The sequence below is a fragment of the Pantoea sp. paga genome (genome assembly GCF_007558755.1).
GTDB lineage: Bacteria > Pseudomonadota > Gammaproteobacteria > Enterobacterales > Enterobacteriaceae > Pantoea > Pantoea agglomerans.
The window spans coordinates 1-55,721 of record NZ_VLTF01000002.1; the positions used below are offsets into that span (position 1 = coordinate 1).

Annotated in this window: 60 protein-coding genes and 2 tRNA genes (1 of these 62 running past the window's edge); 40 read left to right on the forward strand and 22 right to left on the reverse strand. The window is 56.5% G+C overall.

Annotation, left to right across the window (positions count from 1 at the left end; translation table 11 throughout):
* Positions 1-16 precede the first annotated feature (16 nt).
* Positions 17-93 (forward strand) — tRNA-Asp (locus FOV68_RS05515).
* 1 nt (position 94) lies between these two features.
* Here the strand turns inward: FOV68_RS05515 and FOV68_RS05520 are convergent.
* Positions 95-337 carry a hypothetical protein gene (locus FOV68_RS05520; RefSeq protein WP_143990474.1) on the reverse strand — a complete coding sequence of 81 codons (243 nt, stop codon included), beginning with the start codon at positions 335-337 and terminating at the stop codon, positions 95-97.
* Complete coding sequence (yafC, locus tag FOV68_RS05525; protein WP_039389509.1) at positions 303-1,205, reverse strand: DNA-binding transcriptional regulator YafC; 903 nt, start codon at positions 1,203-1,205, stop codon at positions 303-305. The genes FOV68_RS05520 and yafC overlap by 35 nt, the downstream gene beginning before the upstream one ends.
* A gap of 262 nt (positions 1,206-1,467) precedes the next feature.
* On the opposite strand from yafC, the gene FOV68_RS05530 reads away from it, so the two are divergent.
* Complete coding sequence (locus tag FOV68_RS05530) at positions 1,468-2,259, forward strand: endonuclease/exonuclease/phosphatase family protein (RefSeq protein WP_039389550.1); 792 nt, start codon at positions 1,468-1,470, stop codon at positions 2,257-2,259.
* A 108-nt stretch (positions 2,260-2,367) separates the two neighbouring features.
* On the opposite strand, the gene mltD is transcribed toward FOV68_RS05530, so the two are convergent.
* Together mltD and gloB are read right to left on the reverse strand one after the other, a co-directional pair.
* Positions 2,368-3,744, reverse strand: coding sequence for a murein transglycosylase D (mltD, locus tag FOV68_RS05535; RefSeq protein WP_143990475.1), 1,377 nt, complete (start codon positions 3,742-3,744; stop codon positions 2,368-2,370).
* A gap of 71 nt (positions 3,745-3,815) precedes the next feature.
* The gene (gene gloB, locus FOV68_RS05540; protein ID WP_069026573.1) at positions 3,816-4,571 is read right to left on the reverse strand and encodes a hydroxyacylglutathione hydrolase; all 756 of its coding nucleotides are present in this window, start codon (positions 4,569-4,571) and stop codon (positions 3,816-3,818) included.
* 42 nt (positions 4,572-4,613) lie between these two features.
* Between gloB and FOV68_RS05545 the strand changes: the two genes are divergently transcribed.
* Entirely contained in the window at positions 4,614-5,351 is a 738-nt protein-coding gene (locus tag FOV68_RS05545) for a class I SAM-dependent methyltransferase (RefSeq protein WP_039389512.1), read from the forward strand.
* Here the strand turns inward: FOV68_RS05545 and rnhA are convergent.
* Entirely contained in the window at positions 5,333-5,800 is a 468-nt protein-coding gene (gene rnhA, locus FOV68_RS05550) for a ribonuclease HI (protein ID WP_010255125.1), read from the reverse strand. The genes FOV68_RS05545 and rnhA overlap by 19 nt on opposite strands.
* Before the next feature lie 51 nt (positions 5,801-5,851).
* On the opposite strand from rnhA, the gene dnaQ reads away from it, so the two are divergent.
* Entirely contained in the window at positions 5,852-6,583 is a 732-nt protein-coding gene (gene dnaQ, locus FOV68_RS05555) for a DNA polymerase III subunit epsilon (RefSeq protein WP_031590446.1), read from the forward strand.
* Positions 6,584-6,717: 134 nt separating this feature from the next.
* Positions 6,718-6,794: transfer RNA gene (locus FOV68_RS05560), tRNA-Asp, on the forward strand.
* A 49-nt stretch (positions 6,795-6,843) separates the two neighbouring features.
* Here FOV68_RS05560 and FOV68_RS05565 read toward each other — a convergent pair.
* Positions 6,844-8,352: an NCS1 family nucleobase:cation symporter-1 gene (locus FOV68_RS05565; protein ID WP_143790555.1), complete on the reverse strand. Its 1,509-nt coding sequence runs from the start codon at positions 8,350-8,352 to the stop codon at positions 6,844-6,846.
* Positions 8,353-8,496: 144 nt separating this feature from the next.
* Here FOV68_RS05565 and FOV68_RS05570 point away from each other — a divergent pair, with 144 nt between their 5' ends.
* From FOV68_RS05570 to puuE, 3 genes are read left to right on the forward strand one after another with little or no spacing between them, the layout of a single operon-like run.
* Positions 8,497-9,219, forward strand: coding sequence for a GntR family transcriptional regulator (locus FOV68_RS05570; RefSeq protein ID WP_143790554.1), 723 nt, complete (start codon positions 8,497-8,499; stop codon positions 9,217-9,219).
* Positions 9,216-9,947: an allantoin racemase gene (gene hpxA, locus FOV68_RS05575; protein ID WP_143790552.1), complete on the forward strand. Its 732-nt coding sequence runs from the start codon at positions 9,216-9,218 to the stop codon at positions 9,945-9,947. The genes FOV68_RS05570 and hpxA overlap by 4 nt, the downstream gene beginning before the upstream one ends.
* Before the next feature lie 32 nt (positions 9,948-9,979).
* On the forward strand, positions 9,980-10,933 hold the full coding sequence (gene puuE / locus FOV68_RS05580) for an allantoinase PuuE (RefSeq protein WP_010255138.1): 954 nt from the start codon (positions 9,980-9,982) through the stop codon (positions 10,931-10,933).
* A gap of 50 nt (positions 10,934-10,983) precedes the next feature.
* Here puuE and hpxZ read toward each other — a convergent pair whose 3' ends face one another.
* From hpxZ to FOV68_RS05600, 4 genes are read right to left on the reverse strand one after another with little or no spacing between them, the layout of a single operon-like run.
* Entirely contained in the window at positions 10,984-11,364 is a 381-nt protein-coding gene (hpxZ, locus tag FOV68_RS05585) for an oxalurate catabolism protein HpxZ (RefSeq protein WP_010255141.1), read from the reverse strand.
* Positions 11,364-12,761 (reverse strand): AtzE family amidohydrolase, encoded by a 1,398-nt coding sequence (locus FOV68_RS05590; RefSeq protein WP_143790550.1) that lies wholly within the window; start codon positions 12,759-12,761, stop codon positions 11,364-11,366. Before FOV68_RS05590 ends, hpxZ begins: the two co-directional genes overlap by 1 nt.
* Complete coding sequence (gene hpxX, locus FOV68_RS05595; protein ID WP_003852562.1) at positions 12,758-12,940, reverse strand: oxalurate catabolism protein HpxX; 183 nt, start codon at positions 12,938-12,940, stop codon at positions 12,758-12,760. Before hpxX ends, FOV68_RS05590 begins: the two co-directional genes overlap by 4 nt.
* A gap of 12 nt (positions 12,941-12,952) precedes the next feature.
* A complete protein-coding gene (locus tag FOV68_RS05600) occupies positions 12,953-14,539 on the reverse strand; it encodes a gamma-glutamyltransferase family protein (RefSeq protein WP_143790548.1) in 1,587 nt (528 codons plus the stop codon).
* Positions 14,540-14,677: 138 nt separating this feature from the next.
* Between FOV68_RS05600 and hpxU the strand changes: the two genes are divergently transcribed.
* From hpxU to uraH, 9 genes are all read left to right on the forward strand, one after another.
* On the forward strand, positions 14,678-15,517 hold the full coding sequence (gene hpxU, locus FOV68_RS05605) for a MurR/RpiR family transcriptional regulator HpxU (protein WP_143990476.1): 840 nt from the start codon (positions 14,678-14,680) through the stop codon (positions 15,515-15,517).
* A 192-nt stretch (positions 15,518-15,709) separates the two neighbouring features.
* Positions 15,710-16,495 (forward strand): transporter substrate-binding domain-containing protein, encoded by a 786-nt coding sequence (locus FOV68_RS05610; protein ID WP_143990477.1) that lies wholly within the window; start codon positions 15,710-15,712, stop codon positions 16,493-16,495.
* A 10-nt stretch (positions 16,496-16,505) separates the two neighbouring features.
* Positions 16,506-17,174, forward strand: a complete 669-nt coding sequence (locus FOV68_RS05615) for an amino acid ABC transporter permease (RefSeq protein WP_010255155.1) — start codon at positions 16,506-16,508, stop codon at positions 17,172-17,174.
* The gene (locus FOV68_RS05620) at positions 17,174-17,830 is read left to right on the forward strand and encodes an amino acid ABC transporter permease (RefSeq protein WP_031590401.1); all 657 of its coding nucleotides are present in this window, start codon (positions 17,174-17,176) and stop codon (positions 17,828-17,830) included. The genes FOV68_RS05615 and FOV68_RS05620 overlap by 1 nt, the downstream gene beginning before the upstream one ends.
* On the forward strand, positions 17,811-18,542 hold the full coding sequence (locus FOV68_RS05625) for an amino acid ABC transporter ATP-binding protein (RefSeq protein WP_010671147.1): 732 nt from the start codon (positions 17,811-17,813) through the stop codon (positions 18,540-18,542). The genes FOV68_RS05620 and FOV68_RS05625 overlap by 20 nt, the downstream gene beginning before the upstream one ends.
* A gap of 20 nt (positions 18,543-18,562) precedes the next feature.
* Positions 18,563-19,798, forward strand: a complete 1,236-nt coding sequence (locus tag FOV68_RS05630; protein ID WP_010671148.1) for an alanine--glyoxylate aminotransferase family protein — start codon at positions 18,563-18,565, stop codon at positions 19,796-19,798.
* Entirely contained in the window at positions 19,795-21,048 is a 1,254-nt protein-coding gene (hpxK, locus tag FOV68_RS05635) for an allantoate amidohydrolase (RefSeq protein ID WP_143990478.1), read from the forward strand. Before FOV68_RS05630 ends, hpxK begins: the two co-directional genes overlap by 4 nt.
* Before the next feature lie 2 nt (positions 21,049-21,050).
* Positions 21,051-21,545, forward strand: a complete 495-nt coding sequence (uraD, locus tag FOV68_RS05640; RefSeq protein WP_143990479.1) for a 2-oxo-4-hydroxy-4-carboxy-5-ureidoimidazoline decarboxylase — start codon at positions 21,051-21,053, stop codon at positions 21,543-21,545.
* Positions 21,542-21,877, forward strand: a complete 336-nt coding sequence (gene uraH / locus FOV68_RS05645) for a hydroxyisourate hydrolase (RefSeq protein WP_143990480.1) — start codon at positions 21,542-21,544, stop codon at positions 21,875-21,877. The genes uraD and uraH overlap by 4 nt, the downstream gene beginning before the upstream one ends.
* 27 nt (positions 21,878-21,904) lie before the next feature.
* Here the strand turns inward: uraH and FOV68_RS05650 are convergent, their stop codons facing one another.
* Together FOV68_RS05650 and FOV68_RS05655 are read right to left on the reverse strand one after the other, a co-directional pair.
* The gene (locus FOV68_RS05650; protein WP_010255163.1) at positions 21,905-22,672 is read right to left on the reverse strand and encodes an amidohydrolase; all 768 of its coding nucleotides are present in this window, start codon (positions 22,670-22,672) and stop codon (positions 21,905-21,907) included.
* Entirely contained in the window at positions 22,660-23,820 is a 1,161-nt protein-coding gene (locus FOV68_RS05655) for a pyridoxal phosphate-dependent aminotransferase (protein WP_045140745.1), read from the reverse strand. The genes FOV68_RS05650 and FOV68_RS05655 overlap by 13 nt, the downstream gene beginning before the upstream one ends.
* 538 nt (positions 23,821-24,358) lie before the next feature.
* Between FOV68_RS05655 and FOV68_RS23975 the strand changes: the two genes are divergently transcribed.
* The 5 genes from FOV68_RS23975 to FOV68_RS05680 all read left to right on the forward strand — a co-directional run bounded on the left by FOV68_RS23975 (position 24,359) and on the right by FOV68_RS05680 (position 27,555).
* Positions 24,359-25,348: a colicin D domain-containing protein gene (locus tag FOV68_RS23975; RefSeq protein WP_186289720.1), complete on the forward strand. Its 990-nt coding sequence runs from the start codon at positions 24,359-24,361 to the stop codon at positions 25,346-25,348.
* On the forward strand, positions 25,338-25,637 hold the full coding sequence (locus FOV68_RS05665; protein ID WP_109654062.1) for a colicin immunity domain-containing protein: 300 nt from the start codon (positions 25,338-25,340) through the stop codon (positions 25,635-25,637). Before FOV68_RS23975 ends, FOV68_RS05665 begins: the two co-directional genes overlap by 11 nt.
* A gap of 79 nt (positions 25,638-25,716) precedes the next feature.
* Positions 25,717-26,331, forward strand: a complete 615-nt coding sequence (locus tag FOV68_RS05670; protein ID WP_010255165.1) for a methylthioribulose 1-phosphate dehydratase — start codon at positions 25,717-25,719, stop codon at positions 26,329-26,331.
* Complete coding sequence (mtnC, locus tag FOV68_RS05675; RefSeq protein ID WP_039389545.1) at positions 26,328-27,011, forward strand: acireductone synthase; 684 nt, start codon at positions 26,328-26,330, stop codon at positions 27,009-27,011. The genes FOV68_RS05670 and mtnC overlap by 4 nt, the downstream gene beginning before the upstream one ends.
* Before the next feature lies 1 nt (position 27,012).
* Positions 27,013-27,555 (forward strand): acireductone dioxygenase, encoded by a 543-nt coding sequence (locus FOV68_RS05680; RefSeq protein ID WP_010671156.1) that lies wholly within the window; start codon positions 27,013-27,015, stop codon positions 27,553-27,555.
* 56 nt (positions 27,556-27,611) lie between these two features.
* Here the strand turns inward: FOV68_RS05680 and mtnA are convergent, their stop codons facing one another.
* A complete protein-coding gene (gene mtnA, locus FOV68_RS05685; RefSeq protein WP_115758903.1) occupies positions 27,612-28,634 on the reverse strand; it encodes an S-methyl-5-thioribose-1-phosphate isomerase in 1,023 nt (340 codons plus the stop codon).
* A 122-nt stretch (positions 28,635-28,756) separates the two neighbouring features.
* On the opposite strand from mtnA, the gene mtnK reads away from it, so the two are divergent.
* Positions 28,757-29,956 (forward strand): S-methyl-5-thioribose kinase, encoded by a 1,200-nt coding sequence (gene mtnK, locus FOV68_RS05690; RefSeq protein ID WP_031590393.1) that lies wholly within the window; start codon positions 28,757-28,759, stop codon positions 29,954-29,956.
* A 108-nt stretch (positions 29,957-30,064) separates the two neighbouring features.
* On the opposite strand, the gene FOV68_RS23980 is transcribed toward mtnK, so the two are convergent.
* Complete coding sequence (locus FOV68_RS23980; protein ID WP_039390743.1) at positions 30,065-30,250, reverse strand: hypothetical protein; 186 nt, start codon at positions 30,248-30,250, stop codon at positions 30,065-30,067.
* Between the two features lie 167 nt (positions 30,251-30,417).
* Positions 30,418-32,868 carry an acyl-CoA dehydrogenase FadE gene (gene fadE, locus FOV68_RS05700; RefSeq protein WP_143990481.1) on the reverse strand — a complete coding sequence of 817 codons (2,451 nt, stop codon included), beginning with the start codon at positions 32,866-32,868 and terminating at the stop codon, positions 30,418-30,420.
* A gap of 253 nt (positions 32,869-33,121) precedes the next feature.
* Here fadE and lpcA point away from each other — a divergent pair, with 253 nt between their 5' ends.
* Together lpcA and FOV68_RS05710 are read left to right on the forward strand one after the other, a co-directional pair.
* Positions 33,122-33,700, forward strand: a complete 579-nt coding sequence (gene lpcA / locus FOV68_RS05705) for a D-sedoheptulose 7-phosphate isomerase (RefSeq protein ID WP_010255178.1) — start codon at positions 33,122-33,124, stop codon at positions 33,698-33,700.
* Positions 33,701-33,751: 51 nt separating this feature from the next.
* A complete protein-coding gene (locus FOV68_RS05710; protein ID WP_031590390.1) occupies positions 33,752-34,519 on the forward strand; it encodes a class II glutamine amidotransferase in 768 nt (255 codons plus the stop codon).
* On the opposite strand, the gene dpaA is transcribed toward FOV68_RS05710, so the two are convergent.
* Positions 34,490-35,233 (reverse strand): peptidoglycan meso-diaminopimelic acid protein amidase, encoded by a 744-nt coding sequence (dpaA, locus tag FOV68_RS05715; RefSeq protein ID WP_010255183.1) that lies wholly within the window; start codon positions 35,231-35,233, stop codon positions 34,490-34,492. The genes FOV68_RS05710 and dpaA overlap by 30 nt on opposite strands.
* 244 nt (positions 35,234-35,477) lie before the next feature.
* On the opposite strand from dpaA, the gene dinB reads away from it, so the two are divergent.
* A complete protein-coding gene (gene dinB / locus FOV68_RS05720) occupies positions 35,478-36,533 on the forward strand; it encodes a DNA polymerase IV (protein ID WP_031590388.1) in 1,056 nt (351 codons plus the stop codon).
* 36 nt (positions 36,534-36,569) lie between these two features.
* Here dinB and FOV68_RS05725 read toward each other — a convergent pair whose 3' ends face one another.
* The 4 genes from FOV68_RS05725 to pepD all read right to left on the reverse strand — a co-directional run bounded on the left by FOV68_RS05725 (position 36,570) and on the right by pepD (position 41,884).
* Entirely contained in the window at positions 36,570-37,637 is a 1,068-nt protein-coding gene (locus FOV68_RS05725; protein WP_137228412.1) for a sugar ABC transporter substrate-binding protein, read from the reverse strand.
* A gap of 25 nt (positions 37,638-37,662) precedes the next feature.
* Positions 37,663-38,664, reverse strand: a complete 1,002-nt coding sequence (locus tag FOV68_RS05730; protein WP_143990482.1) for an ABC transporter permease — start codon at positions 38,662-38,664, stop codon at positions 37,663-37,665.
* A complete protein-coding gene (locus tag FOV68_RS05735) occupies positions 38,661-40,166 on the reverse strand; it encodes a sugar ABC transporter ATP-binding protein (RefSeq protein ID WP_031590384.1) in 1,506 nt (501 codons plus the stop codon). The genes FOV68_RS05730 and FOV68_RS05735 overlap by 4 nt, the downstream gene beginning before the upstream one ends.
* A 260-nt stretch (positions 40,167-40,426) precedes the next feature.
* Positions 40,427-41,884 (reverse strand): beta-Ala-His dipeptidase, encoded by a 1,458-nt coding sequence (gene pepD, locus FOV68_RS05740; protein ID WP_010671162.1) that lies wholly within the window; start codon positions 41,882-41,884, stop codon positions 40,427-40,429.
* Positions 41,885-42,138: 254 nt separating this feature from the next.
* Between pepD and gpt the strand changes: the two genes are divergently transcribed.
* From gpt to crl, 3 genes are all read left to right on the forward strand, one after another.
* On the forward strand, positions 42,139-42,597 hold the full coding sequence (gpt, locus tag FOV68_RS05745; protein WP_031590376.1) for a xanthine phosphoribosyltransferase: 459 nt from the start codon (positions 42,139-42,141) through the stop codon (positions 42,595-42,597).
* A 116-nt stretch (positions 42,598-42,713) separates the two neighbouring features.
* Positions 42,714-43,961 (forward strand): esterase FrsA, encoded by a 1,248-nt coding sequence (gene frsA, locus FOV68_RS05750; RefSeq protein WP_143990483.1) that lies wholly within the window; start codon positions 42,714-42,716, stop codon positions 43,959-43,961.
* A gap of 132 nt (positions 43,962-44,093) precedes the next feature.
* Positions 44,094-44,495 carry a sigma factor-binding protein Crl gene (gene crl / locus FOV68_RS05755; protein ID WP_143990484.1) on the forward strand — a complete coding sequence of 134 codons (402 nt, stop codon included), beginning with the start codon at positions 44,094-44,096 and terminating at the stop codon, positions 44,493-44,495.
* Between the two features lie 259 nt (positions 44,496-44,754).
* Here crl and ompC read toward each other — a convergent pair whose 3' ends face one another.
* Positions 44,755-45,867 (reverse strand): porin OmpC, encoded by a 1,113-nt coding sequence (gene ompC / locus FOV68_RS05760; RefSeq protein ID WP_010255197.1) that lies wholly within the window; start codon positions 45,865-45,867, stop codon positions 44,755-44,757.
* Between the two features lie 238 nt (positions 45,868-46,105).
* On the opposite strand from ompC, the gene proB reads away from it, so the two are divergent.
* The 11 genes from proB (at position 46,106) to FOV68_RS24300 (ending at position 54,297) form a co-directional block, all read left to right on the forward strand.
* A complete protein-coding gene (proB, locus tag FOV68_RS05765; RefSeq protein WP_010255198.1) occupies positions 46,106-47,209 on the forward strand; it encodes a glutamate 5-kinase in 1,104 nt (367 codons plus the stop codon).
* 10 nt (positions 47,210-47,219) lie between these two features.
* Positions 47,220-48,473 carry a glutamate-5-semialdehyde dehydrogenase gene (gene proA / locus FOV68_RS05770; RefSeq protein WP_031590372.1) on the forward strand — a complete coding sequence of 418 codons (1,254 nt, stop codon included), beginning with the start codon at positions 47,220-47,222 and terminating at the stop codon, positions 48,471-48,473.
* A 360-nt stretch (positions 48,474-48,833) separates the two neighbouring features.
* Positions 48,834-49,565 carry a S24 family peptidase gene (locus FOV68_RS05775; RefSeq protein ID WP_109654074.1) on the forward strand — a complete coding sequence of 244 codons (732 nt, stop codon included), beginning with the start codon at positions 48,834-48,836 and terminating at the stop codon, positions 49,563-49,565.
* Between the two features lie 421 nt (positions 49,566-49,986).
* On the forward strand, positions 49,987-50,265 hold the full coding sequence (locus FOV68_RS24540) for a hypothetical protein (RefSeq protein WP_071941072.1): 279 nt from the start codon (positions 49,987-49,989) through the stop codon (positions 50,263-50,265).
* A gap of 204 nt (positions 50,266-50,469) precedes the next feature.
* Positions 50,470-50,937 carry a glycoside hydrolase family protein gene (locus FOV68_RS05785; RefSeq protein WP_031590368.1) on the forward strand — a complete coding sequence of 156 codons (468 nt, stop codon included), beginning with the start codon at positions 50,470-50,472 and terminating at the stop codon, positions 50,935-50,937.
* Positions 50,934-51,281 (forward strand): hypothetical protein, encoded by a 348-nt coding sequence (locus FOV68_RS05790; RefSeq protein ID WP_031590367.1) that lies wholly within the window; start codon positions 50,934-50,936, stop codon positions 51,279-51,281. Before FOV68_RS05785 ends, FOV68_RS05790 begins: the two co-directional genes overlap by 4 nt.
* A complete protein-coding gene (locus FOV68_RS05795) occupies positions 51,278-51,571 on the forward strand; it encodes a hypothetical protein (RefSeq protein ID WP_031590366.1) in 294 nt (97 codons plus the stop codon). Before FOV68_RS05790 ends, FOV68_RS05795 begins: the two co-directional genes overlap by 4 nt.
* A gap of 4 nt (positions 51,572-51,575) precedes the next feature.
* Positions 51,576-51,728 carry a hypothetical protein gene (locus FOV68_RS23985; RefSeq protein ID WP_186289721.1) on the forward strand — a complete coding sequence of 51 codons (153 nt, stop codon included), beginning with the start codon at positions 51,576-51,578 and terminating at the stop codon, positions 51,726-51,728.
* A gap of 46 nt (positions 51,729-51,774) precedes the next feature.
* A complete protein-coding gene (locus FOV68_RS05800; RefSeq protein WP_031590365.1) occupies positions 51,775-53,529 on the forward strand; it encodes a glycosyl hydrolase family 28-related protein in 1,755 nt (584 codons plus the stop codon).
* 381 nt (positions 53,530-53,910) lie between these two features.
* A complete protein-coding gene (cspA, locus tag FOV68_RS05805) occupies positions 53,911-54,123 on the forward strand; it encodes an RNA chaperone/antiterminator CspA (RefSeq protein WP_003854408.1) in 213 nt (70 codons plus the stop codon).
* Positions 54,124-54,126: 3 nt separating this feature from the next.
* Positions 54,127-54,297: a cold-shock protein gene (locus FOV68_RS24300; RefSeq protein WP_109654107.1), complete on the forward strand. Its 171-nt coding sequence runs from the start codon at positions 54,127-54,129 to the stop codon at positions 54,295-54,297.
* A gap of 359 nt (positions 54,298-54,656) precedes the next feature.
* On the opposite strand, the gene FOV68_RS05820 is transcribed toward FOV68_RS24300, so the two are convergent.
* Positions 54,657-55,721: the 3' portion of a methyl-accepting chemotaxis protein gene (locus FOV68_RS05820; protein ID WP_031590364.1), read on the reverse strand. It continues 513 nt past the right edge of the window; 1,065 of the gene's 1,578 nt are visible here — the last part of the coding sequence; the start codon falls outside the window, past its right edge — the gene reads right to left on this strand; its stop codon occupies positions 54,657-54,659.

Here is a 55,721-nt window from a genome sequence, read left to right on the forward strand (position 1 = left end):
CTGTGAAAGAATCGGTGGAGCGGTAGTTCAGTTGGTTAGAATACCTGCCTGTCACGCAGGGGGTCGCGGGTTCGAGCCCCGTCCGTTCCGCCACTTAATTGGAAAGCCCTGACTTAACGGTCAGGGCTTTTTCCATTGCAGCAAATTCAACACGGAAAAATACACCGCACTGATTCTCTTCGATCACCCGGATCATTTTAACGATCGCTAATTCTTTGAATCTGAAGCGATAATCCTGCGATCGATCCCACTCCTCCCAATTGTGTGCAGGCAGACCCCGATCAGGCCTGCCCCTGTAGACTTCAGGTACGCCACGGCTGATCAGCTGTCCACTCACTCAGAAAATCGATAAAAGCGCGTACACGCTGGCTTACGCCAATATCACTGTAGTAAACAGCATGGAAGGGCATTTCGACCGGCAGACGCTGATCGGCCAACACTTCCACCAGTTTTCCCTCAGCAACTTCACGATCGATCATATAGTCCGACAGGCAGGCAACACCATTACCGGTAAGACAGAGCTGCTTAATCGTCTCTCCGCTGTTAGAGGAGATAGCCCAGCTAATATCATAGAGTTCGCCGCTTTCACGGGAGACGGGCCAGCGATTGAGTCGTGGGGAATCATCAAAGCCAAGACAATGGTGATTATCCAGCTCAGCCACCGTTTGCGGTGTCCCATGCTCACGGAGATAGGCGGGTGAAGCCACAATCTTGCGAAAGCTCCTGAACAGCAGTCGGGCGCGCAGCGTTGAGTCGGTCAGATTGCCGGCACGAATGGCGATATCCACTTTCCGCTCAATCAGATTGATAAAACTCTCTGAGGAGATCAAAGAAAGAGTCACGTCAGGATAGCGCAGACGAAAGGGTTTAATCATCGGCATCAGCAAATGCAGAATCACCGGCGTCGCGGCATCAACGCGCAGTAGTCCTTTAGGCGCCTGTAAACTCTCGATCAAATCGCTTTCTGCCGTGGTCATCTCCTGCAAAAAGCGTTGAACATGGCGAAAATAGCGTTCGCCCTCCTGCGTAAGCGCCAGCTGCCGTGTTGTGCGGGTCAGCAGGGCAATACCCAGCTTGCTCTCCAGCTTTTTAACTGTCCTGCTGACGGCAGAGTTAGCCATCTTCAGCTGTTCAGCAGCGCGACTGAAACTTCCACTTTCTACTACGCTGACAAACACTTTTAGTTCATCAGAAGATGCCTTCATTCTTCCTCCCTGCAGCCACATGGCCATTAAGCCAGTTTATGACTGATAATGCTGTTATAACCAGTACAGGAGCCGTTAACGATGACATCGGGGACGTCACCGCCTGATCTGCCTCGTTTTGCTTAGCGAACGTAAAAGGGCTGCTTTATTCTGGAAAAGGTGATGAATTCTGACATTCACCTGCATCCATTGAAACCCCGGTCTAAAATCCCTATAACAGACAGGTGTTAACTGTATTTTGAATCATCAGCCAGGCGGGAAAGTGCGCAAAAAAACTTATGCAATGCGATATGTAGCAGGACAACCAGTGGAACAGATCTTTCCACCAGGCGCGATGCTCCATCTCGGTCAGGCACTGCCACCCGGCGCACCCTTGCCCGCGCATCCAAACCTCAAAGTTCTGGTATGGAACATCTTCAAGCAGCAGCGCGCAGACTGGATGTCGGTACTGGAGGGATTTGGTAAAGATGCGCACCTGGTATTACTGCAGGAAGCGCAGACCACACCTGAACTGGTGGAGTTTGCCACCAGTAATTATCTCGCTGCCGATCAGGTTCCTGCCTTTGTGCTGCCTCAGCATCCCTCTGGGGTGATGACGCTCGCCTCTGCGCACCCGGTCTATTGCTGCCCGTTGCGTGAGCGTGAGCCTCTGCTGAGGCTGTCAAAATCGGCTCTGGTCACGGCGTATCCGCTGCCCGCGGGGGAAATGCTGATGGTCGTGAACATTCATGCGGTAAATTTCAGCCTGGGCGTCGACGTCTACAGTAAACAGCTGGGGCCAATCGGGGAGCAGATCATGCATCACCAGGGGCCGGTGATTATGGCCGGGGATTTCAATGCCTGGAGCCGTCAGCGTATTAATGCTCTCTACCGTTTTGCACAGCGAATGAAGCTGGAAGAGGTGATGTTTACTGCCGATCACCGCCGTAAAGCCTTTGGTCGCCCACTGGATTTCGTCTTCTATCGCGATCTCAGGGTGAGTGAGGCATCCGTACTGGTGACGCGCGCGTCCGACCATAACCCCTTACTGGTGGAGTTCATTTCAGGAAGCTAGTCCGGTGCATTAAGCGAGCCTGCAAAGGGGAGGAAAGTCCGGCAGAGGAGTAAACGGTGGGGGAGGAATAAAAGAAAAAGGCTGACAAATGTCAGCCTTTTCAACGTATCAGGTATCAGGTGTTGCGTTATTATTCACAAACAGCGTTAAGTTATCGCCGGGTTGAATATCTTTCGCACTGTCCAGCACACTGTTCCAGCGCATCACGTCTTTAATGTTGACGCCGTGATGACGGGCAATACTGTCAAGAGAATCACCCTTACGAACACGATAGGTGATGCTGTTGCCGTTATCAGCCAGTCGGGTGTCATTCGAACCAATGGTCAGAGTCTGACCTGGTCGGATATCAGCACCGCGCAGGTTGTTATCCTGCTTCAGTGTCGAGACGCTAACGCCAAGTTTTGAAGCGATACCAGAGAGCGTATCACCCCGCCGCACTTTGTACCCGCCACTCGCACTGGCTTTCGCAAGCTGAGTAGGCTGTACCGCTGCGATGTCACCGGAAGCCAGTGAGTTACGCAGTTTTGCGACATTCGACTTCGGCACCATAATATAGTGTGGGCCGTTTGGCGCTGTTGCACCGCCTTTATAACCGGTATTGAAGCTCTTCAGTTTCGTAAGCGACATACCCGCCATTTCGGCAGCCTGCGTCAGCTGTATCTGCTGACCCACTTCCACTCGCGCCAGAGCACGACTTTCATTAGGTGTCGGCAGTTTGATACCGTAACGCTTGTTATTTTTGAGCAGTTCACTCAGAGCTAACATTTTAGGCACATACACGGTCGTTTCGCGTGGCAGCGATAAATGCCAGAAGTCAGTCGGCTTACCGCGCGCCTTGTTCTGCTTTATCGCTTTGAGTACACGTCCTTCACCACTGTTGTACGCTGCGATGGTTAATAACCAGTCGCCGTCAAACATGGTGTTAAGACGTTGCATCATATCCAGCGCAACTTTCGTGGATGCGACCACATCACGTCGCCCATCGTAATACTGGTTCTGTTTCAAACCATAGTTTCGACCTGTTGCAGCAACAATCTGCCAGATACCAGCGGCATTGGCGGATGAAGTTGCCCGGGGGTCAAAAGCGCTCTCCACTATGGGTAGCAGTACCAGTTCCATCGGCATTTTACGTTTCTGTATCTGCTCGACTATCCAGTACATGTACGGCTCTGCCCGTAATGTTACATCGTGGAGATAGCTCTTATTTTTTAAAAATTTACTTTTTTGTTCGCGGATTGCCGGGTTTTCCGGAATCCCCATCTTCAACTCGTCACTAATGAAACTCCAGAGATCTGCGTCTGCTGCGAGGCCAGTTCCATCTTCCTGCCATCGCGGCGACAAAAACTCGTCTCCGTACTTTCCATTTTCACCTTGACCAGCTGAAGACAGACTCTGTGCATGCTGTACCGGGATATTGGCATCGTTCCTGGACGCCTGACATCCTACCAGCAAGACTGAGGCGAGTAAGATCGCTTTAGCCTTCATGTGTGTGTCAATAGTTCGCTTAAAAGACGAGCAACTATACGTGACGACTTTTCACAACACAACCCGAAAAATCAAAAAGCGTCTTTCTTCTCGCGTAGAACGGCAAATGAACGCCATACGGGTTCATCAGTAACGTTAACGTTTAATGCCCTTTGTAAATCAATGTCTTGCGTGCGAAGAAATAAATTTATTGTCCGTTCGTGCGCCAGTTTTGTGGGCAAGCTAATGCCATTTTCAGCGCGTAAGTCCTTAATTTTCTGATATTCGGCCGTTATTTGTGGGTCATGGGGCAGAATAGCCGCAGCAAACTTCAGATTGGATAAAGTATATTCATGTGCGCAGCAGACTAATGTTTCACCTGGAAGCTGGTTAAGCTTTTGAAAGGAATCATACATCTGCTCTGCCGTGCCCTCAAAAAGCCGTCCGCAACCGCCCGAAAAGAGTGTGTCACCACAGAAAAGATAAGGTGAGCTGTAATATGAGATATGTCCTAAAGTGTGACCAGGGGTATGGATCACCTCAAACGTCAGGCCCAGAACCGTGACCCTATCGCCTTCGCTGACTATCGTTCTGGCCCCTTTAGCCGCAGTTTCCTGGGGACCATAGACCTCAAGCTGAGGGAAATGCTCGCACAGTGTTTTCACTCCGCCCGTGTGGTCGTTATGGTGGTGAGTCAGCAGAATAGCCACCGGCTGCCAGCCGTTGGAGGCCATTTTTTCTAACACCGGTTGGGCTTCGCCGGGATCGACAATCAGGCATTTACCGTCATCATCAGTCAGCGTCCAGATGTAGTTGTCCTGCAACGCAGGAATACTGGTAAGATTCATCATCACCTCTCGCAGGTCGTAGGAAAAGGAAGAGCGTAAAGCATGAAGCCCGCTAAATCACGCCAGATTCTGAACGCACCGCTGTCATGGCGCGATATGCCGTGGGGAGATTATTTCCGCGACGCGCTAACGCAGCAGCTTCAGCCTTACCTCGGAAAGCTTTATGGCTTTCATATGCTTAAGCTTGGCAACCTCAGCGCAGAAATCAACACCGAAAACTGTGCTATTTCACATCAGGTCAATGTTGGCAGGGAAGGGGAGCTGTTACAGGTGCTGGCTGACCCGATGCAACTGCCGTTTGAGTCGAAGTCGATCGATGCCTGTTTGCTGGCCCATACGCTCGCCTGGAGCCAGGATCCTCACCGGGTGTTACGTGAAGTGGATAGGGTGTTAATTGATGATGGCTGGATGATTATCAGCGGCTTCAATCCCTTCAGCCTGCTCGGCGTGAGTAAGATGGTGCCGGGCCTGAACCGCAAAGCCCCCTGGAGCGGACGGATGTTCAGCCAGGTGCGGTTAATCGACTGGCTGGGACTGTTGAATTATGAGGTGGTCTGGCGCACCCGATTTCAGGTGCTGCCGTGGCATCGGCAGGGCGGAAAACTGATCAGCGCCCACTTACCGGCGCTGGGCTGTCTGAATATTGTGGTGGCACGTAAGCGCACCTTCCCTCTGCTGCCGACCCGGGCCAGGAAGAGTATGAGCACCAGCAAGATCCGTCAGACGGTCAATGCCACACGCCAGTTCCGGCAGGCAGAGGATCAGGATTCGGTTTTATAACCGATATCCTCAAAAGCGGGATTTTCAGCCGCGCTGCGGGCCAGCACGTCGCAGCGCTCATTTTCCGGATGTCCGGCATGGCCTTTAACCCACTCCCATTGAATCTTATGGGTGCTGAGTGCTAAGTCGAGACGCTGCCAGAGATCGACATTCTTCACCGGCTTTTTGTCGGCGGTTTTCCAGCCACGCTTTTTCCAGTTATGGATCCAGCTGGTAATTCCCTGACGCACATACTGACTGTCGGTACTGAGCACCACATCGCACGGCTGGGTCAGCGCTTCCAGTGAGACAATCGCCGCCATCAGCTCCATCCGGTTATTGGTGGTAAGGTGATAGCCTGCGCTGAAGGTTTTCTCATGCTGACCGTAGCGTAAAATCGCCCCATAACCGCCGGGACCGGGATTTCCAAGACAGGATCCATCGGTGAATATTTCTACCTGTTTGCGCATCTCTGGTAGACTTCCTCTCAAAAACGCTAAGTCTGACATAAAACGGGTCTTATGAGCACTGCAAATAACCGCCAGATCGTTCTCGATACTGAAACCACCGGCATGAACATGATCGGGGTACATTATGAGGGGCACCGCATCATTGAAATTGGTGCGGTAGAGGTGATTAACCGTCGCCTGACCGGTAACAATTTCCATATGTATCTTAAGCCCGATCGGCTGGTCGATCCCGAAGCCTTTGGCGTACACGGCATTGCTGATGAGTTTCTGGCTGACAAGCCTGCGTTCAGCGAGATCGCCGATGAGTTTCTCGACTACATTCGCGGTGCTGAATTAGTAATCCATAACGCCCCGTTTGATATCGGCTTTATGGACTACGAGTTTTCAAAGCTGAACCGCGGCATTGAGAAAACCGAAACCTTCTGCAAAATCACCGACAGTCTGGCGCTGGCGCGCCGTATGTTTCCCGGCAAGCGCAACAGCCTTGATGCGCTTTGCTCGCGTTACGAAATAGATAACAGCAAACGAACCCTGCACGGCGCACTGCTCGATGCCGAGATTCTGGCTGAAGTGTTCCTGACGATGACAGGCGGGCAGACCTCACTCTCCTTTTTATCGGAAAGTGAAAGCGCCCGACAGGCGCAGGGAGAGAGCATCCAGCGGATCGTGCGTCCCACCTCTGCACTACGCGTGGTCACGGCCAGCGAAGAGGAAGTGGTTGCCCACGAGTCACGTCTGGATCTGGTGATGAAAAAGGGTGGCAGCTGCCTGTGGCGCGGCTGAATTGCGCATTTTTGTGGATAAAATCAACGGCAAGCTGAAAAAAACAGCAAACGATTTGTTCGCCTGGAAAAAGCGTTGACGCCGCAACAGGCTGCCATTACTATGCGCCTCGTTCCCGACGGGGAACAAAGCGCGGAGCGGTAGTTCAGTTGGTTAGAATACCTGCCTGTCACGCAGGGGGTCGCGGGTTCGAGCCCCGTCCGTTCCGCCAATCTCTTTAAAAAAGCCGATTCAGAAATGAATCGGCTTTTTGCTGTCTGCTATTCCGCGGCGGCCTGGTTCTTCTGCGCCATCACCTCGCCTTGCCAGCGGGCTACCTCCTCCGACTCACGATCTTCACGGGCAATAAAGCGATAGCAGCCTGCCGCCAGACCGGCGCCAATAAACCAGCTGAAGTTCGCCACCTGATGCAGGGAAGGGATAAAGCTAATCACCAGGCAAATCGCCACCGATGGCAGTAGTGCGCCAATCGCTTTAGGGTTAAAGCCACCGCGATACCAGTAACGGCCTGCTGGCGTATCGTTAAACAGATCGTCAACCGAGATACGTCCACGTTTAATCAGATAGAAATCGGTCAGCAGAATCCCGAATAGCGGCCCGATAAACGATCCCAGCACATCCAGCGTATAGTGAATCAGCTCAGGAGACTGGAACAGATTCCACGGCGTTAACAGCACCGACCCCACCGCGGCGATCATCCCGCCGGTACGGAAACTGATTTTCTGCGGTGAACAGTTAGAGAAGTCAAAAGCGGGTGAGACGAAGTTCGCCACGATATTGATGCCGATGGTGGCGGTAATCATGGTCAGCAATCCAATCGCGACCGCCAGATCGTTGCCGACCATGCTCACGGTTTCGATCGGATCGGTAATCATTTTGCCAAACAGCGACTGGGTGCCCGACACAATCACTACCGTCACCACGGAGAACAGCAGAAAGTTAAACGGCAGTCCCCAGCGGTTGCCGCGACGGATCTCTGACATGCTTTTGCCGTAGCGTGAGAAGTCACCGAAGTTCAGCAGCGGCCCGGAGAAGTAAGAGACCACCAGCGCCGTCGCCGTAATCATCTGCCACGTCTGCTCGCCTGCGGTAAGCGATTTGCTGGTGAGGGTAAACGAGATCCCATCGAAGCCGGTCTTGTATACAATCCAGCCCGCCAGCGCCACCATCACCACATAGACCGCCGGTCCGGCGACATCAATAAACCGTTTGATGGCGTTCATGCCATGCCAGAACACCATTGCCTGCAGTAACCACATAATGCCGAAGCAGCACCAGCCCAGCAGCGAAAGACCAAGCCAGTGCGGCACGGTCATCGACGTCAGCGACGGCGCGAACTTCAGCAGCACCAGCATCAGCGCATTCGCCGCGAGATAGGTCTGGATGCCATACCAGGCGAACGCTATCAGGCCGCGTATCACCGCCGGGATATTGGCACCAAACACCCCAAATGCCTGACGGCAGATCACCGCATAGGGTACGCCCGCCATCTGGCTCGGTTTCGCCACCAGATTCGCACAGATCTGCACGATGCAGATCCCCGCCAGCAGGCAGAGCAGCACCTGCCAGCTGGCTAATCCCAGCGTGAAGAAGCTGGCGGCCACCACATAGCCGCCCATGCTGTGCACATCCGACATCCAGAAAGAAAAAATGTTGTACCACGACCAGTTCTGATCGCGAGTCGGTGCCAGGTCGTCGTTACAGAGCCGAGGGCTGTAACGGGCGTTGGCTTCAGAGGCCGTGCTGGCCACCGTTGATTGATTTGGCATGAAACCTGCTCCTCTACCCGAGAGTGGAATGAATAATCTGGTAAGGCGGTATTGCAGGATCCAGGCCAGATCTCTTTTCTTGTATACAATATTTATTTTTCACGTATACGATATGTGGCGTACAGCAAGTGACCGGAGCGGGTAATGATGAGTAAAACAGGACAGCGAGACGCCACCAGGCTGCAGGATAAAGATGAAGGGATTTACCAGGCATTGATGAATGCCATTGTTGAGCATCAGCTGCCGCCGGGCAGTAAATTGCCGGAAGAGGCGCTTTCCGGGGTCTTCGGTGTGAGCCGCACCGGCATCCGCAAAGTGCTGCAACGCCTCGCGGCGGTGCAAATGGTCACCCTGACGCCCAAACGTGGTGCGCAGGTCTCCACACCCGGCGTTGAAGAGGCGCGGGATATCTTCTCAACCCGCAGTTTAATAGAGTGCGCTAATCTGCCAGCGGTACTGGCCCATCTGCAGCCCCCGCATCTGGTGGCGCTGGAGCAGCTCATCGCGCAGGAGAATCAGGCGCACGCCGATCATGATGGCCCGGCAGCCATCCGGCTGTCAGCGGCGTTTCATATACAGTTGCAGGCGATCTCCGGAAATCAGGTGCTCACCGGCATGGTGACCAGCCTGACGCAGCGATCATCGCTGGTGATCGCCGCCTATGGCGCACCCTGGCAGCGTGGCTGCCGCTGTGACGATCATGCGAATCTGCTTCAGTTACTGCGCGCGCGTGCGCTGCAGCCGCTGACGCAGGCGCTACAGCACCACTTCGAGCACATTGTCTCCAGCCTGCACTTCGAACGCAGCGGGGAAACGCTGCCCGACTTTTCCCGACTATTTGCCGCAGGCTCTGGAGCTGCCTCATGAGCCTGATTCAGGTTATTAACCCTAATACCAGCCTGGCGATGACCGAAACTATCGGTCAGGCCGCGCGTGCAGTCGCCGCACCGGGCACCGAAATTCTGGCTGTTTCGCCGTCGCAGGGCGTACCCTCCATTGAAGGGCACTTCGATGAGGCGATCGCCGCCATCGGCGTGCTGGAGCAGATTAAACTGGGCAGAGCGCAGGGCGTCAGCGGCCACGTCATTGCCTGCTTTGGCGATCCGGGTTTACTGGCGGCACGCGAGCTGGCCAGCGGACCTGTGATCGGCATCGCGGAAGCGGCGATGCATACCGCCACGCTGCTGGCGACGCGTTTCTCTATTGTCACCACGCTGCCGCGCACCCTGGTGATTGCGCGTCATCTGCTGCTGCAGTATGGCTTTACCCATCACTGTGCCGCACTGCATGCCATCGATCTGCCGGTACTGGCGCTGGAAGATGGCAGCGGTCTGGCGCAGGAAAAAGTACGGCAGCGCTGTATACAGGTGAAGCGGGAAGATGGCAGCGGGGCGATTGTGCTGGGTTGTGGCGGGATGGCGACGCTGGCCGGGGAGCTGACCCGGGAGCTGGGACTGCCAGTCATCGATGGCGTCAGCGCGGCGGTGAAAATGGTAGAGTCGCTGGTGGCGCTTGGTTTTGGCACCAGCAAACATGGTGATCTGGCCTGGCCTTTGCAGAAACCTCTCTCAGGTGCGTTTCAGCATCTAAACTAACGGAACTTTCCCGAATCAAAACAGGTGGAGTGATGACTGACGCTGCAGAGAAGAAAGAGTACAGCTTTAATAAAAACTATCCGCGCGATTTAATCGGTTATGGCGCTCATCCACCGCACGCCGCCTGGCCCAACAACGCCCGTGTGGCGGTGCAGTTTGTTCTGAACTACGAAGAGGGCGCAGAAAACAGCGTGCTGCACGGCGACACCGGCTCAGAGCAGTTCCTCTCCGACATCATCGGGGCAGCCAGCTATCCCGATCGCCACATGTCGATGGAGTCGCTGTATGAGTACGGCTCACGCGCCGGTTTCTGGCGCATCCACAACGAATTCCAGAAACGCGGTCTGCCGTTAACGGTTTTCGGCGTGGCGATGGCGCTGGCGCGTCATCCGGAAGTCGTCGAGGCAATTAAACAGGCTGACTACGATGTGGTCAGTCACGGCTGGCGCTGGATCCACTATCAGGGCATGGATGCAAAAACCGAACGCCAGCATATGCAGCAGGCGGTCGATGTGCTGGTCGATCTGTTTGGTAAAGCGCCGACCGGCTGGTACACCGGCCGCGACAGCCCGAATACCCGGCGGCTGGTGGTGGAGCAGGGCGGTTTCAGCTATGACAGTGACTACTACGGCGACGATCTGCCTTTCTGGACCCAGGTCACCTGTCAGGATGGTACGGTTAAACCGCACCTGATTATCCCCTACACCCTTGAGTGCAATGACATGCGCTTTGCCTCGCCGCAGGGATTTAATACCGCCGAACAGTTCTTCACCTATCTGCGCGACAGCTTCGATGTGCTGTATGAAGAGGGTGAAACCGCACCGAAGATGATGTCGATCGGTATGCATTGCCGCCTGCTGGGTCGTCCTGGAAAATTCCGCGCGCTGCAGAATTTTCTCGATCATATCCAGCAGCATGAGGATGTCTGGATCTGCACCCGTCAGCAGATCGCTGACCACTGGATCAATACGCACCCGGCACCTTAAGCCGGTTCCGGCGCTCGCCCCGCCTTGATCGGGCGAAGCGCCGGACGATGTCAGCTCATCAGGCTGACCTGCGCCGCCACGATACACCAGCCGTGTGGCATGCGTACCCAGGTCTGCTGCTGGCGGCCAATTTTATCGCTGCCGGTGCGGGTAAATTCGGTGCTGCAGACCGCATAATCCTCGCCAAAGGTGGTGATCACGGTGTTTCGCAGCGTCCGGTTCAGCCCGGCTGAAGGACGCGCGGCGCGGAAGGCCCGAATCTCATCAATGCCATACAGATTCTCACCCGCGCCGAGACGCACGGTTCGCGGGTCGTGCCAGAACAACGCATCCAGTTCGGCCACGTCATTGCTGACCAGCGCCTGCTCGTAGCGGTAAAACTGCGCCGTCACCTCGGTGACCACCTGCGGTAAATTAATCTCTCTGTTCATCAGGCTCCAGCCATATTGATTTGCGGTATCGTCATGCCGCGTTGTTCCAGTGCCCAGGCGGCACGTAACACCGCCTCTTCATTAAACGGACGGGCGATAAGCTGTAATCCAATCGGCAGACCGTTTCGGGTCGCCAGCGGCACGGTACAGACCGGCAATCCCAGAAAGGAGATTGGCTGCGTCAGCATACCCATGCTCGCCTTAGCAGGCAGCGATTCCCCCTGAATCGACAGGGTCTGCTGACCGATAGTGATCGCGCTGCAGGGTGTCGCCGGCGCTATCAGCACATCAAACCGATCAAACAGCGGCAACACCTGCTGCTGGAAATGGCGGCGGAAACGCTGCGCCTGCACGTACCAGGCACCTGGCATCATGGCACCGGCCAGCAGACGCTCGCGTGAATTAGGTTCAAACTGCTCAGGCATCTGGCGCAGGGCGGGCAGATAGTGATTGCCGCCTTCTGCCGCGGTCATGATAAACGCCGCCGAGCGTGCCAGCTCAGCGTCCGGCATCAGCACCTCTTCCTGTGCATCAAGTGCAGCCGCGACCACCGCGACGGCAGCGCGGGCATCCTCATCGCACCAGCGGGCAAAAAAGCCACCCAGTACGCCGCAGCGCAAGCCTTCGCTGCCCTGTGACAGCCCCGGTAGCGTCGCGGCCAGCGGGTGAGCGGCCTGAAACGCATCGGTAGGGTCTGCGCCCTGCAACAGATCATATACCAGCGCCAGGTCTTCAACCCGTCGCGCCAGAGGACCGATGTGATCGAGGCTGGCAACAAACGGATGGCTGCCGCTGCGTGACAACCGGCCAAAGGTCGGCTTAAGACCAAAAATACCGCACAGCGACGCGGGCACCCGAATGGAACCGTTGGTGTCGGTGCCCAGCGAAAAGTGGACCAGACCGGCGGCCACGGCAGCCGCCGAACCGCCTGACGAGCCGCCAGCCACACGGCTGAGATCGCGCGGATTGTGCGTCGCGCCGTAGTGACTGTTTTCGGTGGTAAAACCATACGCGTAGGCATCCATGTTCAGCATGCCCGACAGCAGCGCACCAGAGCGACGCAGTTTATCGACGGCAAACGCATCTGCACGTGCCGCAGGCCGATCGCTGAACAGGCTGGCACCGGCCAGGGTAGTGTGCCCCGCCACATCAAACAGGTTTTTTACCGCATACGGGATGCCCGCCAGCGGTGGCAGGGTTTCGCCGCGCTGCCGCTGCGCATCAATCGCACTGGCTTCTTTTAACATGCGCGGCCCGGTCATTTCCGTCCAGGCATTCAACGCCGGATTGTGCTGCTCAACCGCCTGCAGCGTCTGCTTTGCCACTTCCAGCGCACTGATTTCACCCTGCTGAATCGCCTGCTGCAGGGTCTGAATCGAAACGTCACCTAATCTCATGCCTGGTATACTCCTGCCACTTCAAGCCGGTCATCCAGCGGAAACGCCATCAGCGGCGCGGCCATCTCCGCGATACGCGACAGCTGGATCAGCAGTTCAGCGCGGCGGGCGTCATCCAGTTCCAGTTGCAGTATCTGCTCCATATGGCCGATGTAGCTGGCCCAATCGTGTTGATTCATGATTCGCTCCTGTTAAAAACCGGCGGCGCTGCCGTTACTGCGTGGATCGCTTGCGCCCTCAAACATGCCGTTGCTGTGGCGCACAATGGCGCCCGCATGGCCCACGGATTCGCTGAAGTCCGGCAGCAGCTCCACCTCATGTCCCCACAGACGCAGCATCAATACCGTTTGGTCGTCAAAACGACCTTCCAGTTTCAGCGAATCTGATGATTGCCCCCAGGTCCTGCCCAGCAGCCAGCGCGGCGCACTGACCGCCTGTTGTAACGGCAAGCCCTGAATCACATGGCGGGTAAAAATCGCCGCCTGAGTCTGCGGCTGTCCATCCCCGCCCATCGCGCCATACACCAGCGTCCGGCCATCTTTCAGCCGTGCGGCGGCAGGATTCAGGGTATGAAACGGCTGCTTACCGGGTGCCAGGGCCAGCAGATGGTCGGGATCGAGGCTGAAAGCGGCGCCACGGTTCTGCCAGGTGATACCCGTGCCGGGCAGCACCACACCGCTGCCAAATTCGTGATAAATGCTCTGAATAAAGGAGACGGCCAGACCGCTGCTGTCCATCACGCCCATCCAGACCGTATCGCCCGGCCCGCGTCCGTTACCCCATGCCGCGGCCTCACCATCGGTGATCTGGCTGGCGAGCGTGGCAAGGTGATCGCTGTCCAGCAGCGCCTGCAAATCTTCCGTGACGTGACGCGGATCGGTGATGTGTTTGTCGCGCAGCGCAAACGCTTTTTTGGTGGCTTCCACGATACGGTGCACCGTCTGCGCATCGTCAGCCTCCGCCATCTCCAGCCGATCGGTGATGCCCAGGATCGCCAGCGACACCATGCCCTGCGTTGGCGGGGTGATATTCCAGATATCACCTTCGCTGTGGGAGAGATGCAGCGGCGTCGTGCGGCGGGCGCGATGCTGCTGCAGATCGGCCAGCGTCACCGGCATGCCCAGCGTAGCCATCCCATCGGCCATATGGTGAGCCAGCGGGCCGCGATAAAAGCTCTCGAGCCCCTCTTCAGTAAGCTGGCTCAGGGTGTTTGCCAGGGCGGGCTGGGTAAAACGGCTGCCTGGCTGCGGCACGTTGCCGTCAGGCATAAAGGTGGCGCTGAAGCCGGGCTGATGCTGCAATTCACTGCGGAACGTCGCGGTGGCGGCGCTCTGTGAGGCGGTCACCGGAATACCGTCGGCGGCGTAGCGAATCGCATCGCGTAACAGACGTGCCAGCGGCAGCGGTGGGGTGCCCATCTCAGCCGAGAGATTCAGTGCCTCCTGCCAGCCGCTGACCGTACCGGCCACGGTCAGCGCCGCTTTCGGCCCGCGATGCGGAATCTTAGGGTGATCGGCGTAGAAATCGTGATGAGCCAGCGAACCGGCTGCGCCGCTGGCGTCGATAGCGACAGGATCGCCGCCAGGCGGCAGAATCAGCCAGAAACCATCACCGCCCAGTCCATTCATATGCGGGTAGACCACGGCGATGGTCGCGGCAGCGGCCACCATCGCTTCAATGGCATTACCGCCATCACGCAGTACCGCGAGTGCGCTTTCACTCGCCAGATGGTGTGGCGTCACCGCCATCCCCTGCGGGGCCATATTGCTTTGAATCATCTTTTTCTCGTTCTTCGGGTAACAGAACCCATATCAAAGCAAGAGCTGTTCCAGTTTTCACCCTCAGCTGACAATGCGCCGGTTAACCTGGCGTAAATTGTGCTAGCTTCTGCTGAAACAAAAGTTACAGGACGGGTTATGAAACAGCTTGATGAACGACTCAGAAGTCACTATCCCCAGCTCTCTCCGCAGGAGCAGCGCATTGCCGACTTCGTGTTTGACCACTTCGATGACCTGATCAGCTACAACAGTGCCGAGCTGGCGCGGCTCAGCGGCGTGTCGAAAGCCACTGTCAGCCGGCTGTTTAAGCGTCTGGGCTATGAAAAGTACAAGGATATGCGTGATGAGCTACGCATCCTGCGCCAGAGCGGCATGCCACTGACCGATAATCGTGATGCGGTGCAGGGCAATACGCTGCTGGCGCGACACTACAAGCAGGAGATGGCTAACCTGACGCAGTGGGTGAACAGTCTGGATGCCCGGCACTTTAATGAGGTTATTCAGCAGCTGGCGCAGGCAAAACGCGTCTTTATCATCGGCATGCGCAACGCCTATCCGGTGGCGCTGCATCTGCGGCAGCAGCTGGTGCAGGCGCGTTCGCAGGTACATATCCTGCCGCAGCCGGGCCAGACGCTGGCTGAGGAGCTGGTGGATATTACGCCGGAGGATATGGTGGTTGTGATGGCCTTCCGTCGTCGTCCCCGCATCATTCGCCCGCTGATGCAGCAGTTGCAGGCGGCCGGTATCCCGCTGCTGGCGCTGTGTGAGCCGCAGGCGCAGACGGTGATTGCGCTGGCGCGCTGGCAGCTCTGTACGCCGCTGGACAGCGTTTCCGCCTTCGACAGTTATGGCTCAGCCATGAGCCTGGTTAACCTGATTGCCAATGCACTGCTGCATGAAATGCTGGCGCAGGGACGCCAGCGCATTCATCAGATCGCCGACCTTTATCAGCGGTTTGACGAGCTGGAGCACCGCTAACAGGCACCGTTTTGGTGCTTTGCCCCATTTCAGAACAGACTTTCCCCCGGCGTAGTCGTCCCGATTACGCCAGATTTCAGCTGAATGCTTTGCCGCTTAACCCTTTTTCTGTAGCCGTTCGGGTTGGCACATTAGTTGCAAATTGCATCTAAAAGAATCTTTTGTTTCACGTTAATCTCACCGGGGTGCATAATGAAAAAAGTTTTGATGGCGGTTGCGACAGCGGCATTACTGATGGCACAAGCGGGAAGCGCGCTGGCCGATCAACTGCAGGACATCCAGAAACGCGGCGTCATTCGCATCGCCGTGCCGCAGGATTTCCCGCCGTTTGGCTCGGTTGGTACCGATCTGCAGCCGCAGGGGTATGACATCGACACGGCCAGATACCTGGCAAAGCAGATGAAACTTAAGTTGCAGTTGGTGCCGGTCAGCAGTGCCAACCGCGTGCCTTATCTGCAAACCGACAAGGTCGACCTGGTCATCTCCAGCATGGGTAAAAATGCCGAGCGGGAAAAAGTGATCGACTTCACCCGCGCCTATGCGCCGTTCTTCCTGGGCGTATTCGGGCCGAAAGGCGATGAAATCAAAGCGGCGTCTGCCCTGAGCGGCAAATCGATTGGCGTAACACGCGGTGCGGTAGAGGACATGGTGCTCAGTGACGTTGCGCCGAAAGATGCACAGGTGAAACGCTACGAAGATAACAACACTACCTTGTCTGCGTATCTCTCCGGTCAGGTGCAGTATGTGGCGACCGGCAACCTGGTGGTCGCCGCCATTGCCCGTCAGAATCCGGCTAAAGCGCCGGTGGCGCAGTTTATGCTGAAAGATTCTCCCTGCTATATCGGCCTGAAGAAAGATCAGCCGGCACTGAAAGCGAAAGTGAATGCGCTGATTGAGCAGGGCATGAAAGATGGCACCCTGAATAAACTGTCAGAAGAGTGGCTGAAAGCGCCGCTGCCCGCCAACCTCGGCGCCTGAGGAAAGATTCATGACCGGGCAACTTAACTTTCCCGCCCTGTGGCCCTATTGGCCGGAGCTGCTCTCCGGTCTTTGGGTCACCATTCAGCTGACGGTGCTGGCGACCACCGGTGGTGTGGCGCTGGGCATTGCGGGCGCCGCGCTGCGCAGTGGCAGACCCAGCTGGATGAGCCGCCTGTGGGGCATCTATGTCGAGCTGATCCGCAATACGCCGTTTGTGGTGCAACTGTTCTTTATCGTTTTCGGTCTGCCTGCGCTGGGGCTGAAACTCACTGCTGGCGAGGCGGCGCTGCTGGCGATGCTGATCAACCTCGGAGCGTATAGCACCGAGATCATTCGTGCCGGAATACAGGTGACACCCAAAGGGCAGTGGGAAGCGGGACGGGTGCTGGGATTAACCCGCAGCCAGACGTTTCTGCGGGTGGTCTTGCCGCCCGCACTGCAGCGTATTTACCCGGCCCTGGTGAGTCAGTGCATCATCGTGATGCTGGGGTCGTCGGTGGTGTCGCAGGTCTCCTATGAGGAGCTGACCTTCGCCGCCAACCTGATCCAGTCGCGCACCTTCTTAAGTTTTGAGGTCTATCTGGTGACCACGCTGATCTACCTGGCGTTGTCGATTGCGATGCGCCATCTGCTGCTGGCGATTGGCCGTAAATGGTTTGGAGTGCAGCCATCATGATGACGACCTTTACCGACTGGGACATCCTGCGCAACCTGCTGCTGGCGGCACGCTGGACCCTGTTGCTGTCGCTGGTGGCCTTTGTCGGCGGCACGCTGGTGACGCTGCCGCTGCTGTTTATGCGCCTGCTGCAACGCAAATGGTTAACGCGGCTGGTACGCGGTTACACCGCGCTGTTTCAGGGCACACCGCTGCTGATGCAGCTGTTCCTAGCGTTTTTCGGCGTCGGCCTGTTCGGCATTGATGTTGCGCCGTGGACGGCGGCCTCGCTGGCGCTGACCTTCTACACCAGCGCCTTTCTGGTCGATATCTGGTACGGCAGCATCCGTGCCCTGCCAAAAGGCCAGTGGGAAGCGTCGCGCTGTCTCGGCCTGACCTTTGGTCAGACGCTGTGGCGGGTGGTTGCGCCGCAGGCGATCCGCATCGGTATCGCGCCGACGGTGGGGTTTGCTGTCCAGGTGATCAAGGGCACCGCGCTGGCGTCAATTATCGGTTTTATCGAGCTGACCAAAGCGGGCACCATTCTGAACAACGTGACCTATCAGCCGTTTAAAGTCTTTGGGCTGGTGGCGCTGGGCTACTTCCTGATGTGTTATCCGCTGTCTCGCTACAGCCAGTATCTGGAGAAAAAATTCAATGCCGCTCATCACCATTAATCAGGTGCAAAAATATTACGGCGACAACCATGTGTTGAAAGGCGTGGATCTGGATATCGACATGGGCGAGGTGATCTCAATCATCGGTCGCAGCGGATCGGGTAAAAGCACGCTGCTGCGCTGCATGAACGGGCTGGAAGGCTATCAGGAGGGCAGCATCAAGCTCGGCGGTATGACGATTACCGATCGCGACTCGCAGGCGCGTGAAATCAGCCGCTCGGTCGGGATGGTATTTCAGAGCTTCAACCTGTTCCCGCACATGACGGCACTGGAGAACGTGATGCTGGCGCCGCGCCGGGTGCTGAAAAAAAGCGAGGCCGAGTGCCGGGCGCTGGCGGCGCAGATGCTGGAGAAGGTCGGGCTGGGCGAGCGTCTCAACTACTATCCTGCCAGCCTCTCCGGCGGTCAGCAGCAGCGCGTGGCGATCGCCCGTGCACTGGCGATGACGCCGAAAGTTTTACTCTGTGATGAGATCACCTCCGCGCTCGATCCCGAGCTGGTGGGCGAAGTGCTCAAAGTTCTGGAGCAGTTGGCGTCAGAAGGAATGACGCTGATCCTCGTCACGCATGAAATGAGCTTCGCCCGCGACGTGGGCGATCGTGTGGTCTTTATGCATCAGGGGCGCGTCTGGGAGCAGGGCGACAGTAAGACGCTGTTTGCTCAGCCGCAGTCACCGGAGCTGAAGCAGTTTATCTCTTCGGTTCGCCTCTGATTCTGAAAAAGGAAATTACGATGGATATTAATCACTACCCGCAACTTAACCCGCCACAGCGTCTGTTGATGGGGCCAGGACCGATCAACGCCGATCCACGCGTGCTGCGCGCCATGTCGAGTCAGTTGCTGGGGCAGTACGATCCTGCGATGACCCACTACATGAATGAAGTGATGGCGCTCTATCGCGGCGTGTTTCGCACAGAGAACCGCTGGACGTTGCTGATTGACGGCACCTCTCGCGCCGGTATCGAATCGATTCTGCTGTCATCGATCCGGCCTGGCGACAAAGTGCTGGTACCGGTGTTTGGCCGCTTTGGTCATCTGCTGTGCGAAATTGCCCGCCGCTGTCGGGCGGAAGTGCACACCATTGAAGTGCCGTGGGGCGAAGTCTTTACTCCCGACCAGATTGAAGATGCGATCAAAAAAGTGCGGCCGCGCCTGCTGCTGACCGTGCAGGGCGATACCTCAACCACCATGCTGCAGCCGCTTGAGCAGCTGGGAGCGATCTGCAAACAGTATGGCGTGCTGTTCTACACCGATGCCACCGCGTCGCTGGCGGGTAACGCGCTGGAAACGGACGCCTGGGGACTCGATGCCGTATCCGCGGGGATGCAGAAATGCCTGGGTGGTCCATCGGGCACCTCGCCGATCACGCTGAGTGCAGAGATGGAAGCGGTGATCCGCAAACGCAAATGCGTAGAGCAGGGGATCCGCACCGAGGCGCATCAGGATGGCGAAGAGGAGATGATCTACTCCAACTATTTTGATCTCGGCATGATCATGGATTACTGGGGGCCGGAGCGGCTCAACCACCATACCGAAGCGACCAGCGCGCTGTTTGGCGCGCGCGAGTGCGCCCGTCTGATCCTGCAGGAGGGGCTGGACAACGGCATCGCCCGTCACAAACTGCACGGTGAAGCATTGCTGAAAGGCATTCAGGGGATGGGGCTGGAAACCTTCGGCGACCTGAAACACAAAATGAACAATGTGCTGGGCGTGATGATCCCGTCCGGCGTAAACGGCGATCAGGTACGCAAACTGATGCTGGAAGATTTCGGCATTGAGATTGGCACCTCGTTTGGCCCGCTGCATGGCAAGGTGTGGCGCATCGGCACCATGGGTTATAACGCGCGCAAAGATTGCGTGATGCAGACTCTTTCCGCGCTGGAAACGGTGCTGACCTATGTCGGCTATCGCACGCCGCAGGGTGCCGCCGCGCAGGCCGCCTGGGATCACTACGGGAGCCACGCATGATGATGAGCGCCAGCGAAGCCCTGGCCGCTGCACAGCGCGTTATGGCGCGCTGCGATGCGCTGGCAGCGATCAGCGAAACAGCCGAGGGGCTGACCCGCGTCTACCTCTCACCCGAACATCTGCGCGCCAACGCCTGTGTCGGTGAGTGGATGCAGGCGGCGGGGATGCAGGTGTGGCAGGATGAGGTCGGCAATATCTGTGGGCGCTACGAGGCGGCAGAAACGGGTGCACCCGCGTTACTGCTTGGCTCGCATCTCGACACGGTGCGCAACGCCGGTCGCTATGACGGCATGCTGGGCGTGCTCAGCGCGATTGAAACCGTGCAGTGGCTTAACGAACATCAGCGCCGCTTACCGCTGGCGATTGAAGTTATTGGCTTTGGCGACGAAGAGGGCACCCGTTTTGGTATTACGCTGCTCGGCAGCCGTGGTATTACCGGCAGCTGGCCGCAAAGCTGGGTGACGCATCCTGACGGTAACGGCATTACCGTGGCGCAGTCGATGGCGGATGTCGGGCTCGACAGCGACAAGATCGCATCTGCGGTGCGGCGGGTTGAGGATATCGTCGGTTATCTTGAACTGCACATCGAGCAGGGCCCCTGCCTGGAGCAGGAGGATCTGGCGCTCGGTGTGGTCACGGCCATCAACGGTGCGCGCCGCCTCAACTGCCGTTTCACCGGAGAAGCGGGCCACGCGGGCACGGTGCCGATGACCCACCGCAAAGATGCGCTGGCTGCCGCTGCCGAGTGGATGGTATTTATCGAGCAGACTACTCGTGAGCAGGACCCACAACTGGTCGCCACCGTCGGTACGATTAACTGTGCGCCGGGGGCGGTAAATGTAATCCCTGGCGAGGTATCGCTGTCGCTGGACGTGCGCGGTCCGCTGGACAACCCGCTGGAGACACTGCTCTCCAGCCTGTTAACCCAGGCGGAGGCGATTGCGCTGCGGCGTGGACTCCGCTTTGAGTCGAACGAATATTATCGCATCGGTGCCACCGCCTGTGACTCCGCGCTGCAGCAGGCGCTGAGTCATGCGGTGGAAACGGTGCAGGGTCGCAGCCTGTCACTGCCGAGCGGCGCCGGGCACGACGCCATCGCTATCGCTGAACGCTGGCCGGTCGGCATGTTATTTGTGCGTAACCATCGCGGTATCAGCCACCATCCGGCGGAGTCCGTCGCGGTGGCTGATGTGGCGCCTGCACTGCAGGCTTATTTACAGGCGGTCTCGCTGATTGCTGAACGGAGCTGAACATGGAATTAGCCGCATTTAATCAGCTGTCGGCTGATGAGGCGAAGGCGGCCATCCGGCATTGTGTCGCCATCCCGCACTGGCAGCAGTCGCTGGTAGTGGCCCGGCCTTTTGACACCCTGGATGCGCTACGGGCAACCGCCGATGCACTGGCCCGCCAGTGGCAGCAGCCTGAGCTGGAGGCAGCACTGTCGGCGCATCCGCGCATTGGCGAACGCGCGAACGGCGCGGATAAAGAAGCGGCACTTTCACGCGGAGAGCAGTTTGCGATGCAGCAGGCCGACAGCGCTTTGCAGCAGGCGATGCAGCAGGGGAATCAGGCGTATGAAGCCCGTTTTGGCCGGGTGTTTCTGATTCGCGCTAAAGGGCGCAGCGGCGAGCAGATGCTGGCAGAGTTGCAGCGTCGGTTGCAGAATAGCGATCCTGCCGAGCAGCAGGAGGCGCTGGATCAGCTGCGTGAAATTACCCTGTTACGCCTGAAGGAGACGATTCAATGAGTACTGTTACCACCCATATTCTGGACACTTCGCTGGGCAAACCGGCCAGCGGTGTAGCGATTTCACTTGAGCAGAACAGCCCGGAAGGGTGGTTTCCGATTTCACAGGGTGAAACCGACAGCGACGGGCGTCTGAGAGATCTCACGCCCGAGCCGCTGACGCCGGGCCACTACCGTTTAACGGCAGAAATCGGCGACTATTTTGCCGCCGCTGGTCGGGATGCACTCTACGTCAGCGCGCAGATCGATTTTATGATTGCCGAAGCGGGCAGTCATTTTCATCTGCCGTTTCTGATTTCGCCCTGGTCGTGGTCAACCTATCGCGGCAGTTAATGGGCGGGCTGACTGCCCGCCCTGAATTCACAGCGAAAAGCGATCCGCATCCTGCCAGGCCGGGAAGCGCTCGCGATAAGCATTCAGTGCGTCCAGCGACAGCTCTGCGTCCAGCCTGGCGCGCTGATGCGGCTCAGCCGCGCTGAGGATCTCGCCCTGCGGTGAAATAATCTGGCTGTCGCCGCTGTATTCATGCTGATTGCCATCACTGCCGACGCGGTTACAGCCTGCCACATAAGCCTGATTTTCAATCGCCCGCGCCAGCAGCAGCGCCTGCCAGTGCAGTGCACGCGGTGCAGGCCAGTTGGCGACATAGAGCGCCAGATCGTAATCGTTGCGGTTGCGCGAGAAGACCGGGAAACGCAGGTCGTAACAGATTTGCGGCAGGATGCGCCAGCCGCGCCACTCAAACACCTGACGCTGTTCGCCTGGCAGATAGTGGTGATGCTCGTCCGCCATGCGGAACAGGTGGCGCTTGTCATACTGATGCAGCGTGCCGTCCGGCTCCACCAGCAGGAAGCGGTTTACCGCGCCGTGTTCGGTCTGAATCGCCGCACTGCCGCCGACCAGGGCATCGTTGCGACGGGCATGCTGATGCAGCCACTCCACCACCTGCGCCTGTGGCAGCGAGCTTTTCGCCGCTTCCATTGCAAAGCCGGTGGTAAACATCTCTGGCAGTAAAATCAGATCGCGCCCGTTGAGTCCATCCAGCTGCTCGTCAAAATGGCGCAGGTTGGCCTCGCCATCCATCCAGCTCAGCGTCTCCTGCAGTAACGTGATTTTTAAAGCTGACATAAGCGCTCCGCGGCGGCATCTAATGTCGCCGGCTGTTTGGCAAAACAGAGGCGGATCAGTTTATGAGGAAAGGGATCGGCGCAGAACACCGACAGAGGGATCGCGGCAACGCCCACTTCGCGGGTCAGCCACTGGCAGAAACTGACATCATCCAGATCGGAGATGGCGCTGTAATCGACCAGCAAAAAGTAGGTACCTTCGCAGGGGAGTACCTTAAAGCGGCTGCTGCTTAGCGCCGTTGCCAGCCGATCGCGACGGTCGCGATAAAACGCTGGCAGCTCAAGATAGTGCTCCGGATGCTCACGCAGCATATCGGCAATCGCCAGCTGCGCCGGCGTATTCACGGAGAAGGTCAGATACTGATGCACCTTGCGCAGTTCCGCGCTGATCGCGGCAGGGGCAATGCAGTAGCCCACTTTCCAGCCGGTCATATGGAAGGTCTTACCAAATGATGACACCGCGATGGCACGCTGGCGCAGTTCGGGATGTGCCAGCACGCTGGCGTGGCCCGCCTGATCAAAGCAGATGTGCTCATAGACTTCGTCGCTCAGCACATAGACCGGCCGCGCAGCAATCGCCTGCCACAGCGCGGCGAAATCCTGCTGCTGCCAGACGGTGGCGGAAGGATTGTGCGGCGTATTCAGGATCACCAGCCGGGTTTTATCACTCAGCAGCGCAGCAAACGCCTGCCAGTCCACCCGGAAAGCGGGCGGCTGCAGCGTAATGCGTTTCATCACGCCGCCCGACAACTCTACCGCAGGCGCATAGCTGTCGTAGCTGGGATCAAAGCAGATCACCTCATCGCCCGGCCGCACCAGCGCGGTAATCGCCGCATAAAGCGCTTCGGTTGCGCCCGCCGTCACCGTAATCTCCGTTTCGACATCAGGACGATAGTCATAAAGCCGCGCGGTTTTCTCTGCTATCGCCTCACGTAACGGCAGCGCACCGGTCATCGGCGCATACTGGTTCGCGCCCTGGCTGACGTGATACGCCAGCCGCTGCTGCAGATAGTCCGGGCCGCTAAAATCAGGAAAGCCCTGAGAGAGATTGATAGCGTTATGCTGCTGCGCCAGCGCACTCATCTGGCTGAAAATGGTGGTGCCGAGCAAAGGGAGTTTACTCTCGGGGATCAGGTTGTGCTGCGTCATGATGTCATGCCTTAAGCGCGAAGATTGATGCGGTGTCACCCGGTGTTTGTGCCACTATAAACAGGATGGTAGTATTTGGCAATCAAGACGCTTAGATGGCTAAATGCGTCATGCTCCACACCTCAGCTTCGTTAGCTTCGTTTGCTTACCCCGGTCACTGACGAGTGTCAGCTCCCGGGGATGCGCGCACTTGCTGCCTTGCTGAGATGCGGATCATTTAGCATTTACAAGCGTCATGCTACGGGCGTCAGCGGCGTTGGCTGCACTTACTTACCCCGGTCACTGACGAGTGTCAGCTCCCGGGGATGCGCGCACTTGCTGCCTTGCTGAGATGCGGATCATCTGGCAGGACCCGGAGAGTATGGCTCAGCAGCCAGGCACCAGACCCACAAAATTCTGACAACAACAGTACAGCCTGATGCTGGTCGCTCCACTCTCCGTCTGCTGGTGTATCCAACACGGGGATATCAGGGCTTCTTCGCCTGTTGTCAGGAATGCCTGATCATTGGGAACATAACGGCAGCGTAAAAGGGACATTATGCTTCATTACAGTCAGGCAAAGTCACTGGATGACATCTACCTTGAGGACATTCCCCACATTATCCATCCGGAAACGGCGGCACGAGATCTTGCAAATACTGCGTTGCCAAACCGCATCATCCACGAGTGGAATTTGCCGCAGGGCTATACCCTTTTTGTCAGCCGGTATCACAAGTTCCACTGGCAACGTCCCTGGGTGGCATATCGTGACACGCTGGACGACATCAAATCCGGGGTGCTCGTTCTGCTGAGACAAAATATCACCGGCTATGCCATCTCTGGCGTTCTGACAACATCTGGCGGCCTTCTCGATAACCTGCCACTGTTACTTCGAACCCGGCTCAATCACCTCATATCCCGGCAACTGAAACGCCCGGTATATCACGTCCGTCCTGCTGCACCGGTGCAACACGCTCAGTCAGCAAAAACCATCAACAGCAAAGCCGCGGGCCGGCTGTTGGCTGCTGGCGGAATTTATAACGGCAATATCGAGGGATTTAGAAAGACCGCCGGACAGCTCGGCGGCGATGCTCCAGCCGGTTTCGATCAGGTCATGGATAACAAAGGTCTGCTCATTACCGGCGCCTCTGTAGCGGCAGGTCTTGCAATGGGTAATCCGGGAACGGTAAGCGAATTAGAAAAGCTGTCTGCGTTATCAAAAGTACCTAAGCCACCTCCATCAGAATTTGTTAATTTTGAAACCAGACAGCTACAGAAGAAATTCAAGCACGCTGTGGATTTCAACCTGTCGGGCACTCCAGATGCCGAAGGGTTGAAGTCATATGAACAGGCACTCAAAGCGCATATAGATGATCCACTGACACAACAAATCGCCGGTAAATACCGATGGAATCAGGATGTTAACCACTACTACAATCCTGAAACTAAAATTGATGTAATGACTAAACCTGATGGTAATTTCATCTCTGGATGGAAGTTATCCGAAACTCAAATTTCCGATCTGAAAGGTGAAGGTAATGTCTACTGATCAAAGCGAAGCAGATATGTTAGCCCTAATCGATTCGTTTGTTTCAGGTGCTGTGTCGGCGCCAGAGTTTGAGGAAAAATACCTGAACGCATGGCGTGAACACAGAGCTGCTGATACAGCGGATAAACAAAACAAAGATACACAACGTTATTTTGACTCGGTATTCTCAGCTGTTGATGCTTATTGCTCTAATCCTGACCTGATTGACGAAGATGACTTAGATGCTCAGGGTCTGTTTGATTACGTCGTGAATTTAAGAAAAACCTGGGAAGAGTCACTCCTGGCTTGATGGCCTGAGTGAACTGAACATCACATCCCTGACCGTTATCTGAGCCACCCGGAATCCTATTTCACCGCAAGGAACTTTTATGTCGCAGAGTCTTCCATTAGATCAGCTGGTCGCCGCCTGTCACTGGATTGGCGCGAAAGGCTGGGCACCGGCCACCGGCGGAAATATGTCTGTGCGCCGCGATGAACATGTCTGCCTGCTGAGTGAATCGGGCAAAGATAAAGGCACGCTGACGCGGGATGACTTTATCGAGGTCGATATTGCTACCAGCCAGTCGCTCTCTGGCCGTAAGCCGTCGGCAGAAACGGGTCTGCACACAATGATCTATCGACTCTTTCCCGAGGCGGGCGCGGTGCTGCATACCCACACCGTGAATGCGACGGTGCTGTCGCGGGTAGAGCAGGGTGCGGCGCTGCTGCTGCACGGCTATGAGATGCAAAAATCGTTAAGTGGCCAGCACACCCATCTGGATACGCTGGCCATTCCTGTGTTCGACAACAGCCAGGACATTGCGGCGCTGGCGTCAGAAATTGAAGATTACGCTGCCCGCTTTCCGCTGCGTTACGGCTTTCTGCTGCGCGGTCACGGCTTAACCTGCTGGGGCCGGGATGTCAGCGAAGCACGCCGTCATCTGGAAGGTCTGGAATTTTTATTTGAATGTGAACGTCAACGTCGCCTGCTGGAGAGAGCATGATTCGCGCCATTGTTACGGATATCGAAGGCACCACCAGCGATATCCGTTTTGTACATAACATCCTGTTTCCCTACGCCCGTCAGCATCTGGCGAGCTTCCTGCGTGAAAATGCGCATCAGCCTGACGTCGCCGCAGCGCTGCAATCGGTGCGAGAGGAGGCTGGACAGCCGCAGGCTGATCTGGCCGCGGTGACAGAGATTCTGCTGGGGTTTATGGACCAGGATCGCAAATCAACCGGCCTGAAAGCGCTGCAGGGCATGATCTGGCGCGATGGCTATCTTAACGGCAGTTTTACCGGTCATCTCTATCCCGACGTCCTGCCTGCACTGAGCCGCTGGAAGGCGCAGGGCATTGAACTGTATGTATATTCCTCCGGCTCGGTTGCGGCGCAGAAATTGTTATTTGGCTACAGCGACGAAGGTGATATTACTGACCTCTTCAGCGGCTATTTTGATACGCACGTAGGTGCCAAACGCGAAGTCGCAGCCTATCGCGCTATCGCCGCTGAAATTGGTCAGCCAGCGGAGCAGCTGCTGTTTCTCTCCGATATTCATCAGGAGCTGGATGCCGCCGCTGAGGCGGGCTGGCAGACGCTGCAACTACTGCGTGGCGATGCGGACGCCGAGAGCCGCCATCGTCAGGTGACAGATTTTTCCCAGATTAACCCGGAGTCGATTTAGGATGAGCGCACTGACTATTTTTACCGACCGCGAAGCCAGCCAGCCGGTGTGGCACAGCACCGACGCGGAAGAAATTCGTGAACGCCTGAGCACCAAAGGAGTCCGTTTTGAGCGCTGGGAAGCCGATCGCGATCTGGGTGAAAATCCGGATCCCGAAACGGTGATCAACGCCTATCAGCATGCGATCGATCGGCTGGTGGCAGAGAAGGGCTATCAGAGCTGGGATGTGATCAGCATGCGCGCCGATAATCCGCAGAAAACCGTGCTGCGCGAGAAGTTCCTCTCTGAACATACGCACGGCGAAGATGAGGTGCGTTTCTTTGTTGAGGGGGCCGGACTCTTCTGTCTGCACCTGGATGGCGAAATCCTGCAGATCCTCTGCGAAAAAAACGATCTGATCTCGGTACCTGCGGGAACACCACACTGGTTTGATATGGGATCGTCACCGCACTTCACGGCTATCCGTATTTTCGATAATCAGGAAGGCTGGGTAGCGAACTTTACCGGCGATAAGATTGCGGATGCCTATCCGCGTCTGGCGTAAACCGCCCGTCGTTTTGGCAAGACGTTTGCCGTGAGCGGCAAACGCCTTGCAGACCGCTATTGTGGCTGGAAAATGCCACTCTGTACCTGGTCAGGCGTGACTACCCCGGTGTCCAGTACCCAGCCGCTGATCAGGGTGGCGGGCGTGACATCAAACGCCGGGTTAAAGACCTTCGCCGCTTCCGGCGCCCACTGCACGCTGCCAAAACTGCCGGCAACGCCCGTTACTTCACTGGCGGCGCGCTGCTCAATAGGAATCGCTGTGCCGTCCGGACAGCTGCGATCCAGCGTGGTATGCGGGGCCGCCACGTAAAACGGAATCTGATGATAATGGGCCAGCACCGCCAGGCTGTAGGTGCCGATTTTATTCGCCACATCGCCGTTGGCGGCAATGCGGTCAGCGCCTACCCATACGGCATCGACCTCTCCACGGGCCATCAGGCTGGCGGCCATGGAATCGGTAATCAGGGTGTAAGGAATCGCCAGCTCGCCCAGCTCCCAGGCGGTTAACCGGCCGCCCTGTAACAGCGGACGGGTTTCATCAACCCAGACATTCTTAATCAGCCCCTGCTGATGGGCGCGGGCAATCACGCCAAGGGCGGTGCCCACACCGGCGGTGGCCAGTCCGCCGGTATTGCAGTGGGTCAGCAGCTGGCTGCCGGGTTTCACCCGCGTACAACCCGCGTCAGCGATGGCGTCACACAGCTGCTTATCTTCCTGCACCAGCCGCCAGGCTTCCTCTGCCAGTGCGGGGGCAAAGTCCGGCTGCGCCAGCGCCAGTTTCATCCGGTCCAGATTGTTCATCAGATTGACAGCGGTAGGGCGGGCGGCGCGCAGGGTCTCCAGCGCCTGCGCCAGTTCAGCGCGCGTCTGCCCCTGTTCTGCCAGCAACGCCAGCAGCAGCGAGGCGGAAAGGCCGATCAGCGGCGCACCGCGCACCCGCAGCGCATGAATATGTTCAATCAGCTGGGGCACGCTGTGCGCGGGCAGCCAGTTCTTTTGCTGCGGCAGTGCCTGCTGATCCAGAATCCAGAGCTGATTGTCACGAACCTGTAAGCTGGTGGTTTGAAGTGTCTGCATTGTGGGTGAAATCCATGTTGCGTTAATGATACCTATTGTGCCAACATGCTGAACGGATGTATAGACGTCTGAACGGCTTATTACACCCAGGTTATCCCCCTTCGATTGATGAGGAACAGGCAATGTCGCAATACCGTACCTTTACTGCTGCTGATGCTGTGGAATATGCCCGACAATTTGGCGGCGTGGACAATCCTGCCGCGCTGAGCAGCGCAGAAGAGATTGGTGATGGCAACCTCAACCTGGTGTTTAAAATTTATGACGATCAGGGCAACAGCCGGGTAGTGGTCAAGCAGGCGCTGCCCTATGTGCGCTGTGTGGGTGAGTCGTGGCCGCTGACGCTGGATCGGGCGCGGCTGGAAGCGCAGACCCTGGTCGAACATTACAAATATTGTCCGCAGCACACGGTGAAGATCACCCATTACGATGCGGAGCTGGCGGTGATGGTAATGGAAGATCTCTCCACTCATCGTATCTGGCGCGGCGAGCTGGTGAAGGGCGCTTATTACCCGGAAGCGGCTCAGCAGTTAGGCGACTATCTGGCACAAACCCTGTTTCATACCTCCGATTTCATCCTGCATCCGCACCAGAAAAAAGCGGAAGTAGCGCGTTTCATTAATCCGGAAATGTGTGAAATCACCGAAGATCTTTTCTTTAACGATCCCTATACCGACCATGAGCGCAATAGCTATCCCGAAGCGCTTGAACCGCTGGTCGCCAGCCTGCGTAATGACGATGCACTGCGCATTGCGGTGGGCGGTCTCAAGCATCGTTTCTTTGCCCACGCTGAAGCGCTGTTGCATGGTGATATTCACAGCGGATCGATTTTCGTTGCTGATGGCAGCCTGAAAGCGATTGATGCGGAGTTTGGCTATTTTGGTCCCATCGGTTTTGATGTCGGCACCGCCATTGGCAACCTGCTGATTAACTACTGCGGCCTGCCGGGTCTGCTGCCACCGCGTGAGGCCGCCGATGCACGTGAGCAGCGCCTCAGCGATGTGCATACGATCTGGACTACCTTTGCCGCGGGCTTTCTGGCACTGGCGGCAGAGAAAACCCGCGATGAGGCACTGGCTTATCCAGGCTATGCTGAGGCGTTTCTGCGTAAAGTATGGGCAGATACCATCGGTTACTGCGGCACCGAACTGATTCGCCGCACGGTGGGGATGTCACACGTGGCGGATATGAAGCTGATTGCCGATCCGGCGATGCGTACCGACTGCATCCGTAATGCAATTAATCTGGGACGCACGCTGATTCTGGCAGCCGATCATGTAGAAGACGCGGATGCGCTGATTGCCCGCATCCGTCAGGCAGGATAAAAAAGCCGAGGTGATGTTTGATGCCAGTCAGTTAAGCGACAGGTGATAACGCAGTCTGGTGCCGGGCAGGGGCTGGCGGTCCTCGCGCCGCTGCGCGGTTCCTTCACTTCATTCGCCTGCCTGACGGACCGTCGGGGATGGCACATCCTGTGCCGCCCCGCCTTTCGCCCGCGTCCTGCGGGCTCTCCTGGCAGACTCATTCTGTTCAGCGCTGCGGATTGCCTGCTCCTGATCGCCACCAGCCTGCCCGGCAGCAGCAGAGGTGCGCTGGCCCGCATGCGGCTCGCTTGCCAAAAAAAAGCTGCCACGTTTGACCGTGACAGCCTTTACAAATCTAATCTTAACTGTTCAGCATTACGACGTGATGTCGGCTTTCCTCTTCTGACCCTATTCCCTGCGCTTTGGGCTTAATTATTGCGGTCAGATTTCCCCTGAGCGGGTGCTGCAGAGCAACGCTAAGCCTATGCCGCCTCACTCGCCCGCGACGCAGCCTGAGGGGCTTTCTCTGGCACCGGCACTGCCAGCGCATCCGGCTCAAACTCATCGACGTTAATCGAACGCAGACGACTGGCCTCAGCACGCTGCAACACTTCAGCCTCTTTAGCATCAATCCAGCCCTGCTCCAGCGCACGCTTCGCCAGCGCATCCAGTCGGGTAAAGGAGAGGTGCTGCTTCGTCTGTTTGCACAGTCTGTCATGGATGACTTCTGCCACCATCACATCCTGCAATGCCTGTTCCAGCTGACCGGCAGGGTTGTGCTCGCTGGGCGTCAGGTACATGCCACGGCCCAGACGACTGCGGGTAGCTGACGGCTGTTGCAGCAGTTTTGCCAGCTGATGGTCCAGACGGTCAGACGGAGCAGGGCAGTGATGACCGCCTGCAAAAATAGTCATCCGCAATGCGCCCGCGACCAGACGGTTCGGGAAGTTACGCAGCAGATCGTCCATCGCGACTTCCGCCTGATGCAGCGCATCCTGCACGCCCCAGTGCACCAGCGGCAGATCGGCTTCGTTGCGGCCTTCATCGTCATAGCGTTTCAGCGTCGCCGAAGCGAGATAGAGCTGGCTCAGCACATCGCCCAGACGCGCCGAAATACGCTCACGACGTTTCAGGCTGCCGCCCAGCACCGCCATCGACACATCAGAGAGCAACGCCAGGTTGGCACTGATGCGGTTCAGATGCTGATAGTAACGGCGGGTGCCATCGCGGGTCGGGGTGGCGCTGGTGCGTCCGGCGGTTAAGCCCAGCCACAGGCTGCGCATGGTGCTGCTGCCAACATGGCCGATGTGGCTGAACAGCGCCTGATCAAACGCGTTAACATCGTTGCTGGCTGCCGCCGCCATCTCCTGCAGTACATAAGGATGGCAGCGAATCGCACCCTGTCCGAAGATAATCATGCTGCGGGTCAGAATATTAGCGCCTTCCACCGTGATAGCGATGGGCGCACCCTGATAGGCGCGGGCCAGAAAGTTACTGTTACCCAGCATAATGCCTTTACCGCCGGCAATATCCATGGCGTCGATAATGGCGCGCTGACCGCGATGGGTGCAGTGATACTTCACAATCGCCGACAGCACTGCCGGTTTTTCACCCTGCATAATACCGGCCGTAATCAGCGTGGCCGCCGCATCCATCACGTAGGCGTTGCCGGCAATGCGCGCCAGCGGCTCTTCAATCCCTTCCATCTTACCGATTGAGACGCGGAACTGACGACGGATATGGGCATAGGCGCCTGTCGCCAGCGCCACACTTTTCAGGCTGCCGGTTGAGTTCGATGGCAGCGTAATGCCGCGACCTACAGACAGACACTCCACCAGCATCCGCCAGCCCTGACCGGCCATTTGTGGGCCGCCGATAATATAGTCAATCGGCACAAAGATATTGTTGCCGCGTGTCGGTCCGTTCTGGAACGGCACGTTAAGCGGGAAGTGGCGATGACCAATCTCCACGCCGGGCGTGTTGGTCGGGATCAGCGCACAGGTAATGCCAGGATTCTCGTTATCGCTGAGCAGATGATCCGGGTCGGAGAGTTTAAATGCCAGCCCCAGCACGGTGGCGATCGGCGCCAGCGTAATATAGCGCTTGTTCCAGGTCAGCCGCATGCCCAGCACCTGCTGACCCTGCCACTCGCCCATGCAGACCACGCCGGTATCGGGGATGGCTCCGGCATCTGAGCCCGCTTCCGGACTGGTCAGCGCAAAGCAGGGGATCTCATCGCCGCGTGCCAGCCGGGGTAAATAGTGATTTTTCTGCTCTTCAGTGCCGTAGTGCTGCAGCAGTTCGCCCGGACCTAATGAGTTAGGCACGCCCACGGTAATCGCCAGAATCCCGGAGACGCCCGACAGTTTTTGCAGCACGCAGGCCTGCGCATAGGCGGAGAAATCGAGTCCGCCATACTCTTTTTTGATAATCATCGCGAAGAAACGATGCTCTTTCAGATAAGCCCAGAGTTCCGGCGGCATATCGGCCAGCTCATGGGTGATCTGGAAATCGTTGGCCATGCGGCACGCTTCTTCAACCGGACCATTGAGAAAAGCCTGCTCGTCGGCGGTCAGGCGCGGCTGCGGATAGTTGTGCAGCTTCTGCCAGTCTGGTTTGCCCTGAAACAGATCGCCTTCCCACCAGGTGGTGCCCGCATCAATCGCTTCTTTCTCGGTGCGCGACATCGGCGGCATCACCTGCTGGAAGCGCTGAAACATCGGCTTTGAAAACAGGCTGCGGCGCAGTGACGGCAGGTTGAACGGCAGCAGGATAATCGCCAGCGGCAACAGTAACCATGGCGTCCAGAGGTGAGCAACAGCCATCGCAGCAGTCCACAGCAGCAGAATCGCGCTGCTGAGCCGCAACGACAGGCGGTGATAGAACAGGGCGCCAATCAGCGCCACCGTGGCAAGTATCGAAACAACCATCATAATGAACCGCTCCAAGTAGTAAGAGGTCTGACCTGTTATGTAGAGAGGTTTAGAGCAGTTAGGTTGATTTATCAATTTGTTTACATCGCAATTACAACCTGCCTCACAAAAACCGATTTCTGTCCATTTTTGCATCACCCGCTGCAGCGATAATCGCCGCCACTGCCTGGCCAGCCGTGGCATGGCGCTTTGCGCTGACCGGCCATTCCGTTAAACTTGCTGCGATTAACCTCTTCTAAAAAAGGACATCCCTATGTACCAGGACATTATCCGCTCTGAGCTTAATGAAGCTGCTGATACGCTGAATAAATTCCTCAGCGACGAGGCCAATATCCATGCGATCCAGCGTGCTGCGGTGCTGCTGGCTGACAGCTTTAAGGCGGGCGGCAAGGTGCTTTCCTGCGGTAACGGTGGTTCACATTGCGATGCGATGCATTTCGCTGAAGAGCTGACCGGTCGCTACCGCGAAAATCGTCCTGGCTATCCGGCGATTGCCATCTCTGATGTCAGCCATCTCTCCTGCGTCAGTAATGATTTTGGTTATGACTATGTCTTTTCACGCTATGTGGAAGCGGTAGGACGCCCGGGCGATGTGCTGCTGGGCCTCTCAACTTCCGGTAACTCTGCCAATATCATTAAAGCGATTGAAGCTGCCCGTGCGCAGGGGATGAAAGTGATCACCCTGACCGGTAAAGATGGCGGTAAGATGGCAGGCAGTGCCGACATTGAAATCCGGGTGCCACACTTTGGTTATGCCGATCGCATCCAGGAAATCCACATTAAAGTGATCCACATCCTGATGCTGCTGATCGAAAAAGAGATGGTGAAGTAACTGCGCTGGCCTTCCGCCTGACGGGAGGCCGCTTACTCTAAGGTGGTGGCTATGTGCGAATTGCTCGGGATGAGCGCCAATGTTCCCACGGATATCTGTTTCAGCTTTACCGGTCTGGTTCAGCGTGGCGGTGGAACCGGGCCTCACAAAGATGGCTGGGGCATTACCTTCTACGAAGATAAAGGTTGTCGTACGTTTAAAGATCCGCTGCCGAGCTTTAACTCGCCGATTGCGCGTCTGGTGCAGGAGTATCCGATCAAATCGCATTCGGTGGTGGCGCACATCCGCCAGGCGAATCGCGGGCAGGTGTCGCTGGAGAATACCCACCCGTTTACCCGCGAGTTGTGGGGCCGTAACTGGACTTATGCGCACAACGGGCAGCTCAGGGGCTATCGGCATCTGGAGACCGGCACATTCCGGCCGGTAGGCGAAACGGACAGCGAGAAGGCGTTCTGCTGGATCCTGCATCAGCTGGCGACGCGCTATCCGCGCACGCCAGGCAACTGGCCTGCGGTGTTCCGTTTTATCGGGGAGCTTGCCGGCACGTTGCGGCAGAAGGGCGTGTTTAACATGCTGCTGTCAGACGGCCGTTATCTGATGGCCTTTTGCTCCACCAATCTTTACTGGATCACCCGCCGCGCACCGTTTGGCCGGGCGCAGTTACTGGATCAGGATGTGGAGGTCGATTTTCAGCAGCACACCACGCCGCATGACGTGGTGACGGTGATTGCTACGCAGCCACTGACGGCCAATGAAACCTGGCAGCGGATCGTGCCAGGTGAATGGGCGTTATTCTGCCTTGGAGAGCGCCAGGAATGAACGTGAAGCGGCTTCGGGACTGGCTAAAACCGGTGCCGGGCTGCTGTTCATCACATATTTACCGCTGGCGACATTGACCATCGGCGGCTGGTGATATTTAGCAAAGTAAGCGTATCCCGGCTGCAGCTGCTGCCAGAAACTGGCATAGGTGGAGTAGCGGTGACGCTGCATATTGCTGTCGGTCATGCGGAATGGATAGATGCTGATGCTGATATCCTGCTGGCCGTTACGCAGCGCGGCATTCACATAGGTAAAAATCTCATCCATATAGGCGTTAGTCATGGCATAGCAGCCAATCGACTTACAGTCGCCATGAATCATCAGGTAATTGCCGCTGTAGCCCTGATTACGATCGTACTGATTCGGAAAGCCGATGTTGATCGCGCGATAAAACCGGCTATCCGGCTTCAGCTGATTCAGCTTCACGTTGTAAAAACCTTCCGGGCTTTTGAAATCGCCTTCACGACGTTTCGGGCCGAGGCCGCCAGAAAAGTTACAGATGCGGTAGGTGTCCAGCAGGCGGTATTCGTTACCGATTTTGCCGTAGAGTTCGAGCGTGCGTTCTTCCTTGAAGATCTGGATATAGACCGGGGTGCCAAGTAACTGCTTCTTTAATTCTTTGCTGACCGGTGCCGTTGAGACGGGTTCGGGTGTCATTGCCATGCTGAGGGCTGGCAGTAAAATCATCGCAAACAGGAGTGCGATTTTGCCCATGCTGTGTGTACCTTGAGGTGAAGAGAACATGACGCAAAATGTGCGTCTCTGTTTGCATTATCGGAACTGTCCGCTACCGCAGCGCAACATTAAACATTGTCTGTTTTTTTAGCAAGACGGCGTCAGCCAAATTCGCGATTTACTGAAGGATATTCGGCCAGAAATTTGTAAACTTTAATCGTCAACGCGACAAATATTGCAGTTACCCCTGCCAACTGTATACTTATCCAGTGCCGGAGGGGGTATGCGTAAAATCATTCATGTCGATATGGACTGCTTCTATGCCGCGGTGGAGATGCGTGATAATCCCCAACTGCGCGACATCCCGATCGCCATTGGTGGCAGCCGCGAGCGTCGCGGCGTGATCAGTACCGCCAACTATCCGGCGCGCAAATTTGGCGTGCGCAGCGCGATGCCAACCGGCATGGCCCTCAAGTTATGCCCGCATCTGCGTCTGCTGCCAGGACGCTTCGACGCCTATAAAGAAGCCTCCGCGCAGATCCGCGACATCTTTACCCGCTACACGCCGCTGATTGAACCGCTCTCCCTCGATGAAGCTTATCTGGACGTCACCGACAGTCCCCACTGTCACGGCTCTGCCACGCTGATGGCGCAGGCGATCCGCGCCACCATCTACCGTGAAACCGGGCTTACCGCCTCAGCGGGCATCGCCCCGATTAAATTCCTGGCGAAGATCGCCTCTGACCTGAATAAGCCGGACGGGCAGTTCGTGATTACCCCGCCGGAGATGTCCGGTTTTCTGCTGACCCTGCCGCTGGCGAAGATCCCTGGCGTCGGCAAGGTCTCGGCCAAAAAGCTGGAAGAGATGGGGCTGGTGACCTGTGGCGACGTGCAGAAGGCGGACTTAGCGCTGCTGTTAAAGCGCTTTGGTAAGTTTGGCCGGGTGCTGTGGGAGCGCAGCAATGGCATTGATGACCGCAGCGTGATCGTTGAGCGCGAGCGTAAATCGCTGGGGGTTGAACGAACGCTGGCGGAAGATATCAGCGACTGGGATGCCTGCCTGGAAATTATCGATTTTCTCTACGCCGAACTGGATCGCCGGCTGACGCAGATCCGACCTGACAAGCAGGTGGCGCGTCAGGGCGTCAAACTGAAGTTCAGTGATTTTCAGCAGACGACCCAGGAGCATATCTGGCCGGTGCTGAACAAAGAGGACATGATTGCCATCGCCCGTAAAACCTGGGATGAGCGTCGTGCCGGGCGCGGCGTGCGGCTGGTGGGATTACATGTGACTATGGTGGATCCCCAGCTGGAGCGTCAGCTACTGCTGGGTCTGTAACCGTCAACCTCACCGACCGGTAAGGCTGACATCCGATTACTTCTTATATTTCGCCGCCAGAGTCGCAAACCACGGTGCAACGAAATCCTCGTTAGCGCCCCAGCCCGGAATAATCTTGTTCAGCGACGCGACGTTCACCGCGCCAGGCTGGCTGTTAAGCTGCTGCTGAGAGATTGATGCGGCTTTAAACTGGTAAGTCGCGGGCGTCTCTTCACCGGCAATTTTCTTCGCCACCAGACGCATGTTCACCGCGCCAATGGTTTTAGGATCGACCGCCACCGTCTGTACCCACGGGCTGTTTTTCTCGCGCATCAGCTGCAAATCCTGGTTCGAGACATCAATGCTATAGAGCTTGATCTCGGTACGGCCATTCTCCTGCAGCGCTTTGTAAGCGCCCTGGCTGAAGGCATCCCAGGCGCCCCAGATGGCGTCGATTTTGCCTTTCGGGTATTTCGCCAGAATCGCGCCAATTTTATTGGCGGTGTCGCCCTGAACGTCAGTTGAAACCGCACCAATCGACTCAAGCTGATGAATGCCCGGATTCTCTTTCAGCAGTTTTTCATACACCACCTGACGGCGTTCCATCGGCGGGAAACCGGCAACCCATAGCTTGACGATGTTCGCCTTGCCGTTGAAATCATGGATGAGCTGGCCCAGCGACAACTGCGCCAGTGAAGCGTCATCCTGCGCGGTGACGGTGACGCCCGGAATCGGGCTATCCACCGGCGTATCAAACACCGACAGCTTAATGCCTGCATCGGCAATGCGCTTCACCAGTCCGCTGGCGTAGGGCGCTTTACCGTGCGACAGCACGATGCCGTCATATTTCTGGCTGATCGCCTGATTCACGAAATCCTGGAAGCGCGCATCGTCGCCATTGCTGAGGAAGGTGCTGACCTTGAAGCCAAGCTGGCGACCCTGCTGAATGGCACCGGCAACAAACTGGGTGGTGTTGTCATCGGAGCCGAGATTGCGGATCACCGCAATACGGATCGGGCCATCATGACTGGCGATAGCCGCAGGCACCGGCGTGACGGTATCCGCGAAGGCCATGCTGGCGTTCAGCAGGCTCAGGGCCAGCAGCGAGAGTGTTATTTTTTGCATTGTTATCAACTCCGGTAAACGCGCCTCAGCGGCGCTGGATATAGGTGATCGCCAGTGCTAAAGCCAGCACCAGCCCTTTAATAATGTCCATGGCGTAATAGGGAACAGAGAGCATCACCAGACCGTTCTGCAGCACGCCGAGGATCACCGCGCCGACCAGCGTGCCCAGCGCATTCGGCTTGCCGGATCCCGCCAGTGATAAGCCAATCCACGCCGCCGCGACGGCGTCCATCAGGTAGCCGCTACCGGCATTCACCTGCGAGGAGCCGATACGCGAGGCGAGCAGAATGCCGCCCAGACCGGCCAGCAGTGAGGCGATCACATAAGCCAGCACCCGATAGCGGGTGGTGCGGATGCCGGAGAGGCGTGCCGCTTCCGGATTGCCGCCCAGCGCATACATCCGGCGACCATGTTTAGTCAGTGAGAGCGCCAGCTGCGCGGCGACGGTGACGACCAGCATAATGATGACGATGGTGGGCACCTGGCCGAGCAGGCCAAACGCCGCCGGAATGGTGCCTTCCGCCATATCACCGCTCGGCAGCACCATATTCTCGGTGATCGATCCGCCAAAGCTGTAGGTCATCGCCACACCCTGAATCACAAACAGTGTCGCCAGCGTTGCCAGCATGTCGGGGATGCGCAGGATCACAATCAGAAAGGCGTTAAACAGCCCGACCAGGGTGCAGAGCGCCAGGGTGAGCAGGATGGCGGTGGTAGTGCCGAAGCCATACCAGACAAACAGTGAAATCACCAGCGCATTGGCCAGCGAGGCGGTCGATCCGACCGACAGATCAAAGCCGCCAACGGTCAGCGAGATCGAGACGCCGATCGCAATCACCGTGACAATGGCAATTGAGCGCAGAATATTGATGATGTTGTTGGGTTCAAGGAAGCTGTCGGAGGCGAGACCAAAGGCGGCGATCAGGATCACCACCGTGAGCAACATGCCCCATTTATAGAGAAAGTCGAACAACTGGTGACGCCACGGCGAGGCTGTCAGATTCAGGCTGGTTTCTTTGCTGCTCACGCAGGGGTTCCTCCGGTGGAATAGAGCAAAAGCGTCTCTTCGGTAACGTCGCGTGCAGCCAGCTCGGCCACAATGCGTCCATCCCAGAGCACGCAAATCCGGTCGCATAAACCGACCAGTTCAGAAAACTCACCCGACGCGTAGATGATGCCTTTCCCCTCGCGCGCCAGGTTGTCGATCAGGGTGAACAGCTCGGTTTTGGCTTTGATATCGACGCCTTTCGTCGGCTCATCGAAAATCAGCACGTCGGCGTTGTTGCGCAGCCATTTGCCAATCGCCACCTTTTGCTGGTTGCCGCCGGAGAGACGGCGCAGCGTCTGTGCCGGACCGGTGGTGCGCACCTGCAACTGCTGGATAACCTGCTCCGCCCAGCGCCACGCCTGGCGATGACCAAACAGGCTCCAGCGCGAAAAGCTGTCGTCTGCACTGACGCTGAGGTTCATTGCCACCGACTCATCAATAAAGATCCCCTCTTTACGCCGCTCCTCCGGCACCAGCGCCATGCGGCGACTGACGGAGTCATGCGGCGAACGGGGCTGCCACGGCTGGCCATGCAGTTCACCGCGACTGACGCGGCTTTTGCTGGCACCAAACAGCGCCTTACAGAGTTCGGTTTTACCGGCACCGGCCAGGCCTGCAATGCCCAGAATTTCCCCTTTGTGCAATCGTAGCGAGATATCCTGCAGCAGTTGCTCATCATGAAGACCGTCAATCGCCAGCAGCAGCGGCTGAGCCTGCTGCGCACGGCGTGCTGGGAAGATATCGGTGAGCTGATGCCCCAGCATCTTCTCCACGATCTGCTCACCGCTCAGTGCGGCCATCGGGCCGGTTTCGATCAACCGGCCATCACGCAGCACCGTCAGCTGGTCACAGATTGCTTTCAGTTCATGAATGCGGTGAGAGATAAACACCACGCCGATGCCGCTGGCCTGCAGGCGACGCACCACAGCAAACAGCCGCTCACTTTCATGCTGATCCAGCGGGGCAGTGGGTTCATCCAGAATCAGAAAGCGGCAGTGGTGCGACAGCGCGCGCGCCAGCAGAATTTGCTGCTTTTCAGCCAGGGTGCAGCGCTCCACCAGCCGGTTGACGTCCAGCGCCACGTCGAGCTGAGCCAGCAGCGCCCGCGCCTGACGCCGAACCTCGCCCCAGCGATAGCGGTGGCCAGGCTCTGCCAGCCGATCCAGCAGAATGTTTTCCGCGACGCTGAGCTGCGGCACCAGCGCCACGTCCACTTCCTGCTGAACCAGATGGATACCCAGCCGTTTCGCATCACGCGGCGTACGGATGGAGACCGGCTCACCATCCAGCAGGATCTCGCCGCTGTAGTGGCTGTGCGCACCGGAAAGGATCGCCATCAGTGTTGACTTGCCCGCGCCGTTAGCGCCGGTCAGTGCATGTACCGAATGGCCGTCACTGCGGAAATCCACCGACGATAGCGCGGCAAACCCGCCAAAAGCGATGGAGATGTTACGCATCTCAAGGCAGTTTAACCCTGGCATGTCATTACTCTCCTGAAGAATCACTGGCCGCATTTTTTCCTGAACCTTCAGGCGCGGCAACAGCCGAAAGCGCATAAGCTAGCACGAAATCTTATTAGCCATCCAGACATCTGGACATAATGGCGGCTACAACCAGCGAAGCGCGGGAAAGCGGCGGAATAGCGGGGTAAAGGGCGGAAAAGGCAGCGAATTATGCTGGTGGAAAGTCACAGGCATAAAAAAACCAGGCCGGAGCCTGGTTTACTTTTTTTGTGACAGAATTACTTTTCTGGTACCACATTCAGCAGGGTTGTCAGCAGTTTCCAGTAAAGGCCAACGCTTTCGATGTGAACCTGCTCATCAGGCGAGTGCGGCCCGGTGATGGTCGGCCCAATCGATACCATATCCATCTCCGGATAAGGCTTCTTGAACAGGCCACACTCCAGACCGGCGTGAATCACCTGAATGTTCGGAGTCTTATCAAACAGCGCGATATAGGTCTGACGGGTCAGCGCCATGATGGCGGAGTCCGCATCCGGCTGCCAGCCAGGGTAGCCGCCTTTCGCTTTGGTCTGTGCACCGGCCAGCTGGCCCAGTGAGGTCAGCATCTGCACCACATAATCGCGGCCGGTGTCGATCAGCGAACGGATCAGGCAGTTGATCTCTGCATGATCGGCTTCCATGGTCACCACACCAATATTCAGTGAGGTTTCTACCACGCCTTTCGCCACGTCGGAGTTGCGGATCACGCCGTTTGGCATGCTGTTGAGCAGGTTCAGGAAGCGATCGCGGCTGTCAGCGTTCAGGGCATCACCCTGATGCGCCAGCGGCTCAGTGACCAGTGCGATGTTCGGCTCTTTGATGCCGTGCTCATTTTTGATGGCGCTCAGGAAGTGCGCCGCAGCTGATTTCAGCGCATCTGCTTTGTGGCTCTCGACCGCCACGGTAGCGAAGGCTTCACGCGGGATCGCGTTGCGCAGCGTACCGCCGCTGAAGGCCAGCAGACGCAGATCCAGTTCAGCAGCGTGTGCCGCCAGGAAGCGCGCCAGCAGTTTGTTGGCGTTGCCGAGGCCCATATGAATATCGGCACCGGAGTGACCGCCTCGCAGGCCTTTCAGCGTCAGCTTCAGGGTCTGGAATTCAGCAGGCACCGCTTCACGGGTCAGTGGCAGGGTGGTGACGAAGTCGATACCGCCCGCGCAGCCCATGTAGATCTCACCTTCTTCTTCGGAGTCGGTGTTGATCAGGATTTCTGCCTGCAGCCAGTTGGGTTGCAGACCGAATGCGCCATCCATACCGGTCTCTTCCGTCATGGTCAGCAGCACTTCCAGCGGGCCATGCGTCAGGCTGTTGTCAGCCAGCACTGCCAGCGCAGAAGCCATACCGATGCCGTTGTCCGCGCCCAGCGTGGTGCCGCGCGCTTTCACCCACTCGCCGTCAACCCAGGGCTGAATCGGATCTTTGGTGAAGTCATGAACGGTGTCATTATTTTTCTGCGGCACCATATCCAGATGCGCCTGCAGCGCAACCGGGGTACGGTTTTCCATGCCTGCGGTGGCGGGCTTACGAATCAGGATGTTGCCGACCTGATCGCGCTCACACCAGAAGCCTTGCTCTTTGGCCCAGCCGACGATGTAACTCGCCAGCGCTTCTTCGTGAAAAGAGGGATGGGGAATAGAGCAGATCTTAGCGAAAATATCCCACAGCGGCTGTGGAGAGAGTTGAGACAATTCAGACACGACAGGTCTCCTGTGTCAGTGTACCGGCGAGGCCGGACATCGCGAGTTTCCAGTGAAAAATCGCCGTCAGAGAATCTGACGAGCCAGGCCCGAGAATATCACTGTTTTCTACCGGGTGCGCTCTCAGACGCGCTAAAAAGCCGCAACCAGTGCGCGGGTGCTGGTTTTTAGTGCGTCAACTCCTTATAATCTCGCGCAACCTTTTCCCCGTTGCACATTTTTACGCCACCTCGGTTGGCTGGGATTTCTATTCTATGAGCGAAAAATACGTCGTTACCTGGGACATGCTTCAGATTCATGCCCGTAAACTGGCCCAGCGCCTGCTTCCTGTTGAACAGTGGAAAGGCATTATCGCGGTGAGCCGCGGCGGTCTGGTACCGGCTTCGCTGCTGGCACGTGAACTGGGTATCCGCTACGTCGATACCGTCTGCATCTCCAGCTATGACCACGATCATCAGCGCGAAATGAAAGTCCTGAAGCGCGCAGAAGGCGACGGTGAAGGCTTTATCGTGATCGATGACCTGGTGGATACCGGCGGCACTGCCCAGGCGATTCGCGAGATGTATCCGAAAGCGCGTTTCTGCACCATTTTCGCTAAACCGGCCGGTCGCTCACTGGTTGATGATTATATTGTCGATATTCCGCAGGATACCTGGATCGAGCAGCCGTGGGATATGGGTGTGGTCTACATCCCGCCGATTGTTAAAAACTGATTGATACACATCAGACAACGCCCGGTTTTCCGGGCGTTCTGCTTTCTGTGCCTCGCACACCGAATTGCCGTACAGTACACTTAGCCATCGCCGTTTCTGTTGCAGGAGAAGTGAGTATGTCGAGCAAAAATCTCAGCGAGGAGTTGTTCAAACCGCGCTTTAAACATCCTGAAACCTCATCCCTGGTTCGCCGCCACCATCATGCTACTTCGGATGTCCACTCAGCCCTGGATGGTGACAGCCAGCGTGGCTGGTATCGTATGCTGAATAAGCTGATGTGGACATGGCGTGGCCTGACGCCGCAGGAGATCAGCGAAGTGCTGGCACGTATTGCCATCAGCAATGTTGAACATACTGATGAGACGCTGCTCGACACTGTAATCGGTTTTCGCGGCGGCAACTGGCATTTCGAATGGTGTAAACAGGCGGGTATCTGGCAGCAGAAAGCGCTGGAGGCCACCGACGACAGCGAGGCGGGCGACTACTGGCTACACGCGGCGCATCTCTACAGCGTTGCGGCCTATCCCTATATAAAAGGTGATGAACTGGCCGACCAGGCGCAGACGCTGGCGAACCGCGCCTATGAAGAGGCGACTCAACGCCTGCCGGGCGAGCTGAAACCGCTGACGTTCGCCATTCAGGGTGGCAGCCCGGTTAACGGCTTTCTGCACATGCCGCCTGACGTTGAAGCGCCTTATCCCACCGTGCTGTTCTGTGGCGCGCTCGACTCATTACAGAGCGATCACTATCGCCTGTTCCATGATTACCTTGCCCCGCGCGGCATCGCCATGCTGACCATTGATGTGCCGTCGGTAGGCAACTCGGTGAAATGGACGCTGAATCAGGACACCAGCTTTCTGCATCAGCAGGTGCTGCGCGATCTGAAAAACGTGCCCTGGATCGACCATACCCGCGTGGCGGCGTTTGGTTATCGCTTTGGCGCTAACGTGGCCGTACGACTGGCCTATCTGGAATCGCAGCGGCTGCGTGGAGTCGCCTGTCTTGGCCCGATTGTGCATGCGCTGCTGACGCAGACGGCGTTGCAGGATGAGATCCCGGATATGTATATGGATATGCTGGCGAGCCGGCTGGGCATGGCAACCGCCTCTGACAGTGCGCTGCGTACCGAACTCAATCGATATTCGCTGAAAACCCAGGGACTGCTGGGCCGCCGGACGTCGACACCCATGCTGTCGGGCTACTGGCAAAACGATCTTTTCAGCCCGGAAGAGGAGAGCAAGCTGATCGCTAACTCTTCGTCAGATGGCAAAGCGTTGCTGATTCCGGTGAAGCCGATGATGGCCAGTTTCGACAAGGCGCTGAATGAAATTTGCGACTGGCTGGAGAAGCGTTTAAAAAGGTAACTGGCAAAATTTACAGTATTTGCTACAACTAGTAGCGGAATTCTTCCGGGCTGCCGTTAAGCGAAACATGACATCCCCTGGCCGTCCGGAAAATCAAGGCTGTATAGCGGTCAAAATCTATGGAGATTCAGCATGACGTTACCAAGTGGTCATCCCCGCAGTCGCCTGCTTAAGCGCTTTACGGAGCTTGGGCCTTATATTCGCGATGGGAAATGTGGCGAAACCCGGTTCTTTTTCGACTGCCTGGCTGCCTGCGTTAATGTGAAACCGGCACCGGAACTGCGTGAGTTCTGGGGCTGGTGGATGGAGCTTGAAGCGCAGGCTGACCACTTTACCTATGTCTACCATATCGGTCTGTTCGATAAAGAGGGTGACTGGTCGGTGGCAACCGTCAAAGGCAAAGAGAATACGGCGCGCGTGGAAGAGACCTTACGGAATTTCCATACCCGTCTGAAAGCGATGCTGAAAGAGTTCGAGCTGGATCTGATTCCGGCCAGCGATTTCGATGAAAAACCGGTGAAGCTGAGCGCCTGATTGGGTAGTGCAGTGAAATAAAGACGAAAAAAATGGCGAGTTTAAAAACTCGCCATTTTTGTTGAAGGCTTGTCCGCTGTGAGTTCGAGCCTTCGCAGAGAACACGGTCAGATCGGAAAGACGCAAAAGCCGCCATCCATGGCACGCTCGGCCCGCGCCGTCCTGGCGCGGGACGCTTTCCTCTTCTGACCGTGTTCCCTGCGTGTTGAATTTATGCGTTGCTGCCAGATCCAAATCCGTCCGGTTTTCTAGCCTGAAATCAGAACTGGTAAGTCACACCCATCGCGACCACGTCATCGTTGTTAATCGACAGCGCGTTGTCATCATCCAGCTGGTTGATTTTGTAATCAACGAAAGCGGACATATTTTTGTTGAAGTAGTAGGTCGCGCCCACGTCGATATATTTCACCAGATCCGCATCGCCGATACCGTTTTCGATATCTTTGCCCTTGGTCTGTACGTAGCCAATAGAAGGACGCAGGCCGAAATCAAACTGATACTGCGCCACCAGTTCGATGTTCTGCGCTTTGTTGGCTGCGCCCGCGACGGTAGCACCGGTGTTACGGTTGGTGCCGCTGATTGGCGTCATGTTGCGGGTATCGGTATAGATCGCCGCCAGGTAGACACTGTTAGCATCATACTTCACGCCTGCGCCCCAGGAATCCGCACGGTCACCGCCGCCATAGGCGCGTGCCTGCTGCTGGTTGGTACGGTCAGAAGAGGTGATGGCACTCATCAGGCTCACACCGGAATCACCCAGGGCATAGCCCAGTGAGGCACCGTAGCCGTCGCCATTCTGACGGTTAATGTCGGTACGGGTGTTGGCGCTGGTGGCGTCGTTTTTACCCTGATACTGCAACGCAAACTTCAGCCCATCGACCAGACCAAAGAAGTTGTTGTTACGGTAAGTCGCCACACCGGTAGCACGCTGAGTCATAAAGTTATCGGAACGGGCTGTACCGTCACCGCCGAATTCCGGGAACACGTCGGTCCAGGCCTCAACGTCATACAGCACACCGTAGTTACGACCGTAATCGACCGAACCATACTGCGAGAATTTCAGACCGGCAAACCCAAGGCGGGTTTTGTTGCCGTTATTGGCGTCGCTGCCTTCGGAGTTATTGACGTTGTACTGATATTCCCACTGACCATAACCGGTCATCAGGTCGTTAATCTGTGTCTGACCCTTAAAACCGATACGGGTATAGGACTTGTCTCCATCCTGGCTGGCATTATCGCTGATGTAGTGCTCAGCTTTAACTTTGCCGTATAAGTCCAGTTTGTTGCCATCTTTGTTATAGATTTCGGCAGCCTGCGCGGCAGATGCCAGCGTCAGCGTGGAGAGGATCATGGCCAGTGTGCTTTTCTTCATTTGCTATCAATCCCAATGTGAACGCCGTAAAAAAATGAAAGTTTTTGTAAAGCACGGACTTTTTACCCGTCGGCGATGAACTTTTTATGACACTTTTCATGATTTCTTGTTAACCCTGAACTTTTGGTCTACGTCCTTGTCCGCGTAAATTCGTGCTTTTCCCCCGCTGGCTGTTGGCTTCCTTATCGACTCCTGTTAAAACGTCCTTTCGTAAAAATTTTTCACTACGGCAGGAAATATGAGTGGCAGTCAGACCTTAGTGGTCAAATTGGGTACCAGCGTTCTCACCGGCGGCTCCCGCCGGCTGAATCGGGCGCACATGGTGGAACTGGTTCGTCAGTGTGCGCAGCAGCACGCCGCGGGCCACCGCATTGTGATTGTGACCTCTGGCGCGATGGCCGCCGGACGCGAACATCTGGGTTACCCCGAACTGCCGCCCACCATCGCCTCAAAGCAGCTGCTGGCTGCGGTGGGGCAGAGCCGTCTGATTCAGCTGTGGGAACAGCTGTTCTCAATCTACGGTATCCATATTGGTCAGATGTTGCTGACCCGTGCCGACATGGAAGATCGCGAGCGCTTCCTGAATGCCCGCGACACGCTGCGCGCGCTGCTGGATAACCACATTGTGCCGGTGATCAATGAGAACGATGCCGTCGCCACCGCTGAAATCAAAGTGGGTGACAACGACAATCTCTCGGCGCTGGCGGCGATGCTCGGCGGTGCCGACAAGCTGCTGCTGCTGACCGACCAGCAGGGACTGTTCACTGCCGATCCGCGTAACAATCCTGAGGCTGAGCTGATCAGTGATGTCCATGTGATCGATGATGCGTTGCGTGCCCTGGCGGGCGACAGCGTATCGGGTCTCGGCACTGGCGGCATGTCGACCAAGCTTCAGGCGGCGGATGTCGCCTGCCGCGCCGGTATCGATGTCATCATCGCCTCAGGCAGTCGCAGCGGCGTGATCAGCGATGTTATTGACGGCAAGCCGGTGGGTACGCGCTTTCATGCGCAGCAATCGCCGCTGGAAAATCGTAAACGCTGGATTTTCGGTGCGCCTCCGGCCGGTGAACTCACTGTCGATGATGGTGCGCTGGCGGCAATTATTGAACGCGGCAGTTCGCTGCTGCCGAAAGGGATCCGTGCTATCCAGGGGAATTTCTCACGGGGTGAAGTGATCCGTATCCGCAGTTTGCAGGGCAGGGATATCGCGCATGGTGTTTCACGCTACAACAGCGACGCGATGCGGATGATTGCCGGTCATCACAGCCAGCAGATCAGTGAAATCCTGGGCTATGAATATGGCCCGGTGGCGGTTCACCGCGACGACATGATCGTCAGTTAAGGAGCGGACAATGCTAGAAGAAATGGGAAAAGCGGCCCGCGCCGCAGCTTACACCGTGGCCGATCTGTCGACTGCAGAGAAAAATCAGGTTCTGATGACCATTGCCGACCGTCTGGAGGCGGAAAGCGCAGACATTCTGGCGGCCAATGAGCTGGATTTAGCCGATGCGCGTCAGAACGGCATGAGCGCCGCGCTGCTGGACCGGCTTACACTCAACCCGCAACGCCTCGGCAGCATCGCCAGCGATGTACGCCAGGTCTGCCAGCTGGCCGATCCGGTGGGGCAGTTAATCGATGGCGGTCAGCTCGACAGCGGCTTGCGCATTGAACGCCGTCGCGTACCGCTGGGCGTGGTGGCCGTGATTTATGAGGCGCGTCCCAATGTCACGGTGGACGTTGCCACTCTGTGCCTGAAAACCGGCAACGCCGCCATTCTGCGCGGCGGCAAAGAGACCTGGCGTACCAATGCGGCCACCGTTCGGGTGATCCAGAACGCGCTCAAACAGCACGGTCTGCCTGCGGCGATCGTTCAGGCGATCGAAAATCCGGATCGCGAGCTGGTGAATCAGCTACTGAAGCTGGATCGCTATGTCGATATGCTGATCCCGCGTGGCGGTGCCGGGCTGCACAAGCTGTGTCGGGAAAACTCTACCATTCCGGTGATCACCGGCGGCATCGGCGTCTGTCACATTTACATTGATGAGACGATGGAGATCGAACCGGCACTTGATCTGATCGTCAACGCCAAGAAACAGCGTCCCAGCGCCTGTAACTCCCTGGAAACGCTGCTGGTGGATCAGGCGATTGCCGATCGTTTCCTGCCCGCCTTCAGCGCGCGTATGGCGCAGGAAGCGATCGCACTGCATGCTGACAGCAACGTGCTGGCGCAGCTGCAGCAAGGCCCGGCATCGGTCACGCAGGTGAATCCACAGCAGTACAATGATGAATGGCTGTCGCTGGATCTTAACGTCAGATTAGTGGCGGATATGGATGAGGCTATCGATCACATCCGTACGCACGGCACGCAGCACTCGGATGCCATCCTGACCCGCAATACCCGCAACGCCGCGCGTTTTGTCCGTCAGGTCGACTCCTCAGCGGTCTATGTCAATGCAAGCACCCGCTTCACTGATGGCGGACAGTTTGGCCTGGGCGCCGAAGTGGCGGTCAGTACCCAGAAACTGCATGCCCGTGGCCCGATGGGATTAGAGGCGCTGACTACCTATAAATGGATAGCCTGGGGCGACGATACGCTCCGGCCATAACTGCCATAATTTTTAACAAAGCGGGAGTCTTTCAGAGACTCCCGTTTTTTTTAGTTCCATTTTCCGGTCCAGCGAAAGATAGAGTTTTCTGCGCGTCGGCTTAATTTCCATTCCGGTCTCATCACTGCTGGCCACTATTCTGGCTGATATTCACGCAATTTCTTACGGAACATTCCTGAAAGCCGGGGCTGTACGCGGCCTGAGGCAATATTTTTTGTTCAGCGGCGGGCTGAAGCGGATAATGATTATCAGCAATGCTTGATAAAGCGGTTAGGTAGTAAACGAGCGGTAATATAAAATGAACTGGTAGCAATAATGAAAATAACATCCAGTATCTCTTCTATGGCTGATTATTAACTAATGGTTAAAAAAGAAAGTACAAGACAAGCTTTCACCGCCAGGCTGATAGCGGCCTGTGAGAGTGCCGGCATTGCCGGACATGGACGAAACAAACAGGTTGCCAGAGCCCTGCAGCAGCAAGGCTGTAAGATTTCAACGCCGGGAGTGTGGAAGTGGTTTAACGCGCAGTCAGTGCCGGATGGTGGCAACTTACTGGCACTCAGCCAGCTACTGGGGGTCAGGGTAGAGTGGCTGCAGTACGGTATGGAACAACCTGCTGAGCCGGTGGTGTTAAGTGCGCTCTCCGCTCAGAAGAATGTGTTTCGGATTGATAGCCTCGACATTGGTCAGCGAAGTGCTGCGGGCTTGCCCGCGCGTGATGAGTTTGTCGAGACTATCCAGGCGATCGAATATGGTCTGGATGAGGCGCGGGTGCTGTTCAACGGTCGCCCGGCGGAAAACATCCGGTTAATCGCTATCAACAGTGACTCAATGGCTGACACCTTTGCGCCGCGCGATCAGCTGTTTGTGGATATCAGCGTGCGGATGTTCGACGGCGACGGCATCTATATTTTCACCCTCGATGAGCAGCTTTATCTCAAGCGCCTGCAGCTGCAGCACAAAAAAATTGCTGTAATATCAGACAATAAACGCTATGAAACCTGGTATCTTAATCATGATGACGTCACCAGCCTGAAGGTGCTGGCCAAAGTGATCATGAGTCAGGCGCGTCACTATCAAATTCTCGGCTAAGGCCGTTTCTGGCACTTTTCCGGGAGGCCTGCAAAAAAATAATCGGCATAAATTCATAAATTTAACCAGCGGTAAATAAAAAATTAACCAACAGTGTTTGATAAAGCATAAGAACCTGTTAATAATTTGGATATGGATGAACGAAGCTGTTCTTTCAGGGATGAGCCGCTCTTAAACAATTGAGGCGCTGCACAAGCGCGAATCATACCACCCAAAAGTCAGTGTGCTTTGGGATGGGGTGGATGCGCAAAATGCAGCGTCGTCAGATGCCGTTTATTTCCCCTCGCTTACTTTCCACCTGACTGCTAATGCAGCCGGGCGGCGAGCGTGCGACCGTAATATACGACATTCGGGCCCGTTCGGTTCGCCGAAAGCTCGCGCCTGCCACCCCATCGCCAAAGACTCATTCACAGGAGGAGTTATGGCGATAATTCACTATGGCAAAAGCGTTTTTATAGGCAACGCACGTACTCGTCGCCACCGGCGGCGCCAACCTCTCAGCAGCCTGACACAGAGCATCGACCAGGCCCTGAATCTCCCAACTGAAACACCCACCCTGAGACGTGCAGAGCAAATCTGTCAACGTCAGGTCGCCCCGCGCGTTGACCGCGCAATCACTGCACCCCGCGTCACCAGTCAGGAAACACCCAGTTTCGACAATTGCTGTCTTCCGCACGTTCATCTCTACGCAGTGAGTTGAAACGCGCAGAAAGCGCATTTTTCCGTTCCGGCTAACTCTTCGTTTTCTCCAGTTCTCACTGGGCGCAATTTGCTGAATTACTGTTCAGTTTTGCTGCAGGGTCAGTAAGGCCTTCTGCTGCGCCGTGCTGGGTAATGATCAGCGAGCGTTATGTATTTCTTTTCACAAGGCTGAGTTGCTTTAACCCGTCATTGAGGAGTTGTTATGAGCCAGATAATCGCAGTACTGAATTTTGAAGAGGGGTATGTCGACACGCCCTATCTCGACACGCTGGGCTTTCCCACAGTGGCCGGCGGCATCCGCATTGGACCCAAGGGGGCGTCTCTGAGTAATTACGTTTTCCGCGTGCCACGGCGCGTCGGTGATGTCTGGAAACAGTGCATTCTTGAAAACAAAATTCAGGAGATGCAGGGCAGGGAGCTGCTGCGTAATGCGCTGGCGAAGTGCAACGACGCCCGCACCGACGTGCTGCTGAGCATGGCTTATCAGCTGGGCGTTGATGGGGTCCTGCAGTTCAAAAATATGCTCAGCGCGATCGTCGCTGAACAGTTCAATGAAGCGGCTGACGCGATGATGAACAGCCTCTGGGCCCGTCAGACGCCTGGCCGTGCCCGTCGCCACGCAGAGATGATGCGCAGCGGAACCTATGCGGTTTACAGGGGGTTGTTATGAGATGGCTCATGTTTCTCGTCGCCGTGCTGACGGCAATCATCATTCTGCTGCTGCTGCAGCGCTTTACCACCCTGCAGTTTGTCTCTCATGCCCGCCTGCTCTTCAAAACCTGGTCTGTCTGGCTCGCGTCGCTGGGTTCCATGCTCAGCGCCTGGGCGCAGTCGTTTCCTTCTGCCGCCGTTGATGCCTGGAATGTGCTGCCGGAGGACGTTAAATCGATCCTGCCACACAACTACCTGGGGCTGGTGGGCGCGTTCATGGTGGCGATGGGGGTGATTGCTCAGTTTGTACGTCAGAAAAACCTGCTCAATGCGAAGGAGCAGGCTGAAGGAGCGAAGCCATGACTCTGATTACCACCTTACTGGGCGGCAGCTGGCACTGGCTGGCCGCACTCGCTGCTGTCATTGCGGCGCTGGGTGCCAGTTATTTCGGCGGCAAGAAAATCGGCAAAGTGCAGCAAAAAGCGCGTTCTGACGTCGATAACGCGCAACAGGAGGCGTCCCGCGTCAGCGCGGTGGCGCAACAGCAACAACATAACCGCGAGGAGGCTAACCGTGTGGCGACTGACAACCATAGCCTTGATGACGCTGCTGCTCGCGACAAGCTGCAGCAGTCGAAATACCACAAACCCTGAGCCGGTGGCGATCACTGACTCTGCCTGCGTACTTTTTTCCCCTCTTTATACCTACGGCGATGACGCGCAAAAAATGGACGTTCGTACGGTGCGCGCCATCAACACCCACAACGACATGTGGGACTCCCTTTGCGGCCATCCGGCTGCGGCTAAGTAGTGCGCTGATTTCAGCGCGATATCTCTATGATCCTGAGGAGGATTCTATGATCGAAGTTAACTCTTTTGCTGAACTGCGTACCACTGTTCCACCAAAATCAGGTGAAGTCGCGAGCCTTAAACGCTATTACGATAAGGACTCCAGCTTTCGTGGTGGCGCTGACTTTGTTGGTTTCCTCAGCACCACACCGCTGAAGGATGATGGCGGTACGGTGGCGGTGGGCAACGGTTTCTACTGGAAGCGCACTATCAACGATCCTGCCGAAGTGAATATCCTGCACTTTGGCGCGAAAGGGGATGGCGTTACCGATGATACTGATGCCTTCAGGCGAATGCTGACATGGACGCAGACTTACAACACCTATGCGAAAGCGATTCCAGTGCGTTTTCCGGGTGGCCGCTTCCTGATTTCCCCCATCGATCTCACCAATACGGAATTGCCATTTTTTGGTCTGATAGGGGATGACATTGAACAGGGATCGTCACCCCGTACCACCATTGTTTCTGACAAAAGCGCTAATCCGGTGTTTAAGGTCATGGCGCGCAAAATCGCCATCAAAGGCATCTGCTGGCACGGACAGGCTAACGCCGGGACTGTCGACACCACTCTCAAAGTTACCGTCACGCCTGAACAGTGCAGTAACGTTCAGCCGTTCTTCGAAAATACGATTGTCGGAGGCCAGATTGTCAACATCTTCTGCTTCAAGGCGCAAAGTACAGGGGGAACCGTCTTTAAGCTGCAGGATACGCTCGACAGTAAATTCGATCAGATCTACAGCTCCAGTACCTATTCACGCGTGTTTGATATCGGCTGGTCAAATACGCCGAAGGGGAACTGGGACCACTCAACCGCGATTGAGCTTTGTAATGCCAACTTCCAGTCGGGCTATGGTGATGCCACGCTCTATATGCCGCGCGTCACACAGGGGGTCATGCGTAACGTCTGGATTGAACACACGACGAACCCAGGGGATCTCTCTGACGGCGGCTGGAACATTGAAACGCTCAACATTGAAGATTGCGCCACGCCGCTCAATCTCAACAATGCCCGCGTGGTGATGCGTCATATTAACCTGCAGGCGGGGGCGAAAATCACCAATGATGTGGCCGGAAACAAATGGTTATCGACCTTTGAATATGGCTATCGTCGGGATGAGAACTACGGCACGTTCATGACCGGTTCGCTGCGTGCCGGCTATTACAGTGGCTATAAAGTAGTGAACAACACCGATACCGATAACTGGTATCGGCTGGGGCAGCTCTATTTCCCGGCGCCTAACCAGCAATGGGTAATGGAGCTGATCGGGAAAGCGGATGCCACCACGCCCTCCGGCACCGCCGGTTCACCGGTAAATATGCCGGCTACAGGTAAAACCCTGATCAACCTGCAGCGACTGGAGACGGTCTGGGCCGATGCTTACCACATGGGGCAGCCTTCCGTGCTGGACATTCGTTATGGCCGGGTAGGGACCACCTATGCCGTAATCTGGGTCAAGCTGAGAGCTAACAGCGGCGAGACCATGTTCAACCTGAAGACCACCGGTCCGACCCGCTTCGATACCGGTTCCTGTTCGCTGTTCCAGTCGGATATGACGGTGGTAGAGGACATCACCAAAATCAGCAACCTGAAACCCGCTGCACGTTTTGGTATGCACAACGGGCTGGCGGGCATCGGGGCCAACGAAAAAGGGGTGGTTACGCTGGCTACTGCTGCGGGTACGCCGACCAATAAGACCGCTCCGACCGGTTTCGTGCTGATCAATATCAACGGCGTGGACCGTAAGGTTCCTTACTACGATTGATGACTGGCATGTTTTGGGCGAGGCTCCGGCCTCGCCCTTTTTTGATCTGACATTATCTCCGCTTCTTTTTACGTCGCCAGAAAGGTCACAGTTGCACTGCGAAGCCAGACAGTCTCCCTGACACAGCCTTTCGCCTTCATCCTCGTCAGCGGGCTGATTGCGATTAATTTGAATTACGGCTTGCGTCACTTTAATAAGTGTGGCCTAATGAATCGTCGGTTTGATTAACAGACACTATCAAAGTAAGTAACCAAAGCAGTTCTCATCTCTAAGTTTGTCGCGAGACATCCCTTCTTTTTGAGTCTTCTCTTACGTTCTGATTAAAATCTGTTCTCAGGCCATTATGTATGCCGGAAGGCTCGATATATTAAGGATTTAAGCATGTCTAACAAAATTCGCGGTACCGTTAAATGGTTTAACGCAGAGAAAGGCTTCGGTTTCATCTCTCCTGCAGACGGCAGCAAAGATGTATTCGTACATTTCTCTGCAATCCAGGGCACCGATTTCCGTTCATTAGATGAAGGTCAGCAAGTTGAATTCACAGTAGAAAATGGCGCCAAAGGCCCAGCTGCTGCGAACGTTGTTGGTCTCTAAGGACTGAAAATTACTTTTAAATGTCCTCACTGTAGTGGCTCACAGTTTCGTACATCACATTTTGATGTTACAAGAGCCAACCCGCATGGAGCGAAATGCATTTTCTGCAAATCTGTCGTGGTTCAGGTGAACATGGCAAGGATTGCAATTCAGAGCCAGCTTCGCGCCCTCTGATTAAGGCTAGTGAGCTTTATAGCGTTGTTGCATTTACAGTAATAAAAGGCTGCCTCTGGCAGCCTTTTTTGTTTCTGCATTTTCTCCTTCTCAAACCTCACGCTTTTCCTCGTAATCTGCCTGTTTATCTGCACTTCCCCTGTTAAATTTTATACGCTTACCGCTTACCGCTTACCGCTTACCGCTTACCGCTTACCGCTTACCGCTTACCGCTTACCGCTTACCGCTTACCGCTTACCGCTTACCGCTTACCGCTTACCGCTTACCGCTTACCGCTTACCGCTCAACTGCCTTTAACCTATCCGCTCTTATCGTCACCATGCTTTAACCGGCCCGCCGAAGCAGGCCGTTGAGAGGGATTAACGCAGTACGGGTTGCAGTGAGAGCTTGCCGGTATTAAACACGCTCATCGCTTGTGCCATACGCTCTGCCTGATCCTGCAGTGCTTGTGAGGCGGCTGACGCTTCCTGTACCAGCGCGGCGTTCTGCTGCGTCACCGCTTCCATCTGGGTAATCGCCTGATTGATTTCATTAATGCCGCTGCTCTGCTCGCTGCTGGCAATAGTGATTTCGCTCATGATGTTTGCCACGCTCTGCACGCTGTTCACTACTTCACCGATAGTTGAACCGGCGTGCGTCACCAGCTTGCTGCCTTCATCGACTTTAGCGACGGAATCTTCAATCAGTACCTTAATCTCTTTGGCCGCTGAGGCTGAACGCTGCGCCAGATTACGCACTTCACTCGCCACGACCGCAAAGCCACGACCCTGTTCACCCGCACGTGCCGCTTCAACCGCGGCATTCAGGGAGAGAATATTGGTCTGGAAGGCGATGGAGTCGATAACGCTGATTATATCGACAATTTTTCGTGAGGAGAGGGCGATCGCTTCCATCTTCTCAATGACCTGCTCCATCACCACGCCACCTTCACGCGCCACGCTGGAAGTGGTGGAAACCAGGTGATTGGCTTCACGCGCGTTGTCGGCATTGTGTTTCACGGTCGATGTCATCTGCTCCATAGCAGAGGCGGTCTCTTCCAGCGAACTGGCCTGCTGTTCGGTGCGGGTAGAAAGATCAAGGTTCCCGCTGGAGATCTGGTTAGAGGCCACAGCAATAGTGTCGGAGCCGGTACGCACTTCAGTCACAATCGACAGCAGATTATCGTTCATTCGTTGCAGCGCCTGCATCAGGACGCCGGTTTCATCGCGTGAGGTCACCTGCATCTGTGAACTCAGATCGCCTGCGGCAACGCGTTCAGCAACGTCAACCGCTGCAACCAGCGGACGCACAATAGAACGGGTCAGGAAGTAGCCCAGCAGAATAGACGCCAGAATCGCCAGCGCGGAGAAAATCAGCGTAATGGAGATAGCCGACTGACCATTTTCCACAATACCCTGACCTTCACTGCGCAGCTGTGCGTCCTG

Bases quoted from the DNA above. Each gene is read 5' to 3' on its own strand.
- yafC (WP_039389509.1), bottom strand. From the start codon at position 1,205: ATGAAGGCATCTTCTGATGAACTAAAAGTGTTTGTCAGCGTAGTAGAA.
- mltD (WP_143990475.1), bottom strand. From the start codon at position 3,744: ATGAAGGCTAAAGCGATCTTACTCGCCTCAGTCTTGCTGGTAGGATGT.
- gloB (WP_069026573.1), bottom strand. From the start codon at position 4,571: ATGAATCTTACCAGTATTCCTGCGTTGCAGGACAACTACATCTGGACG.
- FOV68_RS05545 (WP_039389512.1), top strand. From the start codon at position 4,614: ATGAAGCCCGCTAAATCACGCCAGATTCTGAACGCACCGCTGTCATGG.
- rnhA (WP_010255125.1), bottom strand. From the start codon at position 5,800: ATGCGCAAACAGGTAGAAATATTCACCGATGGATCCTGTCTTGGAAAT.
- dnaQ (WP_031590446.1), top strand. From the start codon at position 5,852: ATGAGCACTGCAAATAACCGCCAGATCGTTCTCGATACTGAAACCACC.
- FOV68_RS05565 (WP_143790555.1), bottom strand. From the start codon at position 8,352: ATGCCAAATCAATCAACGGTGGCCAGCACGGCCTCTGAAGCCAACGCC.
- FOV68_RS05570 (WP_143790554.1), top strand. From the start codon at position 8,497: ATGATGAGTAAAACAGGACAGCGAGACGCCACCAGGCTGCAGGATAAA.
- hpxA (WP_143790552.1), top strand. From the start codon at position 9,216: ATGAGCCTGATTCAGGTTATTAACCCTAATACCAGCCTGGCGATGACC.
- puuE (WP_010255138.1), top strand. From the start codon at position 9,980: ATGACTGACGCTGCAGAGAAGAAAGAGTACAGCTTTAATAAAAACTAT.
- hpxZ (WP_010255141.1), bottom strand. From the start codon at position 11,364: ATGAACAGAGAGATTAATTTACCGCAGGTGGTCACCGAGGTGACGGCG.
- FOV68_RS05590 (WP_143790550.1), bottom strand. From the start codon at position 12,761: ATGAGATTAGGTGACGTTTCGATTCAGACCCTGCAGCAGGCGATTCAG.
- hpxX (WP_003852562.1), bottom strand. From the start codon at position 12,940: ATGAATCAACACGATTGGGCCAGCTACATCGGCCATATGGAGCAGATA.
- FOV68_RS05600 (WP_143790548.1), bottom strand. From the start codon at position 14,539: ATGATTCAAAGCAATATGGCCCCGCAGGGGATGGCGGTGACGCCACAC.
- hpxU (WP_143990476.1), top strand. From the start codon at position 14,678: ATGAAACAGCTTGATGAACGACTCAGAAGTCACTATCCCCAGCTCTCT.
- FOV68_RS05610 (WP_143990477.1), top strand. From the start codon at position 15,710: ATGAAAAAAGTTTTGATGGCGGTTGCGACAGCGGCATTACTGATGGCA.
- FOV68_RS05615 (WP_010255155.1), top strand. From the start codon at position 16,506: ATGACCGGGCAACTTAACTTTCCCGCCCTGTGGCCCTATTGGCCGGAG.
- FOV68_RS05620 (WP_031590401.1), top strand. From the start codon at position 17,174: ATGACGACCTTTACCGACTGGGACATCCTGCGCAACCTGCTGCTGGCG.
- FOV68_RS05625 (WP_010671147.1), top strand. From the start codon at position 17,811: ATGCCGCTCATCACCATTAATCAGGTGCAAAAATATTACGGCGACAAC.
- FOV68_RS05630 (WP_010671148.1), top strand. From the start codon at position 18,563: ATGGATATTAATCACTACCCGCAACTTAACCCGCCACAGCGTCTGTTG.
- hpxK (WP_143990478.1), top strand. From the start codon at position 19,795: ATGATGATGAGCGCCAGCGAAGCCCTGGCCGCTGCACAGCGCGTTATG.
- uraD (WP_143990479.1), top strand. From the start codon at position 21,051: ATGGAATTAGCCGCATTTAATCAGCTGTCGGCTGATGAGGCGAAGGCG.
- uraH (WP_143990480.1), top strand. From the start codon at position 21,542: ATGAGTACTGTTACCACCCATATTCTGGACACTTCGCTGGGCAAACCG.
- FOV68_RS05650 (WP_010255163.1), bottom strand. From the start codon at position 22,672: ATGTCAGCTTTAAAAATCACGTTACTGCAGGAGACGCTGAGCTGGATG.
- FOV68_RS05655 (WP_045140745.1), bottom strand. From the start codon at position 23,820: ATGACGCAGCACAACCTGATCCCCGAGAGTAAACTCCCTTTGCTCGGC.
- FOV68_RS23975 (WP_186289720.1), top strand. From the start codon at position 24,359: ATGCTTCATTACAGTCAGGCAAAGTCACTGGATGACATCTACCTTGAG.
- FOV68_RS05665 (WP_109654062.1), top strand. From the start codon at position 25,338: ATGTCTACTGATCAAAGCGAAGCAGATATGTTAGCCCTAATCGATTCG.
- FOV68_RS05670 (WP_010255165.1), top strand. From the start codon at position 25,717: ATGTCGCAGAGTCTTCCATTAGATCAGCTGGTCGCCGCCTGTCACTGG.
- mtnC (WP_039389545.1), top strand. From the start codon at position 26,328: ATGATTCGCGCCATTGTTACGGATATCGAAGGCACCACCAGCGATATC.
- FOV68_RS05680 (WP_010671156.1), top strand. From the start codon at position 27,013: ATGAGCGCACTGACTATTTTTACCGACCGCGAAGCCAGCCAGCCGGTG.
- mtnA (WP_115758903.1), bottom strand. From the start codon at position 28,634: ATGCAGACACTTCAAACCACCAGCTTACAGGTTCGTGACAATCAGCTC.
- mtnK (WP_031590393.1), top strand. From the start codon at position 28,757: ATGTCGCAATACCGTACCTTTACTGCTGCTGATGCTGTGGAATATGCC.
- fadE (WP_143990481.1), bottom strand. From the start codon at position 32,868: ATGATGGTTGTTTCGATACTTGCCACGGTGGCGCTGATTGGCGCCCTG.
- lpcA (WP_010255178.1), top strand. From the start codon at position 33,122: ATGTACCAGGACATTATCCGCTCTGAGCTTAATGAAGCTGCTGATACG.
- FOV68_RS05710 (WP_031590390.1), top strand. From the start codon at position 33,752: ATGTGCGAATTGCTCGGGATGAGCGCCAATGTTCCCACGGATATCTGT.
- dpaA (WP_010255183.1), bottom strand. From the start codon at position 35,233: ATGGGCAAAATCGCACTCCTGTTTGCGATGATTTTACTGCCAGCCCTC.
- dinB (WP_031590388.1), top strand. From the start codon at position 35,478: ATGCGTAAAATCATTCATGTCGATATGGACTGCTTCTATGCCGCGGTG.
- FOV68_RS05725 (WP_137228412.1), bottom strand. From the start codon at position 37,637: ATGCAAAAAATAACACTCTCGCTGCTGGCCCTGAGCCTGCTGAACGCC.
- FOV68_RS05735 (WP_031590384.1), bottom strand. From the start codon at position 40,166: ATGCCAGGGTTAAACTGCCTTGAGATGCGTAACATCTCCATCGCTTTT.
- gpt (WP_031590376.1), top strand. From the start codon at position 42,139: ATGAGCGAAAAATACGTCGTTACCTGGGACATGCTTCAGATTCATGCC.
- frsA (WP_143990483.1), top strand. From the start codon at position 42,714: ATGTCGAGCAAAAATCTCAGCGAGGAGTTGTTCAAACCGCGCTTTAAA.
- crl (WP_143990484.1), top strand. From the start codon at position 44,094: ATGACGTTACCAAGTGGTCATCCCCGCAGTCGCCTGCTTAAGCGCTTT.
- ompC (WP_010255197.1), bottom strand. From the start codon at position 45,867: ATGAAGAAAAGCACACTGGCCATGATCCTCTCCACGCTGACGCTGGCA.
- proB (WP_010255198.1), top strand. From the start codon at position 46,106: ATGAGTGGCAGTCAGACCTTAGTGGTCAAATTGGGTACCAGCGTTCTC.
- proA (WP_031590372.1), top strand. From the start codon at position 47,220: ATGCTAGAAGAAATGGGAAAAGCGGCCCGCGCCGCAGCTTACACCGTG.
- FOV68_RS05775 (WP_109654074.1), top strand. From the start codon at position 48,834: ATGGTTAAAAAAGAAAGTACAAGACAAGCTTTCACCGCCAGGCTGATA.
- FOV68_RS24540 (WP_071941072.1), top strand. From the start codon at position 49,987: ATGGCGATAATTCACTATGGCAAAAGCGTTTTTATAGGCAACGCACGT.
- FOV68_RS05785 (WP_031590368.1), top strand. From the start codon at position 50,470: ATGAGCCAGATAATCGCAGTACTGAATTTTGAAGAGGGGTATGTCGAC.
- FOV68_RS05790 (WP_031590367.1), top strand. From the start codon at position 50,934: ATGAGATGGCTCATGTTTCTCGTCGCCGTGCTGACGGCAATCATCATT.
- FOV68_RS05795 (WP_031590366.1), top strand. From the start codon at position 51,278: ATGACTCTGATTACCACCTTACTGGGCGGCAGCTGGCACTGGCTGGCC.
- FOV68_RS05800 (WP_031590365.1), top strand. From the start codon at position 51,775: ATGATCGAAGTTAACTCTTTTGCTGAACTGCGTACCACTGTTCCACCA.
- cspA (WP_003854408.1), top strand. From the start codon at position 53,911: ATGTCTAACAAAATTCGCGGTACCGTTAAATGGTTTAACGCAGAGAAA.